Genomic DNA, 56,012 nt, shown 5'->3' with positions numbered 1-56,012 from the left:
GCAACGCCGCCACTTCGGCGCTGCGTTGACCGGGGTGTTCGCCCATGCGCCAGGTCCCCTGGCCGATGACAGGGACGGGAACGCCGGCCAGATCAATGGTGCGCATGACAACCTCCTGATGAATTCGCGAATTAACAGTGTGGCACCGACTGGACAAAAGGGTTCAATCGAAGGATGGTGGCCCTTTCCATCCCAGCCATAGAAAGGGCGCGCAATGCTGTTTGTGGTCATGCTTGGGGGCAAGCACCCCCGGGCGAAAATCGAAGTGCATGATGTGGTATTCGCCGTGGCCGACACCCTGGAAGCCGCCTACCCGCAACTGCGCGAGGGCTGGTTTGGCAGCCAGAAAGGTGTGCATATCGATTCCTGGATGACGGTGGACGGCGTCGACGGCTGGAAAGTCCACCTCAGCCACCTGGCACCTAACGCCGGTGCGCCGCGCCTGTACTTCATCAACCTGGGCGGTTATGAATCGAACATCTTTGGCGAAGCCCACCACTACCTGTTGGTGGTTGCGCGCACGGCCAGGGAAGCCGCGGCCCAAGGCAAACGGCAGATGCTCACCCACTGGACCCAACCCCATACCGACGGTGTGCTGGATATCGACGACTGCCTGCCCATCGACCTGGTAGACGGACGCTATATCCACCTGGAACAGGGCGTTCACCGCCCGGTCGTCACGCGAAACGACTACATCGTACTGCCCTGACCGCCTCCTACCCGAACGGGGTATGGCGCCCCACCCACCACCTGCCTGAAAGTGCAATCAGCCCCTCGGCCTGACAACAAGCACAATTTCAAGGTGGGTCCACCATGCATAAAGCCGTTATCGCCCTGTTCAGCGCTGTCTTGCTTGCATCCACGTCCCTCAGCCAGGCCGCTGACGACCCGGACAACACCTTGCGCATCTACAACTGGGCCGATTACATCGGGGAACACACCCTCACCGACTTCGAGAAAGCCAGCGGCATCAAGGTGATCTACGACACCTACGACTCCTACGAAACCGTGCAGGGCAAGCTGCTCTCCGGGCGCTCGGGTTATGACCTGGTGGTGCTCAACGCGTCCCTGGTGCCGCTGCTGATCAAGGCCAAGGCCTTCCAGCCCCTCAACAAAACGCTGTTGCCCGACTGGAACAACCTCGACCCTCAGGTGCTGAAAAGCCTGGAAACCCATGATCCGGGCGTGACCTATTCGGCGCCCTACACCTGGGGCAGCAACGGCGTGACCTACAACATCGACAAGATCAAGGAACGCATGCCGGATGCGCCTATCGGCTCCCTGGCGATGATCTTCGACCCCAAGATCGTTTCGCGCTTTGCCGACTGCGGCATCACCTTCATGGACTCCCCTACCGACATGATCCCGCTGGCCCTGACCTATCTCGGCCTGGACCCCAACAGTGTGGCGCCCAAAGACCTCAAGGCCGCCCAGGATGTACTGATGGCCGTACGCCCGTACATCCGCAAATTCGATTCCAGCGGCTTTATCAACGGCCTGGCCAACGGCGAGTTGTGCATGGCCACGACCTGGTCCGGCGACTACGCCACTTCACAGGCCCGGGCCGCGGAAGCCGGGGCCAAGGTCAACCTGGGTTACTTCATCCCCAAGGAAGGCTCGCTGATCTGGTTCGATAACTTCTACATCCCGACCGACGCGCCCCATGTGGCGAATGCCCACAAGTTCATCGAATTCCTCCTGCAACCGGAAGTCATCGCCGGCGTCAGCAACACCATTCACTACGCCAACAGCAACCTGGCGTCCAAGCCCTTTGTAAATGCGGACATACGCGACAACCCGGCCATCTACCCGGACGCGGCGACGATGCAGCGCTTGTTCACCCAGAAAAGCCAGTCCCAAGCCGCCGTGCGCCTGATCACCCGTACCTGGAACGCCGTGAAGACCGGCAAGTGAAACCCAGCCATTGAAGGTAAATGCCATGACCCTGCCAAATCCTGCTTTTTTCGCCCAGTTCGACCACGAGCAACTGGACGCCGCCGACAAGGCCCATTACATGCACGGCTTCCATATGTTCGATGAGCACCGTGAGCAAGGCTCGCTGAACATCGCGGCCGGTGACGGCGCCTACATCTACGACACCGCCGGCAACCGTTACCTGGATGCCGTCGGCGGCATGTGGTGCACGAATATCGGCCTGGGCCGCGAGGAAATGGCCGACGCCATCGCCAATCAGGTGCGCCAGTTGGCCTACTCCAACCCGTTCTGCGACATGGCCAACGTCACCGCCATCGAACTGTGCGCCAAGCTCGCCAGCCTGGCCCCCGGCGACCTCGACCATGTGTTCCTGACCACCGGCGGTTCCACGGCTGTCGATACCGCCTATCGTCTGGTGCAGTTCTATCAGAACAGCCGCGGCAAGCATGCGAAGAAACACATCATCTCGCGCTTCAGTGCGTACCACGGCTCGACATTCCTCACGATGTCCATCGGCAACAAGGCCGCCGACCGCGCGCCGGAATTCGACTTCATGAGCGACCTGTTCCACCACATCTCCTGCCCCAACTACTACCGGGCGCCGGAGGGCATGAGCGAAGCGCAGTTCCTCGACTTCCTGGTGGATGAGTTCGAAGACAAAATCCTGACTATCGGCGCCGACAAGGTGGCCGCGTTCTTTGCCGAACCGATCATGGGCTCGGGCGGCGTGATCATTCCGCCGAAGGGTTATCACCGGCGCATGTGGGAAATCTGCCAACGCTACGACCTGCTGTACGTGGCGGATGAAGTGGTGACGTCCTTCGGCCGGCTGGGAAAATTCTTCGCCTCCCAGGAGGTGTTCGACATGCAGCCGGACATCATCACCACCGCCAAGGGCCTGACTTCCGGCTACCTGCCGTTGGGCGCGTGTATTTTCTCGGACCGCATCTGGCAAGTGATCGGCGAGCCGGGCAAGGGCCGTTGCTTTACCCATGGCTTCACTTACAGCGGTCATCCGGTGAGTTGCGTGGCGGCACTGAAGAACATCGAGATCATCGAGCGGGAAAACCTGCTGGCTCATGTCGAGGATGTCGGCGTGTACCTCGAACAGCGCCTGCAAACCCTGGCCAGCCTGCCGTTGGTGGGCGACGTACGCTGCCAGCGCTTGATGGCCTGCATTGAGTTTGTCGCCGACAAACACACCAAGGCGCTGCTGCCGGACGCGGTGAACATCGGCGAGAAGATCCACCTGCGGGCCCAGGCCAGAGGCTTGCTGGTACGGCCCATCGGCCACCTGAATGTGATGTCGCCGCCGCTGATTATCACCCATGCACAAGTGGATGAAGTGGTGGAGATCCTGCGCCAGTGCATCCTCGACACCGCCGAAGAGCTGCGCCAAAGCGGCGAGTATCAAGGCCGATGAGCCTGGGCGCCCCGGTGCTTTTGCCGGGGCCCTGGCCGGCGGGTAGACTGGCCGGCATGAGCCAGAACGCCGATCACTGCCCTGCCCCGTCCTTCCAGGTGCTTGAAGCCTGGAACAGCGCGCTGGCCCACGCCTTCGCCAACGTCGACGAAGCGACCTTCCTTGAACACCTGGCCTGCGCCCTCAGTGCGCTGACCCCTATCGAATCGATGATGATCAGCCTGGAGCGCCAGGGCCAGGCGCCGCACTTGCTCTACCAGCAAGGCATCCCCCGGCCGCACTATGAAGAAATCATCAACCGCTACTTTTCCCGGGGCTACCTGCTGGACCCGTTCTGTCTCGCCGTAGACAAGGGCCTGGCCGAAGGTTTCTACCACCTGGCGCAAATCGCGCCGGACGATTTCTTCAACAGCGAGTACTACAAGACCTACTACCTGCGCAGCGGCGGCGCCCAGGAGAGCTACTACATCGTTGACCTGTGCCCCAACAGCAAGATTTCCCTGTGCATGTTCCAGGGGCTGAGTGCCGGCCAGTTCAGCGATGAACAACTGGCGCTGCAACGAACCGCCCACCCCATCGTGCGTGAACTGCTGCGGCGCTTCGGCACCACGGGCGGGCTGTGCAAGGTGATCAGCGACGAGGCTTTCACCCAGACCCAGGTGCATCAGCAGATTGAAGCGGCGTTCATGCATTTTGGCAGCGGCGTATTGACCGTGCGCGAACGGGAGATCGCCCACCTGATCCTGCGGGGGCACTCGGTGAAATCCACCGCGCAGGTGCTGGGCATTTCCCCGGAAACCGTGCGCATGCACCGCAAGCATTTGTATACCAAGCTTGAAATCAACTCCCAGGCGGAGCTGTTTGCGCTGTTTATCGATTGGCTGACCCACAGCGGCGTAATGGCCCGCCACACCTGACCCACCATCCCCCCGGGCGCGGCGCTCGTGAGGCTACGGTTCATTCTTGGGGAACTTTGCCAGGAAATAACCACCTGAATCCGGTACGCTCACCGTTTTTACCCAAGGAGTTATCCCTCATGGCCAAAGCCACCGCCCGTCACATCCTGGTTGCCACCGAAGACAAGTGCAACGAACTGAAAGCACAGATCGAAGGCGGCGCTGATTTCGCCGAAGTTGCCAAAGCCAACTCGTCCTGCCCGTCCAGCCGTCAAGGCGGCGACCTGGGCTCGTTCGGCCCGGGCCAAATGGTTAAAGAATTCGATACCGTCGTATTCAGCGCCCCGGTCAACACCGTGCAAGGCCCAGTGAAAACCCAGTTCGGTTATCACCTGCTGGAAGTGACCAGCCGTCAGGACTGATCCAGTCCGCACCTATGTTTAAAACAGCGGCCCGCCTTTTGGTGGGCCGTTGTGCATCTGTGACAGTGTGAAGACTGGCGAGGCGTACGCGCATAGCGTACAAATCCCCTTACCTCTTCACCCGGCGCCCAAGGCTGATAATGCGAGTCGCTTTTTCTACCCTGCTTTGCTCCACCCTGGCCCTATTGCTGGCCAGCACCGCCGTGATCGCTGCGCCGCAATCGGCACTGACCGTGTACGGCGAACCGGCCAAATACCAACCCGGGTTCACCCATTTCGACTACGCCAACCCCAATGCCCCCAAGGGCGGCAGCTTGCGGCGTTCAGCGATCGAAATCGGGCGCTACGACCATGTATTGCCCTATGGCGACAAAGGCATCGGCGTCAGCCAGGTCGACGGTTGGCTGTATTCGCCCCTGGCCCAGCGTTCCCTGGATGAGCCCTACACGGTCTACGGCCTGGTGGCGGAAAAGCTGGAGCGGTCAGACGATGGTCTGTCCCTGCGTTTTTACCTGAACCCCAAGGCCCGTTTCGCCGATGGCCAGCCGATCACCGCCGAAGACGTGCGCTACACCTTCGACCTGCTGATGACCCAGGGCAGCCTGCGCTACCGCACGCTGTTCGCCGACGTCAAACACGTCGAAGTCGAAGGCCCGCGCCAGGTGCGCTTCGACTTCTCCAGCAACGAAAACCGCACCCTGCCCCTGGATGTCGCCACCCTGCCGGTATTCCCCGAGCATTGGTGGAAGACCCGCAACTTTGCCGACGGCGGCGGCTACGAGATTCCCCTCGGCAGCGGCCCCTACACCATCAGCAAGGTGGATGCCGGCAACACCATCACCTTCAAGCGTGACCCGAACTGGTGGGGCAAGGACCTGCCCATCAGCCGTGGCTTGTACAACTTCGATCACTTGAGCCTGGAATACTTCGGCGACACCGAAGTGGCGCGCCAGGTCCTGCGGGGCGGAGCCTACGACTTCAACCGCGAATTCTCTGCCACCGGCTACTCCATCGGCTACAACGGCCCGGCCCTCGACGATGGTCGCCTGCAGCGCGCGCACCTGGCCAAGGAGGCGCCGCAACCTGCCCAGGGTTACGTGTTCAACGTGCAAAAGCCAATGTTCAAGGACCGCCGCGTGCGCCAGGCCCTGGCCATGCTGTGGGACTTCGAGTGGGCCAACCGGCAGATGATGCGCAACATGTACATCCGCCAGCAAAGCTTCTTCTCCAATAGCCCGCTGGCGGCGACTCAACTGCCGGATGCCCAGGAACTGGCGATTCTGGAACCTTTGCGCGGGCAGATTCCCGACGAAGTCTTCACCCAGGTGTTCAAGGCCCCCACCACTGACGGCACCGGGATGATCCGCGACAAGCAACTGCAAGCCCTGGCCCTGCTGGAACAGGCTGGCTGGAAACCCGACGGCGACAAACTGGTAAATGCCGAAGGAGAGCCGCTGGAGTTCACCTTCCTCAACGCCCAGAACGGCCTTGAGCGCCTGTTGTTGCCGTATAAACGCAACCTGGCGCAGATCGGCATCACCCTCAATATCCGCCGTATCGACTCCTCGCAATACGTCAACCGCCTGATGGCCCGGGATTACGACATGATCGTCACCGGTTTCCCGGTCACCACCTCGCCGGGGATGGAGTTGTACAACTACTTTGGCTCGGCCGCCGCGTTTGATACCGGCGCCAACAACTACATGGTCCTCAAGGACCCAGCCGTGGACAGCCTGATCAACGGCCTGGTCAAGGCCAACACCCAGTCGCAGATGCTCAGTTACGCCCACGCCCTGGACCGCGTGCTGCAATGGAATTACCTGTGGATTCCCAACTACTACCCGCCGGGCACCTCCGCCGCGTGGTGGAACCGCTTCGGCCGCCCAGCCGTGGAAGCCAAGACCGATGAGGCCCTGGAAACCTGGTGGGAAATCAGCCCCACGCCGCTGACCAATGAACAGATGAAAGCCGAACTGACCAAACGCCCGGGAGCCCACTGATGCTTGCCTATATCGTGCGGCGCTTGCTGCTGATCATTCCCACCCTGGTGATTATCCTGCTGGTGAACTTCGTTATCGTGCAGGCCGCGCCCGGCGGGCCGGTGGAACAGGCCATTGCCCACCTGCAAGGCATCGGTGGCGGTGGCGTCGGCGGCTCGTCTGCCGAAAGCCTCAGCAGCGGCTCACGGGCCAGCCGTGGCCTGGACCCGAAACTGATCAAGGACATCGAAAAACAATACGGCTTCGACAAGCCCGCGCCGGAACGCCTGTGGCTGATGCTCAAGAGCTACGCCCAACTGGATTTCGGCAACAGTTTCTTCCGCGGCAAAAGCGTGACCGACCTGATCCTGGAAAAGATGCCGGTGACCATTTCCCTCGGCCTGTGGGCCACCTTGATCACCTACCTGGTGTCGATCCCGCTGGGGATTCGCAAGGCGGTGCGCCATGGCAGCAGTTTCGATGTGTGGAGCAGCACCGCGATCGTGATTGGGTATGCGATGCCGGCGTTTCTGTTTGCGATGTTCCTGATCGTGGTCTTCGCCGGCGGCACTTCGCTGAACTGGTTCCCGGTGCGCGGACTGGTCTCGGAAAACTTCGACCAGTTGAGCACCGTCGGCAAGATCGCCGATTACTTCTGGCACCTGGTACTGCCGGTCAGCGCCCTGGTGATCGGCGGTTTCGCCACCTTGACCATCCTCACCAAAAACTCGTTCCTCAATGAAATCACCCGCCAGTACGTGGTCACCGCCCGAGCCAAAGGCTTGAGTGAACGCCGGGTGCTTTACGGGCATGTGTTCCGCAATGCCATGCTGTTGGTGATTTCGGGGATTCCCCAGGCGTTTATCGCGGTGTTCTTTGCCGGTTCGCTGCTGATCGAGGTGATTTTCTCCCTCGATGGCCTGGGCCGCATGAGCTACGAAGCGGCGGTTTCACGGGACTATCCGGTGGTGTTCGGCTCGTTGTTTATCTTCACGCTGTTTGGCCTTTTGATAAAACTCATCGGTGACCTTTGCTACACCCTGGTGGACCCGCGTATCGACTTCGCCGCGAGGAACGCCTGATGATCAAGCTCTCTCCCGTGGCCCGCCGGCGCTTTGAACGCTTCAAGAAAAACCGTCGCGGCTGGTGGTCGCTGTGGCTGTTTATCGGCCTGTTTATCCTGACCCTCGGCGGCGAGTTGATCGCCAATGACAAACCCTTGGTGCTCAGCTACCAGAACGAACTGTATTTCCCGGTATTCAAGCGCTACACCGAGCAGGAGTTCGGCGGGCAACTGCCGTTCCAGGCGGACTACCGCAGTGAATACGTGCAGAACCTGATCAAGAAGGACGGCGGCTGGATGCTGTTCCCGCCGATCCCGTTCAGCGACGACACCCCCAACTACGAACTGACCCGCCCTGCCCCCAGCCCGCCATCGAGCGTGAACTGGCTGGGCACCGACGACCAATCCCGCGACGTACTGGCGCGGGTGATCTTCGGTGCACGGGTATCGATCCTGTTTGCCCTGGCCCTCACCGCCATCAGCGCCGCCATCGGCATCGCCGCCGGGGCGTTGCAGGGTTACTACGGCGGCTGGGTCGACTTGCTCGGGCAACGAATATTGGAAGTGTGGTCCGGCCTGCCGGTGCTGTATTTGCTGATCATCCTGTCGGGGTTTGTCGAGCCGAATTTCTGGTGGTTGCTGGGGATCATGGCGCTGTTTTCGTGGCTGGCCCTGGTGGACGTGGTGCGCGCCGAGTTCCTGCGGGGGCGCAACCTGGAGTACGTCAAGGCTGCGCGGGCGCTGGGGCTGGGGGACGGCAAGATCATCCGCCGGCATATCCTGCCGAACGCAATGACCGCCACCCTCAGCTACTTGCCGTTCATTTTGACCGGGGCGATTTCTACCTTGAGCGCCCTGGATTTCCTCGGCTTCGGCATGCCCGCCGGCAGCGCGTCACTGGGCGAGCTGATCGCCCAGGGCAAGCAGAACCTGCAAGCGCCATGGCTGGGGCTGACTGCATTTTTCACCCTGGCGCTGATTCTGTCGTTGCTGGTGTTTATCGGCGAGGCGTTGCGTGACGCCTTCGACCCACGCTCATGAAGGGCCCTGAGATGACTGAAAACCTGATCGAGATTCGCGATCTGAGCGTCGCCTTCAACGGCCAGACCGTGGTGCGCAACCTGTGCCTGGACGTGCGCCCCGGCGAGTGCCTGGCGCTGGTGGGCGAGTCGGGGTCGGGCAAGTCGGTGACCGCCCACTCGATCCTGCAACTGCTGCCCGAGGCCGGCACCGAAACCACCGGCTCGGTGCGTTATCGCGGCCAGGAACTGCTCGGTGCTTCGCCCGCCACCCTGCAAAAACTGCGGGGCAACCGGATTGCGATGATCTTCCAGGAGCCGATGACTTCCCTGAATCCGCTGCACAGCATCGAGAAGCAAATCGGCGAAACCCTGCTGTTGCACAAGGGCCTGGGCGGCAAGCAAGCCCAGGCGCGGATCCTTGAGTTGCTGGAACTGGTGGGCATCCAGAAGCCCCAGGAACGCCTCAAGGCCTACCCCCATCAACTCTCCGGCGGCCAGCGCCAGCGGGTGATGATCGCCATGGCCCTGGCCTGCGAGCCGGAATTGTTGATCGCCGACGAACCGACCACCGCGCTGGATGTGACGGTGCAACGCAAGATCCTGCTGCTGCTCAAGTCCCTGCAACAACGCCTGGGCATGTCGTTGCTGCTGATCAGCCACGACCTCAACCTGGTGCGCAGCATTGCCCAGCGGGTGTGCGTGATGAAGGCCGGGGAGATTGTCGAGCAGGCAGATTGCGAAACCCTGTTCTGCGCCCCCAAACACCCTTACAGCCGCCTGCTGCTGGATGCTGAACCGGCAGGCATCGTCTTGAATCACGAGGCGCGGGAGACGGTGTTGCAGGTGGATGACCTGAGCGTGCAGTTCCCGCTGGGCGGCAGACTGTTCCGGCGCAAGCAGTACCTGCAAGCGGTGGACGGCATCAGCCTGACGGTGCAGCGCGGCAAGACCTTGGGGATTGTCGGCGAGTCCGGCTCGGGCAAATCCACACTGGGCCAAGCGATTCTGCGGCTGCTGGATTCCAGCGGCACGATTCGCTTCCAGGGCGAGGCTCTCGAAGGCCTGACGCAAAAGCAGATGCAGCCGTGGCGCAAGCAGATGCAGGTGGTGTTCCAGGACCCGTTCGGTAGCCTCAGCCCGCGGATGTCGGTGGCGCAGATCATCAGCGAAGGCCTCGAAGTGCATGCCCCGTGCAGCCTCAAGGACCGCGAAGCCCAAGTGATCCGCGTGCTGGAAGATGTCGGCCTGGACCCCGCCAGCCGCCATCGCTACCCCCACGAATTCTCCGGCGGCCAGCGCCAACGCATCGCCATCGCCCGGGCTTTGGTACTCAAACCGGCGTTGATTCTGCTGGACGAACCCACCTCGGCGCTGGACCGTACCGTGCAGAAACAAGTGGTCGCCCTGCTGCTTGAGCTGCAGGAAAAATACGGCCTGACTTACCTGTTTATCAGTCACGACCTGGCAGTGGTGCGGGCCCTGGCCCACGACATGATCGTGATCAAGGACGGCAAGGTGGTGGAGCGCGGGCCGAGCGACGAAGTGTTTGCCGCGCCTCAACACCCCTACACCCAGGAACTCCTCGCGGCGGCGCATCCATGAACACCAGCGGCAGCCTCAAGGATTACCAATACGTTCGTGGCCTGGCGATCCAGTCGTTGTTCGAGATCATCGAGCAGTCCAGCGAAGGCACGGTGATTGTCGACGGTGACGCCAACATCGTCTGGATGAACGAGCGTTACGCCAAGCGCTTCGGCCTGAAAAGCGCCGACGAGGCCATCGGCCAGCCGTGCGAGCAGGTGATTTCCAACAGCCTGCTGCGCCAGGTGGTACGTAACGACCAGCCGATATTGCTGGATATCCAGGACACGCCCAAAGGCCCGCTGGTGGTGATGCGCCTGCCGATCCATGACGACGCCGGCAAGGTGATCGGCGCCATCGGGTTTGCGTTGTTTGATGAGCTGCGCAACCTGTCGCCGCTGATCGAGCGCTACCTGAGCATGCAGCAGGAACTGGCGTCCACCCGGTCGTTGCTGAGGTCACGGCAAAGCAAGTACAACTTCGCGCACTTTATCGGCACCAGCGCGGCCAGCCTGGAAGTCAAACGCCGGGCGCGGCGCAGTGCCAGCGCGGACTCGCCGGTGTTGTTGCTGGGGGAAACCGGGACCGGCAAGGAGCTTCTGGCCCAGGCAATTCACGGTGCATCGCCTCGGGCGCACAAAGCCTTTGTGAGCATCAACAGCGCAGCGATTCCCCATGATTTGCTGGAAGCCGAATTCTTTGGCACGGCACCGGGCGCATTTACCGGCGCCGACCGCAAGGGCCGTCCCGGCAAATTGCAGATTGCCCAGGGCGGCACGCTGTTTCTCGATGAGATCGGCGACATGCCCCTGCCGCTGCAAAGCAAGCTACTGCGGGTGTTGCAGGAGAAAGAGTTCGAGCCCGTGGGCTCCAACGAGATGATCCACAGTGATGTGCGGGTGATTGCCGCCACGTCGATGGACCTGGAAGCGGCGATCAAGCGCGGGGAATTTCGGGCGGACCTGTATTACCGCCTGAATGTGCTGCCGATCCAGGTACCGCCGTTGCGCGCACGGCTGGATGATTTGCCGGCATTGAGTGAGGCGATCCTGGAGGAGTTGCGCAGCCAGCATGAACTGGACCGCGAGGCCTTGGCGTTGTTGGCGCAGCATGCGTGGCCGGGGAATATCCGCGAGCTGCGCAATGTGCTGGAGCGGGCGGCGTTGTTGAGTGATGACCTGGTGCTGGATGCCCGTGAAATCCGCGCGGCAATTGGTACGTTCAGTCCGGTGGAGCACAGTTCGGTAGAGACCGTTGAGGGCGAGAGTTTCAGTGCGGCCAGGGAACGGTTTGATCGGCAGGTGATTGGGGCGGCGTTGAAGGCGTGTGAAGGGAATGTGGTGGAGGCGGCGAAGCGGCTGGGGCTTGGCCGGTCGACCTTGTACAAGAAAATGGTCGCGCTGGGCATCGCCTAGTCTCAAAACAGAGACATAATTCCAAATACAGAGAAAATCCAATGTGGGAGCGGGCTTGCTCGCGAATGCGGTGTGTCAGTGCATGAATTACTGCCTGATATACCGCATTCGCGAGCAAGCCCGCTCCCACATTTGATCTCCAACAGTCTCAAATTCGGGACAAAACTTGAGAACACATTCACAGGTCAATAATTTCTCTATATATATCAACAATTTAACCACTTGGCACACATCTCGCTATAGCCCTTCCCCACCGCCTCACCCCACAAAAATAACAATCAGATGGAGACACACCATGAGTGTGATCATTGCCCTCGCAGCCCTGGCGCTGCTGATGCTGGCCGCCTACCGTGGCTACAGCGTCATCCTGTTTGCCCCCATCGCCGCCCTCGGCGCTGTGCTGCTCACCGACCCTTCCGCCGTCGCCCCCGCCTTCACCGGCGTGTTCATGGAGAAAATGGTCGGCTTCCTCAAGCTGTACTTCCCGGTGTTCCTGCTCGGCGCGGTGTTCGGCAAGCTGATTGAAATCTCCGGCTTCTCGCGCTCCATCGTCGCCGCCGCGATCCGCTTGCTCGGCACCCGCCAGGCGATGCTGGTGATCGTGCTGGTGTGCGCCCTGCTGACCTACGGCGGCGTGTCGCTGTTTGTGGTGGTGTTCGCGGTGTACCCGTTTGCCGCCGAGATGTTCCGCCAGAGCAATATCCCCAAGCGCCTGCTGCCGGCGACCATCGCCCTCGGTGCGTTCTCGTTCACCATGGACGCCCTGCCCGGCACGCCGCAGATCCAGAACATCATCCCCAGTACCTTCTTCAACACCACCGCCTGGGCTGCGCCGTGGCTGGGGCTGATCGGCACTATCTTCGTGTTCTGCGTCGGCATGCTGTACCTCGCCCGCCAGCGCAACAAGGCTCAGCGTGCCGGTGAAGGCTATGGCACCAACCTGCGCAACGAGCCGGAGACCGCCGAAGACATCAAGCTGCCCAACCCGTGGATCGCCCTGTCGCCGCTGCTGCTGGTGGGCATCATGAACCTGCTGTTCACCCACTGGATTCCGCTGTGGTACGGCAAGACCCACACCCTCAGCCTGCCGGGCATGAGCGTGCCGGTGCAGACCGAAGTCGCCAAGCTTACGGCGATCTGGGCAGTGCAGGCGGCGTTGCTGGTGGGGATTATCGTGGTGCTGGTATTCGGCTTCTCGGCGATTCGCAGCAAGCTCGCCGAGGGCAGCAAGAGCGCGGTCAGCGGTGCATTGCTGGCGGCGATGAACACCGCTTCGGAATACGGTTTTGGTGCGGTGATCGCCTCGCTGCCGGGCTTCCTGGTGCTGGCGGACTGGCTCAAGGGCATTCCCAACCCATTGGTCAACGAAGCGATTACCGTGACCCTGCTGGCCGGTATCACCGGTTCCGCCTCGGGCGGCATGAGCATTGCGCTGGCGGCCATGTCGGAGAGCTTTATTTCAGCAGCCCATGCGGCCAATATCCCTCTTGAAGTACTGCACCGGGTCGCGGCCATGGCCAGCGGCGGCATGGACACCCTGCCCCACAACGGCGCCGTGATCACGTTGCTGGCGGTCACCGGGCTGACCCACCGCGAAGCCTATAAAGATATTTTCGGCATCACGATCATCAAGACCCTCGCGGTGTTCGTGGTGATTGGTACTTTCTACGCCACCGGCATTGTGTGAGGTTGATATGACGACATTGAACGGCAAGACCGCCCTGGTCACCGGCTCCACCAGCGGCATCGGCCTGGGCATCGCCCTGAGCCTGGCCAAGGCCGGCGCCAACCTGATCCTCAACGGCTTCGGCGACGCCAGCGCGGTGATCGCCCAGGTGCAGGCCTTCGGTGGCAAGGTGGGGCATCACCCGGCCGACGTCAGCGACCCGGCGCAGATCGCCAAGATGATCGCCTACGCCGAGCGCGAGTTTGGCGGCATCGACATTCTGGTGAACAACGCCGGGATCCAGCATGTGGCGCCGGTGGACGAGTTCCCGGTGGAGCGCTGGGATTCGATCATTGCGATCAACCTGTCGTCGGTGTTCCACAGCACGCGGTTGAGCCTGCCGGGGATGAAGGCCAAGGGCTGGGGGCGGATCGTCAATATCGCCTCGGTGCATGGGCTGGTGGGTTCGGTGGGTAAGGCGGCTTACGTCGCTGCCAAGCACGGGGTGATCGGGTTGACCAAGGTGGTGGGCCTGGAAACCGCCCAGAGTAATGTCACTTGTAATGCCATCTGCCCGGGCTGGGTGTTGACGCCGCTGGTGCAGAAGCAGATTGATGATCGCATTGCCAGCGGGGTTGATCCGCAGCAGGCGCAGCAGGATTTGCTGGCGGAGAAGCAGCCGTCCCTGGAGTTCGTGACGCCGCCGCAATTGGGTGAGCTGGTGCTGTTCCTGTGCAGTGAAGCCGGCAGCCAGGTGCGGGGCGCGGCGTGGAATATCGACGGCGGCTGGCTGGCCCAGTAAACGACGATTCCCAAGACACCGCAGCTTGATCGTTCCCACGCTCCGCGTGGGAATGCAGCCCGGGACGCTCCGCGTCCCAAGAGCGGACGCAGAGCGTCCAATGAGGCATTCCCACGCGGAGCGTGGGAACGAGAGAGACTCACCTATGTCCGAAATACTCTGGCAACCCTCCCCCGAACGCATCCACAACACCCGGATGGACCAGTTCCGGCGCTTCATCAATGAACGCCATGCCTTGCAAATCAGCGACTACCCGGCCCTGCACCAATGGAGCATCGACCAGCGCCCGGACTTCTGGCAGTCCATTGTCGAGTTCTTCGAGGTGCAGTTCCGCACGCCACCCAACGCGGTACTGATCGAAGGCGCCGAGATGCCCAGCGCCCAGTGGTTTCCCGGCGCTACCCTGAACTTTGCCGAACACCTGCTGCGCCGCCGCGACGATCATCCTGCGGTGGTCGCCATCAGCGAAGACGGCCAGCGCGAACAACTGACCTATGCCGAACTGGCCCGCCACGTCGCTGGACTGCAACGTAGCCTGCGGGCGGCCGGTGTGGGCGTGGGGGACCGGGTCGCCGCGTGCATGCCCAATACCTGGCAAACCCTGGTGGGCATGCTCGCCACCACCAGCCTCGGCGCGATCTGGTCGTGCTCCTCGCCCGACTTCGGCACCCAAGGAGTGATCGACCGCTTCGGCCAGATCGAACCCAAGGTACTGATCACCTGCGCCGGTTACCGGTATGCCGGCAAGGTCATCGACCAAAGCAGCAAGCTCAATGAAATCCTCGAACGGCTGCCGTCCCTGCAACAGCTGATCATCGTGCCGTATGCCCGCCCGCAGGCGCGTCCCGAGGATTATCAGACTCGGGCCAACGTCGCGCTCTGGGACGACTTCTACAGCCCCGGCGGCGAACCCGATTTCGTCGCCGTGCCCTTCGATCATCCGCTGTACATCCTCTATTCCAGCGGCACCACCGGCGTGCCCAAGTGCATCATCCACGGCACGGGCGGCGTACTGCTCACGCACCTCAAGGAACACGGCCTGCACGCCGACCTGTCGCGGGATGACTGCCTGTTCTACTACACCACCTGCGGCTGGATGATGTGGAACTGGCTGGTGTCGGTGCTGGCCATCGGCGCCACGGCGGTGCTGTATGACGGCTCACCGTTTCACCCGGGGCCGGAACGCCTGATGGACCTGATCGACCAGGAAAAAATCAGCGTGTTCGGCACCAGCCCGAAGTTCCTCGCCACCCTGGAAAAGGCCGGGCTGCAACCGCGGCTGAGTCACGACCTGGGCAGTCTCAAGGGTTTGATCTCCACCGGCTCGCCGCTGTCGCCCCAGAGCTACGACTACGTGTACCGCGAGATCAAGCCGGAGCTGTGCCTGTCGTCGATGTCCGGCGGTACCGACATCGTCTCCTGCTTTGTGATCGGCAACCCGGTGCTGCCGGTGCGGCGTGGCGAGATGCAGTGCAAGAGCCTGGCAATGGCCATCGAAGTCTGGGACGACAAAGGTCGCCCGCTGATAGGCGAAAAAGGCGAACTGGTGTGCACCCGGCACTTCCCGGCGATGCCTATCGGCTTGTGGAATGACCCGCACCAGGAAAAACTGCGGGCCTCGTATTTCGGCCAGTTTCCCGGCGTGTGGGCCCAGGGCGACTACGCCGAACAACGGCCCAATGGCAGCCTGCTGATCCATGGCCGCTCGGACGCCGTACTCAACCCCGGCGGCGTACGCATCGGCACCGCAGAGATTTATCGCCAGGTGGAAAAAGTGCCGCAGGTCCTGGAAAGCCTGGCCATCGGCCAACGCTGGCAGGATGACGTACGGGTGGTGCTGTTTGTGCGGCTCAGCGACGGCGTGGAGCTGGATGACGCCTTGGAGCAGCAGATCCGCCAAGTGATCCGCGCCAACACCACGCCGCGCCACGTGCCGGCGAAGATCCTCGCGGTGACGGATATCCCGCGCACCATCAGCGGCAAGATCGTCGAACTGGCGGTGCGCAACGTGGTGCATGGCGAGGCGGTGAAGAACACCGACGCCCTGGCCAACCCCGAGGCACTGGAGCAATTTCGTGATCGCCCGGAGCTGGCAGAAAGATGAAACGTTTTAGCCCTTCAGCACTCATTTGAAGACAAAACCCTCAAGCATGCTATTTTTCGAGGGTGGAAAGCCGATCACTCCTCGCGGGATAATCGGCTTTTGTCATTATTCAAGCGTTACGCGCAGGGCATTTTCATGAACGTATCACCCACCGGCAGCGAGGCCGCAGCACTGATTGCGCGGCTGGACTGGGCACGAAGCCCCCTCGGTGACGCCATTGATTGGCCGCAAAGCCTCCGCACAGCCGTCGACATCGTGATCCATTCACCCATGCCGATGCTGTTGTTGTGGGGTGCCGAACTCACCCAGATTTACAATGACGGCTTCGCAATGCTGGCCGGCAACAAGCACCCTGGCGCCTTTGGCCAGCCTGCCGACCTGATCTGGCCGGAACTCAAGCCCTTCACCGACCCGATCTACAGCGCCGTCTTCGCGGGCCAGGTGCGCACGTTCACCGAGCAGCGTTTCGTGCTGCAACGCAATCACCGCGACACCGAGATCTGGCTCGACCTGACCTACAGCCCGATCCGCGACGAGCGTGGTGAGGTCGCCGGAATCCTGATCACCGCCATCGAAACCAACGAGCGCCGGCGCATCGCCCTGGAACTCCAGCAGCGCACCGAAAACAGCCTCAGGGCCCAGCGCGATACCGAACAGCGCCTGCAACTGGCCCTGGCCGCCACCGACGCCGTGGGCACCTGGGACTGGGACATTGGCGAAGACCGGTTTATCGCCGATGCACATTTCGCCCAACTGCATGGGGTTGACCCCTGCGATGCCGGCCTGCTGCCCATCAGCGACTACCTGCAAGGCGTGCACCCCGAAGACCGTGGCATGGTGGCCCGCAGCATCAAGCATTGCATCACCCACGGCACCGAATACGCCGAGGAATACCGCCTGCTGCAGGCCGACGGCAAAGTGCGCTGGGTGTTTGCCCGGGGCCGTTGCTACAAGGATCACCATGGCCGACCGGCACGCTTTCTCGGCGCCGCCCTCGACCTGACCGAACGCAAGCACACCGAACAGGCCCTGCGCCAAAGCCAGACCGAGCTGCAACTGATCATCAACGCCATGCCGGTGCTGATCGGCTATGTCGACCACGAGCAGCGTTTTCGCCTGAACAACAGCGCCTACCTGGACTGGTACGGCATGACCCCGCAGGAGCTGTACGGCAAGACCATCCGCGAAGTCGTGGGCGACGAGATCTATGCCGGGCGCGTCGACAAGATCGAGGCGGCGCTCAAGGGCAAGGCTTGCAGTTTTGTCACCGTCACGCCGCACCATGACGGCCGACCCCGCCACGCGCTGATGAAGTACCTGCCGCGTTTCAGCGCTGACGGTTCAGTCAACGGTTTCTACATTTTTGTGATCGACGAGACCGAGCGCAAACTGACCGAAGAAGCCCTGCGTCACCTCAACGAAAACCTCGAAGAGCGCGTCAACCAACGCACCCAGGCCCTGGCCGAAGCCAACCAGCGCCTGCAAAACGAGATGTTCGAGCGCGAGCGTGCCGAAGACGCCCTGCGCCATGCCCAGAAGATGGAAGCGGTCGGCCAGCTCACCGGCGGCATCGCCCATGACTTCAACAACATGCTCACCGGGATCATCGGCAGCCTGGACCTGATGCAACGCTACATCGCAGCCGGACGCAGCGACGAGATCGGCCGCTTCACCGACGCCGCGGTGTCCTCGGCTCATCGTGCCGCTGCGCTGACCCACCGCCTGCTGGCGTTCTCCCGCCGCCAATCCCTGGACCCCAAGCCGGTGGATCCGAATCAGTTGGTGGCGTCCCTGGAAGACCTGTTCCGCCGCACCAAGGGCGCGCACATCGAACTCAAGGTGCAACTGGGCACCGACGTGTGGCCGGTGAACACCGACGCCAGCCAGTTGGAAAACGCCCTGCTCAACCTGGTGATCAACGCCCGCGATGCGATGCCCGACGGCGGGCAATTGTGCATCGAGACCGCCAACAGCTACCTCGACGGCACCGACATCACCACCCTGGAGCCGGTCAAGGCCGGCGACTATGTGATGCTTGGCGTGAGCGACAACGGCGCCGGCATGACCGCGAAGATTCTCGCCAAGGCTTTCGACCCGTTCTTCACCACCAAGCCTATCGGCCAGGGCACCGGCCTCGGGTTGTCGATGATCTATGGGTTTGCCCAGCAATCCGGCGGGCACGTGACCATTGAAAGCCAGCCGGGCCAGGGCACTTGTGTGCGGTTGTACCTGCCGCGCCTGCATGGCACTGCACTGGAACGCACCGTGCCCGCCAGCCACGGTGAAGCCCCGGTGGCCCTGGCGGGTGAAGCGGTGGTGGTGGTCGAGGATGACGCGGCGGTACGGATGCTGGTGGTGAATGTGCTGGGTGAACTGGGCTATACCGCGCATCAGGCCGCCGATGCGCGGGCGGCATTGCCGTTGCTGGAGTCCGACCTGCGGGTGGATTTGCTGGTGACCGATGTGGGCTTGCCGGGAATGAATGGTCGGCAATTGGCCGAAATCGCCCGGCAACACCGGCCGGCACTCAAGGTGCTGTTCATGACCGGTTACGCCGAGAAAGCCGCCGAGCGCCAGGGGTTCCTGGAGGAAGGCATGGACATGGTGGCCAAGCCGTTTTCGATTGACCTGCTGGCTAACAAAATCCGCAGCATGATCAGCTCAGAGGCCTGACTTCAGGCATAATCGCGCGCCGTTTCACATCAGGACCGATCAATGAAAGCCCAAGCCCGTCACATTCTGGTGAAAACCAGTGAGGAAGCCGAACAGCTCAAGCAGCGTATTGCCAAGGGCGAAGCGTTTGACGTGTTGGCCAAGAAGTACTCCACCTGCCCTTCCGCCAAGCGCGGCGGTGATTTGGGTGAAGTGCGACCGGGGCAGATGGTGGGGGTGATTGATGCGGTGATCTTCAAGAAGCCGGTGAAGGTGGTTCATGGGCCGATCAAGAGCAAGTTTGGGTATCACTTGGTGCAGGTGTTTTACCGGGATTGAGCGGTGGGCTTTAGACCGCTATCGCAGGCAAGCCAGCTCCCACAGTTGACCGAGTTCTCTCTCAATAATGCGGTCAACTGTGGGAGCCGGGCTTGCCCGCGATCCGCCGCAGGCGGCCAGGCACCTCAATCTCGCGGAATCAAAGCACCCGGCACCTGAATCACCCGGCTCGCCAATCGATGCCCGGCCAGTGCTGCATCCTGCGGTGAACCTCCCTTGAGCCGACTGGCGAGATACGCCGCACTGAACGAATCCCCCGCCGCCGTGGTGTCGACCACCTTCTCCACCACCAACGCCGGCACCTCGAATCGATCACCTTCACAGCGAATCAAACACGCATCCGCCCCACGCTTCAGCACCACCTCAGCAATGTCCGGATACGCCGCAAACACCTGCTCGCTGTCCTCATAGCCAAACAATGCGCGCTCGTCATCTTCCGTCAGCAAGGCAATGTCCACTTCGGCCAATACCCGGTGATACGCCGCACGCGCCGCGTCCACACTGGCCCACAGGCGTGGCCGGTAGTTGTTGTCGAACACCACCTTGCCGCCGCGCTGGCGGGTTTCGATCAGGGTTTCCAGCAAACGCCCACGGCCCACTTCGCCCAGTACCGCCAGGGTGATGCCGCTGAAATACACCACGTCGTATGCCGCCAGAGCCGCCAGGATCGGCTCGGCCGCCGGCGTGGTGAAGCAGTCGCGCACGGCCGCTTCGTTGCGCCAGTAAAGGAATTTGCGCTCGCCGTTGGCATCGGTCTGGATGCAGTACAACCCCGGCAACCGCCCGGGCAGGCGCTGGACCATGCCCAGGCCCAGGCCTTCTTCGGCCCAGTGCTTGCACATGGCGTCGCTGAAACTGTCATCGCCCAGGGCGGTGACGTAGTCGACGGTGCTGGGTTCACCCAACTCGCGGCGCAGGTAGACGGCGGCGTTCAGGGTGTCGCCGCCGAAGCTTTGTTGCAGGCTGCCGTCGGCGCGGTGTTGCAGTTCGATCATGCATTCGCCGATGAGGGCGATGCGCGGTTGTGTGTTCATGTCTGGGGGCTCTCGATGTACTGGAGGGCCTCTTCGCGAGCAAGCCCGCTCCCACATTTGATCGCATTTCAACTGAAGGAACTCGGTCGAATGTGGGAGCGGGCTTGCTCGCGAAAGGCGCGACTCGGTCTAGAAGCAGGTATGCAGGCTTTCGATCACCTGCAACTGCTCATCCACCAAATTACCCACTTGCCACTTGTCGAAGGTCAGGCACGGGTGGGAAGTACCGAAGGAGATGATGTCGCCAATGCGCAACTCAACCCCCGGCGCAACCACCATGAACGCATGCTGGTCCATCACGGCGGTGACCTTGCACGCGGTCACGTCATCACCCTCGGCCGGCAGCACGCCCGCCTTGTAGCGCTTGAGCGGCACTGGCAGGCCGGCGTCGTAGGCGACGTCGCGCTTGCCCAGGGCGATCACCGCGAAGCCTGGCTCCGGCAGCGATTGCACGTGGGCCCAGACTTCCAGCGCCGGGCGCAGGCCTTCGTTGAGGTCGCTGCGGCGGTCGAGTACGCAGCACTGTGCTTCTTTGTAGATGCCATGGTCGTGCGCCACGTAGCTCCCCGGGCGCAATACGCTGAGGAAGCGGCCGGCGGCGTTCTGGGCTTCGAAGGATTCGGCGATCAGGTCGTACCAGGCCGAACCCGAGGCGGTGATGATGGGCTTGGCCAGGTCGAAGGCGCCGCTGTTTTGCAGGTCGACGGCGAGGCGCACCAGGGAGGCGGCGAATTCGCGGATGCCACTGATGGCGTGCTCGCCGTGGATCACCCCTTCGTAGCCTTCGATGCCGGTGAGGGCCAGCGCAGGCTGGGCCTTGATCGCCTTGGCCAGGTCGAGCACCTGTTGTTCAGTGCGGCAACCGCAACGGCCGCCGACCACGCCGTATTCGATCATCACGTTCAGGCGCAAGCCACGGGCGGCAAAGAACAAACCCAGGTCGGCCACGTTGTCCGGGTGGTCGACCATGCAGTGGAAGTCGAATTCGGGGTCGGCCAGTAGGTCGGCAATCAGCGCCATGTTCGGCGCGCCCACCAGTTGGTTGGCCATCAACACCCGGCGAACCCCACCGGCATACGCGGCGCGGGTCTGCACGGCGTTGGCCAGGGTGATGCCCCAGGCGCCCTGCTCGATCTGCCGCTGGAACAGCGCCGGCATCATGCTGGTCTTGCCGTGGGGCGCCAGCTGCGCGCCACTGTTGCTGACGAAATCCTGCATCCAGCGGATGTTATGTTCCAGGGCATCGCGGTGCAGCACCAGGGCCGGCAGGCTGACGTCACGCACCAGATGCGCACCGACCGGGGCGGCGCCTTTTTCAACGGCATTGAAGGCAGACATAAGTGTTTCCTATTCGTTGATGCGACGGGCCAGGTTGTTCGCGCTTTCGATCAGTACCCGGCGATAGTCGTTGTAGTTTTTGAGGGCATCGGCCCGTGGGGCGACGATGCACAGGGTCGCAATGCTGATGCCTTGAGCGTCCCGAACCGGGGCGGCAAAGCAATGGGTAAAGGTGTCGGCGACGCTGTCGAAGGAGAAGAATCCGTCGAGGGTGGCCTGGCGGATTTGCCCGAGGAAGGTTTCCAGAGGCAGGCGCTGACCGTCCGGGAGGATGAAGTCGTCATAGTCGATCAGGTCGATGATTTGCTGGTCGCTCAGGTGGCCCAACAGCAGGCGGCCGGAGGCGGTCCAGGGGATGGGCGCGTTCTCGCCGATGTCTGAGGAAATGCGGAAATGCCGCTCGCCTTCGCGCATCAGGGCCACGGTGTATTTGCGCCCATTGAGCAGGCACATCTGTGCCGTTTCGTGGGTCTGGCTGACGATTTCCTGCAGGGCGTGGTCGGCTTCACGGGTCAGGTCGAAATGGCGCAGATGGGCCTGGCCGAGGAAGTACAACTGACGGCCGAGGTAGACATGACCGTCCTTGCCGACGGTTTCGAGGATGCGCCGTTCCAGCAGCGAGGCCACCAGTTCGTAGACCGTGGATTTGGGGCTGCCAATGCCACTGGCGATATCATTCGGGCGCAGGGGCTGGCCGATCTCCTTGAGGAAATCGAGGATATCGAACGCCCGGTCGAGGCCTTTGGCGCGGCGTTTGATGGTGTCTTCGGTCATGGCAGTCGTCGGTCCCGTTTGAAGATATAGCTATCAACACAGATCCCCTGTGGGAGCGGGCTTGCTCGCGAAAGCGGTGTGTCAGTGAATACATCTACAACTGATCCACCGCATTCGCGAGCAAGCCCGCTCCCACATTGGGTCTCCTGTGGTCTCAAGAGACGGGCATTTAGCCTTTTTTCTTGTAGGCCACGCAATCAATCTCAACCTTGCAATCGACCATCATGTTCGCCTGCACACAGGCCCGCGCCGGGGCGTGTTCCGGGTTGAAGTATTCGCCGAACACTTTGTTGAAGCTCCAGAAGTCCCGTGGGTCTTCCAGCCACACACCGACGCGCACCACGTCTTCCAGGGCGTAGCCGGCTTCTTCGAGAATCGCCACCACGTTGCGCATGGTCTGGTGCGTCTGCTCGACGATGCCGCCGGTGATGATTTCACCGTCCACCGCCGGCACCTGGCCCGACACGTACAACCAGCCATCCGCTTCCACCGCGCGGGCGAAAGGACGAGGCTGGCCGCCGCCGGCCGTGGCGCCGGTGCCGTAACGAGTAATGCTCATAATGGATCTCCTGAAACGAGTGAATTAAAAACGAATGTTCTTGAGAAATTCCGCCAGTCGCGGCGATTGCGGGCGTTCGAAAATGTCTTTCGGCGGCCCCTGTTCTTCAATGCGGCCCTGGTTCATGAAGACGATCTTGTCCGAGACTTCATAGGCAAACCGCATTTCGTGGGTGACCAGCAACATGGTCATGCCCTCTTCCGCCAAACCCTTGATCACACTGAGCACTTCGCCCACCAGCTCCGGGTCCAGGGCCGAGGTGACTTCGTCGAACAGCATCAGGCTCGGGTTCATCGCAATCGCCCGGGCAATCGCCACGCGCTGTTGCTGGCCGCCCGACAGTTGGCCCGGGAAGTGATTGCGGCGTTCCAGCAGGCCGACACGGTCCAGCCATTTTTCCGCCAGTGCAACCGCCTCGTCCTTGCCCATCTTTTTGACCTTGAGCAGGCCCAGGGTGACGTTCTGCAAGGCGGTCAAGTGCGGGAACAAATTGAACTGCTGGAACGCCATGCCGGTCATCGCACGGTGTTGGGAGATCACCCGCTCCGGGTGACGCACGCGCTTGCCGCCGACGTCGCTGTAGCCGATGGATTCACCGTCGAGGGTGATCTGGCCGCCCTGGAATTCTTCCAGCAGGTTGACGCAGCGCAGGAGCGTGGTCTTGCCCGAACCGCTGGAGCCGATCAACGTCACGACGTTGCCGCGCTGCATGCTCAGGTCGACGCCCTTGAGCACTTCCACCGGGCCGTACTGTTTACGCAGGCCGCGAATGTTCAGCAGCGGCTGGCTTTCATTTGAGGATTGGTTCATGGCAACGCCACCCGCTTTTCAATGTAACGCCCCAGTAATTCGATGGCGTAGTTGATGACAAAAAACATAAAGCCTGCGAACAGGTAGAACTCCAGGGTCATGAACGTCCGGGCAATGACCTGTTGGGTGCTGAGGAGCAATTCGGCCACGCCGATCACCGACAGCAAGGTAGACGCCTTGACGATTTCCGTGGACGAGTTGACCCAGGTCGGCAGGATCTGCCGCAGGGCCTGAGGCAACAGCACGTAGCCCAGGGACTGGTAGAACGTCAGGCCGATGGCCTTGCCGGCTTCCAGTTGCCCCTTGGGAATGGCTTGCAACGCACCGCGCACGATTTCCGAAACGTGGGAGCCGCAGAACAGCGTCAAGCCCACGGCACCGGCCTGGAACGCGGTGATCTGCCAGCCGAGTGCCGGCAGCATGTAGAAGCATGCCAGCACCAGCACAAACACTGGCGTTCCGCGGATCAGGTCGACGTACAGGCGAAACGGTACGCGCATCCAGAATTTGCCGTAGGTCAGGATCAATCCGGCAACGATGCCGATCAGGGTGCCGAAGATGATGGCCAGGGCCGAGCAGTAAACGCTGGTCTGGAACCCCGCCCAGAGGGTTTCCCGGGCGATCCACAACTCATGCAGCCAGCTGGGGGATTCGTACATGGGGGCTCCTTAGCGGCGAATCGCCAAACGCTGTTCCAGGTAACGGAGCAGCATGGCAATGAGGTAACAGGCAGCCACGTAGAGCGCGGTCGTGACTATCCAGGTTTCAATCACCCGGTAGCTTTCGACGTTGATCTTGCGGGCGTAATAGGTCAGCTCCGGCACCGCGATGGCGGCCGCGAGGGAGGTGTCCTTGAACAGCGAGATAAAGTTGTTCGACAGCGCCGGCAACACGTTGCGCAGCATCACCGGCACGGTGATGTACGCGCGGATGCGCCATTCGCCCAGGCCGATGGCCAGGCCCGCTTCACGCAACCCCTTGGGAATGTTCAAGAGGCCTGCGCGGAATACTTCGGTGAGGTAGGCACCGGCGTACAGCGACAGGGTGATGATGAACGAGGGGATCTTGTCCAGCCGGATCCCGAGGCTGGGCAAGGCGAAGTAGATCAACAGGATCAGCACCAGGATCGGGGTGTTGCGGATCACCGTCACATACACCGAGGCCACGATGCGCAGCGCGCGGTGTCTGGACAGCATGGCAAACGCCATCAACAGGCCGATCACGCAACCGATGGCGATGGACAGCAGTGCCAGTTCAAGGCCGAGGCCGAGCCCCGCCAGCAAGCTGGGGAAGTCGCGCCACACAGCGGCAAAGTTCAACTGATAGTTCATGGTCAGCAGTACCTGATTGGGGCGCCGTCAGCGACGCCCCCAGTGTTTACGAATTACTTGAACTCAACCGGGAAACCGATCGCAGGCTCTGGCAGATCCACACCGAACCATTGCTTGAACGAGGCCTTGTACATCGGGAACTCCACGCCGGTCATGGCTTCGTGCAGCGCGGTGTTGACGAAGTTCAGCCAGTCCTGGTCGCCACGCTTGACGGCGCACGCGTAGGTCTGGGGGCTCCAGGCGTAGGCCGGGCTGCGGTAGCGGCCCGGGTTTTGCACCATCAGGTACTTGACCGAGGACTGGTCCGTGGCGGCGGTGTCGGCACGGCCGGAGTTCACGGCCTGGTACATCAGGTCGACGCTGTCGTACTGGTCGACCTTGGCTTTAGGCAAGGCCTGGTGCACCAGTTCTTCGGCGTAGACGTTTTGCAGCACGGCCACGGTGACGCTGTCGCCGGCCGCCTGCAGGTCTTCGATTTCCTTGTACTTGCTGTTGGCCGGCAGCAGCAGCCCCACGCCTTCGCGGTAGTACGGCAGGGTGAAGGCCACTTGCTGCGCACGGCTGGCGGTGACGGTGATGAACTGGCAGCTCATGTCGACCTTGTCGGTCAACAGGTTGGGAATCCGGGCGTCGGAGGACTGCACCACGTATTCGACTTTGCTCGGGTCGTTGAACAACCCCTTGGCCACGATGTGGCCGATGTCGATATCAAAACCTTGCAACTTGCCATCCGCTCCCTGGAAGTGCCACGGCGCATTGGTACTGCCTGTACCCACGATCAGATGCCCACGCTTGAGCACTGTATCGAGCTTGCTGTCCGCCGCCTGCACTACGCTGGCGAGGGAAGCCGATGCGGCGAAGAGAAAAACACACGCTTTGAACACGGAAGGTCGGTGATGCATGACAAGCACTCCAGGGGTTGTGTATTCCGCTATACCGGAACTTAGTATGTAACAACGGAATAGACAGCAGAAAGTGTGCCACACGCAGTAACAGAAAAATATTGCGGGATTAATTTCTTTTTAAATCAACGGGATAAATTTGTATCGGCAACAAGGCACTGGGCCAGCAGCTGAAATCGGATTGCTACCGTTGGCTACACACCGGGGTGACAGGCCACATTTGGGTGCGGGTGCGGGTCGTTACCGTGCACACAGCGGTGCGGCGGCCGTGAATGGAAGAATCCCGTGGCTGGGCTAGGCTTGGCAGATGATCGAGCCCCCAAGGAACGCGTTCAGATGAAGATCAGTCTTGTCCTTATGTTGTTGTCGCTGGCGTTTGCTACCCAGGTGTTCGCCAAGGATGACCGGCGCGAATGCAAGGCCGAGCTGGTCAAGCTGAAGGCGGCGTTCAGTACGAACTACACCACGCAGAATCATCATGGGTATCGTCGGGCGAAGGATGCCAAGGATCAGGGCGACTATAAGCAGTGCGTGGGGTTGGCGAAGAAGGCTCGGGAGCGGGCGGAGCGCTGAATCCTTCGGGGCTGCTGCGCAGCCCAGCGGGAGCAAGCTCCCTCGCCACAATGGACCAGTTGGAGGTGGGTACCTGTCAGTTTTGACAGTAGACGGTTTTGATCGCCGGGATTAGCGTGGGCCAGGCCTTTCGCTCAAGGAGATCATCATGGGAATTGCAACGGCGGTGATTGCCGATGCCAAGGCGTATCAGCAGGTGCTCAAGGCACACAAAACAGTGTTCATGCTGTTTGTTTCGCAGCATTGCCCGGCCTGCGGGGAAGCCGGGCCACTGTTTGAACGGATTGCCGGGAAATACGCCAGCTCCGTGAAAAGCCTGGTGCTCGACACTGCCCAAACCCCGAGGCACCCAGAGGTAACCGGCACTCCCACACTGCTGGTTTTCCAGAACGGCGAGATGGTCGAGAAGCTGAAGGGGTTCGACGAGAAGACCCTGAGCGAGACGTTCGCCAAGACCAGAATCAGTCCTCCAACATCAACCGCGCCGTCCCCGACACCCGAATCGAGGCACCCTTCTCATCAGTGATCTGCGCCTGCAAACGCGAACGGCTGCCCATGTCCTCGCCTTGAATGATGTTGATGCACCCGCTATGCGGCCAGCCCAGGTCCCGCAGATAGCCGGCAAAGGCGGCGGTCGCGGCGCCAGTGGCGGGGTCTTCGTACACACCACCCACCGCAAACGGGTTGCGGGTGTGGAACAGTGTCGGGCTTTCTGCAAACACCAGCACCACGGTGCCCAAACCGGCGTCGGTCATGTAGCGGCGACCGGCTTCCAGTTCATAGTGCATCTGGCTGAGCTTGGCGCGGCTGTCGAGCGCCAGCACCAGGTGGGAAATGCCAGCATGGATGATCGCCGGCGGAATGCTCGGGTCCAGGTCATTGCGGGTATAACCGAACAAGGTCAGGCCCGCGTCCACCAGCGCATCGTTGGCCGGTGCGCTGCGGGTTGGCGGGGATTGCAGGGCCGCTTCGATCAGGTCGCCTTCGCTGCGACCGCTGACGGAAATATCGCCGTTGTTCAAGGTCAGGTGGAATTCACCGTCGCCCAGCGCCAGGCTCAAGGCCGCGCCGAGGGCGATGGTGGCGTGCCCGCAAAACGCGACTTCGGACTCCGGCGCGAAGTACCGCACACGCCAGCCGTCATCCTGCGGGCAGGCGAATACCGTTTCCGAAAACCCGACTTCGTGGGCGATACGCTGCATTTCTGCGGCTTCCGGCAGGTTGTCACCGATCCATACGCCTGCCGGGTTACCGCCCTGGTTACCGTCACAAAATGCAGAAATCTTAAGCACGTCCAAAGTCATTCGGGTAACCCTTCCTTAACGGTTCAATGAGCGCCGATGCTATCCAAAGGCCAGCGCAGCGTCGAATGAAATTCACCCGTTAGAGAGGAGCCAGCAACACCTGAGTAACTCGCCGCTCCTCCACCGCTGCCACGGTCAGGCGCCACCCTTCATGTTCCAGGCTATCGCCGACGGCGGGGAGGCGATCCAGCAGGCTCATCACCAGCCCGGCCAGGGTCTGGTAATCCTCCGTCGCCACCGCCTTGAAGCCGGTGCGCTGGCGAATCAGGTTAAGGTTCAAGGCACCATTAACCCGAAAGCCACCCTCTTCCTCAACGATGTCTGGCCCTTCGACTTCACTCGCATCCGGCAACTCACCGGCGATGGACTCGAGGATGTCGGTCATGCTCAACACCCCGATAAAGTCACCAAATTCGTTGATCACGAACGCAATGTGAGTAGATTCCTGACGCATCTGCTCCAGGGCATTGAGAATCGAAAAACTCTCCAGCAGGTTGACCGCTCGGCGCGCCAAGTGCTCCAGGTTCGGCTCGTTACCGGCCAGGTATTCCTTGAGCAACTCCTTCTTGTGCACAAAGCCCAATGGCTCGTCGACATTACCGTTGCGGATCAAGGGCAGACGCGAGTAAGACGAATGCATCAGTTTCAGGCGGATAGTGTCGGGATCGTCCGACAGATCTATAGAGTCCACCTTCGCCCGAGGCGTCATCAGGGTACGGATCGGGCGTTCAGCCAGTTGCAGCACGCCACTGATCATCACCCGCTCACGCCGATCGAACAGCGGCCCGCCGTTGGCATCGGGGTTATCCAGCAGGTCGGCCACCTCTTCACCCACCTCCTCCACTGCCAGATTACGCCCGCCGAGCAAACGCATCACCGCATGGGCCGTGCGCTCACGCCTCGGCAGCGTGCCTTGAGCCGACTTCTTGCGGCGCGACCGAGCGATCTGGTTGAACACCTCGATCAGGATCGAGAAACCGATGGCCGCGTACAGATAGCCTTTAGGAATGTGGAAGCCCAGGCCCTCTGCGGTCAGGGCAAAACCGATCATCATCAGGAAGCCCAGGCACAGCATGATCACCGTCGGGTGGGCGTTGACGAAACGGGTCAGCGGCTTGCTGGCAACGATCATCAGGCCGATGGAAATGATCACCGCGATCATCATCACCGCCAGCTCATCCACCATGCCCACGGCAGTAATCACCGCATCGAGGGAGAACACCGCATCCAGCACCACAATCTGCGCAACGATCGGCCAGAACATCGCATAAGCCACGTTGCCAGTGCGCTGAGCCACATGCCCCTCAAGCCGCTCATGCAATTCCATGGTGGCCTTGAACAACAGGAACACCCCACCAAACAGCATGATCAAGTCACGGCCCGAGAAACTCTTGTCGAACACCTCGAACAGCGGCTGGGTCAGAGTCACCAACCACGAAATACTTGCCAGCAAGCCCAGACGCATCAGCAATGCCAGGGACAAACCGATCAGACGCGCACGGTCACGCTGCTCCGGCGGCAACTTGTCCGCCAGGATCGCGATAAACACCAGGTTGTCGATGCCCAGCACCAGCTCCAGCACAATCAAAGTCAACAGGCCGAGCCAGGCCGTTGGATCCGCTAACCATTCCATTTTTCAGTATCTCTTCAAGTTTTTCAGAATGCCGGGCACGGCAACGCACGGTCGAGGGACCGGGTAAGGGTAGGCAATCGGAAGACGGGATGCTTGGCCCGGAGGCAGGCGATCAGCGGGAACGGCGACAGTGCATGTCTTGGGGAAAGACGACTGGGAGGCTCCGAGAGGGTGTTCATGTAGGTCCTGTTGTGGAAAAAGGACTTGAATCGTACAGGCGAAACAGGAATTTCCTACAATGCAAAACTATTACAAGATCTGTAATGAATTGCGTGAAAGTCCCCTGAATAAAAAACATACCCTGCTTCAGTAGGAGCAAGCTTGCTCGCGATGGACGTGAACGATGACCCGGGAAGCCTGACACCCCACAGTGCTCTCCGGTTTTTCGCGAGCAAGCTCGCTCCTACAGAAAGCGGCCTGTTCAGAACGGTGCTTTCGTCATCACCCGCTCATCAATGAAGCGACGCAACATCGCAATCCGCTGCGTATAGGCTTTGCTCAGGCAACTGACTTGGGCGCCGCACGTATGCCGTTGCTTGAGCCACACAGCCTGATCATCCATCAACGAACCGCGCCCGCCCATGGCCATGAAGTGCCGGTTGAGGTCATAAAGCAGCGCCATGGTCACGTCCTGATCATTGAGGGAGCGCGTGGCACAGATGGTTTTCTCGTCAGGCGCCTTCGCCCGGTCACAGTCAAAACTGGCCGCCAGGCTTGCAGGGCTGAGCCACAACACGGAAAACCCGGCGAGCACTGCAAATACCGCCGGTTTAATCAAACGAACTACCATGGAAATGCCTCCTTTAGGAGCAAGCAGTAAGCGGCGCCATCAGTGAGTTGAGGTTTTAAACTTTGCAAACGCATCCAGATAAGCTGCCTTCAACCCCACACTGACGGCATCGAGGGTAGCTGAATTGAAAGCCACTTTATCCCGCTGAATAAGCGTCTGGCCTGCGCCTTTTATCTTGATTCGTGAATGCCCGGCATATTTGACACCGCCGATATAGACCGAAAGCTCTACATCAGTTGCATAGTATTCGGGATCACTCCAGGTTTTTACGAAAACCCGATCAATCTCGACCCGGGTTTTAATGGACGATGTCGAATCAGACCCTATAGCCCGCTTGGTAAAGCCAACCCAATCATCAACAGGAACATTGGCCATCCCCTCGTAGAGGCTGACGATTTCGTGATTCGCGGCATGCCATACAATCTTGCTTCGCTCAGTACAGGGCCCACAACGCTCGTAGCCTGAAACCCCGACAATATCCGACTGAACAGCACTGTTCTTAATGCTGGCCAACTCCGCGTCAGAGGTATAAGAAGCGAAGTGCAACTGATTGGTGACGCAACCACCCAGCATCAATAAAACAGCGATCAGCAACCCTGCTTTCATACTAAATCCCTAGAAAAAACCACTGCATTAAGAATGTCGCGCCTACAGATTGCCGCGAGCCACACCCTGCCCAAACCGATAAATCGCCAGGCAATACCCAATCAACGCCACTGCCGCCAGCAACCCGCCGGCCGCGCCGATCCAGGCGAAACCAAAGTGGCTGCCCACCCAACTGCCCATCAACGCCCCGCCGCCAATGCCGATGTTGTAGATCCCGGAAAACATCGCCATCGCCACATCCGTGGCATCCGGCGCCAGCACCAGCACCTTCGATTGCAGCGCCAGGCCAAAGCCCATGATGGCCATGCCCCAGAACACACTCAGGGTCACCAGGTACGACACCTCGCCACTCAACGGCAACAACAACGCCAGGCACAGCGCCAGGATGGTCACCGCGCTGATCAGGAAACGATGGGGATTAAAGCGATGCACCAGGCTGAACAACAACGAACCAATGATCCCCGCACCGCCGAACACCAGCAGGATCAGGGTCACGGTATTGCCACTCATACCGGCAACACCTTCAACAAACGGCTCAACATAGCTGTAGGCCGTGAACTGCGCCGTCACCACCATCGCCGTCAGCACGTACAGCGCCACCAGTGCCGGGCGCTTGAACAGCAGCGGCAGGCTGCGCAACGAGCCGGAGTTCTGGCTCGGCAGCAGCGGCAAGGTGCGCGCCAGCCAGAACACCAGCCCGGCGGCAAACGCGCCGATCACCAGAAAGGTGGTGCGCCAGCCCATGGCTTCGCCCAGCAGGCGGCCGAGCGGGATGCCCAACACCATGGCCAGGGAGGTGCCGGTAGCGAGCAAGCCGAGGGCCTGCACCTGCTTGCCCTCCGGTGCCAGGCGCACCGCGAGGGAGGCGGTAATCGACCAGAACAACGCATGGGACAGGGCAATGCCGACCCGGCTGAGCATCAGGATGCCAAAGCTGGTGGCCACGCTGGACAGGATATGGCTGGCGATAAACATGCCGAACAGCACGATCAGTAGCTTGCGCCGCTCGACGTTGCGGGTCAGCAGCATCACCGGCAGCGAGGTCAGGGACACGATCCAGGCATAGATAGTCAGCATCAGGCCGACGCTGGCAATGGGCATGTCGAAGCTCGCCCCGATGGCACTCAGCAGGCCGACCGGCACAAATTCGGTGGTATTGAAAACGAAAGCGGCCAACGCGAGAGCGAAGACCGGTTGCCAGTTGGCTTGAGGTGTTGCGGCGGAAATGCTCATTGACAGGTCGTCGTACTCGTTTGCGCGCAGATCAAGCCGGCCCGATGCCGGGCCTTGAGCCGCGCGCAAAAAATAGTAACACGACGATTCAGGGATCGACTTGCCCCATCAGCTCGGGAATCGATTCCGGACGCTTGGCATACCGCTGGGCCAGCGCCGCACAGACCATCAACTGGATCTGGTGAAACAGCATCAGCGGCAAAATCAACACGCCCATACTCGCCCCGGCGAACAACACCTGGGCCATCGGCACACCCGTGGCCAGGCTTTTCTTCGAGCCGCAGAACAGGATGGTGATCCGGTCTTCCTGGCTGAAACCGAACGCCTTGCCCAGCACCGTCGACGCCACCAGCACCAGCCCCAGCAACACACAGCACGCCACCACCAGGCCGCCCAGCTCCCACAACGGAATCTGGTGCCAGATGCCTTCGTTGACTGCTTCACTGAACGCGCCGTAGACCACAAGCAGGATCGAACCCTGGTCGACGAACTTCAGCCAGGACTTGTTACGCCCCACCCACTCGCCGATCCAGCGACGGGCGATTTGCCCGGCGATGAACGGTAGCAGCAGTTGCACACTGATTTTCAGGATCGCATCGACGGTGGAACCGCCATCGCCATGCACGTTGAGCAGCAAGGTCACCAGCAACGGCGTCAGGAAGATCCCGAACAGGCTCGACGCTGCCGCGCTGCAAATCGCCGCCGGGATATTGCCTCGGGCCAGCGACGTAAAGGCAATCGCCGACTGCACGGTGGCGGGCAACGCACACAAATAGAGCATGCCCATGTACAGGTCTTTGCCGATCAGCGGCGACAACACCGGCTTGAGCGCCAGGCCCAGCAGCGGAAACAGCACGAAGGTCAGGCTGAACACCAGCAGGTGCAGGCGCCAATGCCCGGCACCGGCGACGATGGCCTGACGCGACAGCTTGGCGCCATGCAGAAAAAACAGCAGCGCGATGGCCAGGTTGGTCACCCAGCCAAAGGCCACGGCGGTCTGGCCGCTGGCGGGCAACAGGGACGCGAGGATCACCGTGGCCACCAGGGTCAGGGTGAAGTTGTCAGGTAAAAAGCGTGGGCGGGTCATAGGCCAATCTTCCAGAGGTTGCCAAGAGCATCGTCGCGACTCTAACGTAACGGCTTGTTACCGACTAACGCCAATGAGCCAGTAAATGCCGCCTAAAGGACATGACAAAACCGTGCGCCGCAGCGTGCCCGGGCTTTCCAGCCTGCCGAGGCCGGTGTATGGCCGCACCGAATCCCTGCCCAACCGCGCACTGACCCGCCGCCACAGTCACCCGTGGGTGCAGTTGTCCTACGCGATATCCGGGGTGCTGGAGATCCAGACCAGTGTCGGGCGCTTCGTCGCACCGCCCCAGCGGGCCGTGTGGATCCCGGCCGGCATGCCACACCGGGTATTCAGTTCGCCCCATACCGAGATGCGCAGCTTGTACCTGGATTGCAGCGTCACCGGCTGGGCGGCCGACCGCTGCCAGGTGCTGGCGGTGAGCAGCCTGTTGCGGGAGTTGATTCGCAGCTTCAGTGAATTGCCGGTGGAATATGCCGAGGACGGCCCGGATGGGCGATTGGCCCAGGTAGTACTGGACCAGTTGGCCGCTGCACCTCAGGTCGACCTGATGTTGCCGCTGCCCGCCGACAGCCGCTTGCGCCAGATTTACCGCAGCCTGAACCTGCACCCCGAGCAGCAAACCACCCTGGGGCAATGGAGCCAGAAACTGGCGGTCAGCGAGAAAACCCTCAGCCGGCTGTTCCTGAGCGACACCGGCCTGACCTTCCGCGCGTGGCGCCAGCGCTTGCGATTGTTAAGCGCCCTGCCCGCCCTGGAACAGGGTGAACGGGTGACCGATGTGGCATTGGCCTGTGGTTACGAGTCCACCTCAGCGTTTATCAACGCCTTCCGCCAGCAGTTCGACGCCACACCGGGCGAGTTCTTCCGCTGATCATCAGACAAAGAAGCTCCGGAGCGAAAACTGGATTTCCTGTGGGAACTGGTTCCCCTGTGGGAACTCGCCCCCCTGTGGAAACTCGGTCCCCTGTGGGAGCTGTCGAGCCTTAGCGAGGCTGCGATGGCGGCCTGACTGTCGACATCTCTATTGCCTGACAGGGCCTCATCGCAGCCTCGCTAAAGCTCGACAGCTCCCACAGGGAATCCAGTTAAACAGTTAAACAGTTAAACAGTTAAACCTCGCTCACGCCTGCGCCTTGGCCAACACCGCCTGCAACAACACATCCGCCCCCGCCGTCGACCACTGCGGATAAATCTCCTCCGCCTCGTTATGGCTCAGCCCATCCACACACGGCACAAAAATCATCGCCGTCGGCGCCACCCGGTTCAGGTAGCAGGCATCATGCCCGGCCCCGGAAATCATGTCGCGATGGCTATATCCCAACGCTTGCGCCGAAGCCCGCACCACCTCCACACACTCACTGTCGAAGGCAATCGGCGCGTACTGGAAGATCTGCTTCACGCTGTGCTGCAAACCAATCCCCTCGGCAATTCGCGCCACGGCCGCCTGCAGTTGCTGATCCTGATACCCCAGCACTGCCTCATCCGGGTGCCGAAACTCGACACTGAAAAACACCCGCCCCGGCACCACGTTGCGTGAGTTGGGGAAGATGTTCGCCATGCCCACCGTCGCCCGCCCTTCGGCACCCTGCTCCAGGCCGATCTGGTTCACCGCCTCCACCACCCGCGCAAACCCGAGCAACGCATCCAGGCGATGATCCATCGGCGTCGTCCCGGCATGGGCACTGCGCCCGCTCAGTTCCACTTCATACCAGCGCTGGCCCTGGGCACCGGTGACCACACCAATGGTGAGGTCCTGGGCTTCAAGAATCGGCCCCTGCTCAATATGCAGCTCAAACGCCGCATGCACCGCCTGGCCACCCACTTGATGCGAACCGGCATAACCAATCTGCTGCAACGCCTGGCCGATGGTGATGCCAGCCTTGTCTTCCCGGGACAGGCCGTACTCCACGTCAAACACCCCGGCATACACCCCCGAGGAAATCATCGCCGGGGCAAACCGCGAGCCTTCTTCGTTGGTCCAGTTGACCACTTCGATAGGCCGCTCGGTCTCGATCCCCAGGTCATTCAAAGTGCGCAGCACTTCCAGCCCGGCCAGCACGCCGTAGATACCGTCGTACTTGCCACCCGCCGGCTGGGAATCGCCGTGGGAGCCGGTCAGCACCGGGGCCAGGTGATCCTGCCGCCCGGCGCGTCGGGCAAAGATATTACCCATGGCATCCACCCGGATACTGCAACCCGCCGCCTCGCACCACTGCACAAACAGGTCACGACCCCGACGATCCTCATCGGTGAGGGCCAGGCGCGAGACCCCGCCCTTTTCGGTGCCGCCGATCTGCGCCATTTCCATCAGCGAGTCCCACAGGCGCTCGCCATTGACCCGTGCCAAGTCGCTCATGAACGCGGCTCCTGGGGTTTGGCCCGGTAGCGGAAGTCACAGTGATGGGCGCCGCCCATGATGGTCTGGGTTCGGGTCAGCTTGATGTCCGGGTTGTAGCCGACGATAAACAACTCATCGCGGTTGCACGACAGCAAGTGCCCGATCTCCCCCAGGCCCATCTCGTGGTACATCTCGGCGTAGCGGCAGCGCTTCACGTCGTAGTCGTAGTGCTCGGCGTCGCTGGCGATGATCTCGACCTTGAGCGCATCGTCTTTTTCCCAGAGCACCTGCAGCTCGACGAAGCTCTTGAGGTCGGCGCCCTGCTCTTCCAGCTCGGCAAAGTGCTTGCCGGCCTGGATCGCCGCATTGCCCACCGCCTCGCCGATCACCGCCGCCGCAAAGTCCTTGCCCTGCTCGCGTACCAGGATCTCGTAGATCGGCTTGATGATTTCAGCTTCGATCCGCCGCCGGGCCAGGATGCCCAGTTCACCTTCCAGCTTGCTCATTGTGTGCCTCCTACAGGGGTGGGTTGTTACTTGCCGCCCGCCACACTGACTGGCTGCCACTGATTACTTTTGACCTGATACACGGTGAACGACGGCTTCTTCAGATTGCCCTCGGCATCAAACGCAATGGTCCCGGTCACGCCCTGATAGCTGATGGCGCGCAACACCGGCAGGTACTTTTGCGGGTCGACCGAATCGGCCTTCTCAATTGCCGCCACCAATACCCCGACGCCGTCATAGGCAAACGGCGCATGCAGTTCGATCGGCGCCTTGTAGCGATCCTTGTAAGCCTGTTCAAACGCATTGCCACCGGGCATCTGCGACACCGCCAGACCCGGCTCCAGGGCAATCACGCCCTCGCCTTCGTTCTGCGCCAGTTGCAGGAAGGTCTGGCTGACAAACCCACCGGCGCCCATCAACGGTGCCTTGATGCCCAGTTGCTTGATACGCCTGGCCAAAGGCGCGGCCTGGGAATCGACGCCACCAAAGAAAATCAGGTCCGGGTTCTGGCTGCGGATGTTGGTCAGCACCGCGCTGAAGTCGATGGTCTTGTCGTCCACGTATTCACGGGAGACGACCTTGGCGCCACCGGCCTCAATGGATTTGACGAACTGGTCCGCCAGGCCCTGGCCGAACGCGGTACGGTCGTCGATCACCGCAATGCGCCGGGCCTTGAGGGTGTTCAAAGCATAGTCGCCGGCCACCTGGCCGCCATCGTCGTCATGGCCCATGATCCGGAAGCTGGTGTCGAAGCCCTGCTGGGTATACGCGTGCCCGGTAGCAACCGGGGCGACTTGCGCGATACCTGCATCGTGATAAACCCGCGCCGCCGGGATGCTGGTGCCGGTATTCCAGTGGCCGACCACGCCCACCACGCCTTCGTCCACCAGGCGCTGGGCCACGGTGACGGCAGTGCGCGGGTCGGATTGATCGTCTTCGGACAGCAGCTTGAAGGTCACCGCCTCACCGTTGATTTTCGGGTGCTTGGCGTTGGCCGCGTCGATGGCCAGTTGCGCGCCGTTTTCCAGGTCCTTACCGATCCGCGCCGACGGACCGGTCAACGGTCCGGCCAGGCCGATCAATACGGTCTGGTCGGCCTGGGCCATGGCACTCGCCAGGCTGCTCAGGGCCAGGCCGATCACTAGGGTGTGCTTGAAAGTCTTCATAAGGGGTTCCTGTTTCTTTACGGGCTGGTCGGAACACGCCGGGCGTCCGGTAGCGTCAGGGTTGATTCATTCACCGAGGTAGGCACTGCGCACCTCGGGGTGGTCGAGCAATTCATGGGACGGGCCAGTGAGGCTGATGCGCCCGGTGTCCATCACATAGGCGCGGTCGGTGACCTGCAGCGCGAGCCGGGCGTTCTGCTCCACCAGCAGCAGGGTCATGCCCTGGCGGCACACGTCGTCGATCACCTGGAAGATCTTCTCCACCATGATCGGCGCCAGGCCCATGGACGGCTCATCCAGCACCAGCAAGCGCGGCTTGGAGAGCAGTGCCCGAGCCAGGGCGAGCATTTGCTGCTCGCCACCGGAGAGCAGGCCGGCGGACTGTTGCAGGCGCTCTTCCAAACGCGGGAAGTGCTCGAACAGCTGGCGGATCTCGCGGTTGACCTGCTCGGTGTCACGACGCAGGAAGGCTCCGGCCTGGAGGTTTTCCAGCACGCTCATGCGCGCAAAAATGCCGCGCCCTTCCGGCACCATGGCAATGCCCTGGCGCAGCAGTTGGTCCGGTGCCTGGCCAAGGATCGAACGCCCGGCAAAATGGATCTGCCCCGCCGCTGCCGGCAGCAGTCCGGTGAGGGCCTTGAGGCTGGATGTCTTGCCGGCCCCGTTGGCACCAATCAAGGTCACTCGCTCGCCTTCGTCGATGTGCAAATCCAGGGACTTGACTGCTTCGATGGCGCCGTAACGCACCTGCAAGCCGACAACGTTCAAGAGTGCTTCAGACATGGGCACTGGCTCCCAGATAAGCCTGGATCACCGCCGGATCGCGGCGCACCTCGGCAGGCGCGCCCACGGCAATCACTTGCCCGTAATCCAGCACGCTGATGCGGTCGCAAACTCCCATCACCAGCTTTACGTCGTGCTCGATCAGCAGCAGGGTGTGGCCGTCGTCGCGGATCTTTTCCAGCAGACCGCGCAGTTGCACTTTCTCGGCAGCGTTCATACCGGCGGCGGGTTCGTCGAGGGCGAGCAGGCGCGGTTCGGTGGCCAAGGCACGGGCGATTTCCAGGCGGCGTTGATGGCCGTAGGACAAACTGTCGGCGCGGTAATTGGCGAACCCCGCCAGCCCGACATACGCCAACAGGCGATGGGCATGGGCGCGGGTTTGCGCCTCCTCTTCCCGTGCCCGGCGATGCCGACTCAAGGCGGCCCACAAGCCGTTACGGGTGCGCACATGGCGGCCGACCATGACGTTTTCCAACGCGCTCATGGCGTTGAACAGGCGGATATTCTGGAAAGTCCGGGCAATGCCAGCCTGGGCAACCTGGTGCACGCTGGCTGGTTTGTAGTCCTGGCCGTCCAGCTGAAAGCGGCCGGAATCCGGGGTATAGAGGCCGGTCATCACGTTGAAGAAGGTGGTTTTACCGGCGCCATTCGGCCCGATCAAGCCATAGATTTCGCCAGGCTGGATACTCAGGCTTACGTTCGTCAGCGCCGCCACGCCGCCGAAGTGTTTGTTCACCTGGTCGATCTGCAACAACGGCTGATTCATCGCGCAACTCCTTTCGGCCACAGGCCTGCCGGGCGATAGAGCATCGCCAGGATCAAGGCCAGCCCGTAGAACAACTGGCGGATGATCTCCGGGTCCACCAGCACCTGGCCGAACAGCGCCTGCTGCAACGGTCCCATGCTGGCGCGCAACGCTTCAGGCAACGCCGCCAGCAGTACACAGCCAAGAATCACCCCGGGGATGTGGCCCATGCCGCCGAGCACCACCATCGCCAGCACCGCGATCGACTCGTTGAGGGTGAAGGATTCCGGCGAGACAAAACCCTGGAACGCGGCAAACAGCGCCCCGCTCACACCACCAAACCCGGCGCCGATGGCGAACGCCAACAGCTTCAAGCGCAGGGTGTTGACGCCCATGGCCTGGGCCGCCTCTTCGTCTTCGCGAATCGCCACCCAGGCCCGCCCGATGCGCGAGCGCTCCAGACGGATGCAGGCAAACAGGATCAGCACCACCAGCGCGGCGAACAGGTAGTAATACAGATAGACCGAAGGCAGGCGCAGGCCGAACAGCTCCTGGGTGCGCCCGAGGTTGATCCCCAGCAGGTTGATCGGATCGACCTGGGAAATACCTTTGGGCCCGTTGGTGATGTTCACCGGACGGTCGAGGTTGCGCAGCAGGATGCGGATGATTTCACCAAAGCCCAGGGTCACGATGGCCAGGTAATCGCCGCGCAGGCGCAGGGTCGGCGCGCCCAGCAATACGCCAAAACCCGCCGCCAGCAACGCGGCCAAGGGCAGGATCAGCCAGATCGAGGTGTGCATGCCCGCCGGCAACAACGCCAGCAGTGCCGGGAATTGCTGCATCAGGTGCGGTGAGGACAGCAAGGCCGCGAGGTAGGCGCCCACCGCGTAGAACGCGATAAAGCCCATATCCAGCAGCCCGGCGTAGCCCACGACGATGTTCAGGCCCAGGGCCAACATGATGTACAGCAACGCGAAATCGAGCGTGCGCACCCAGGTATTGCCGCCGGCATGCCCGACAATCCACGGCGCCAGCACCAGCGCCACGGCGAACAATACAAGGCCAAAGCTGGCGCGCTGTCGGGAGGTATTCAGGAAACTCATGCGCGGGTCGCCAGTCGTTCACCCAACAGCCCCGAAGGACGAAATACCAGCACCGCGATCAACACGATAAAGGCAAACACATCCTGGTAATTGCTGCCGAACACACCATGGGTGGCGGCGCCCAGGTAGCCGGTGCCCAGCGCCTCGATCAACCCCAGCAGCAGGCCTCCAAGCATCGCGCCCTTGAGGTTGCCGATACCGCCCAATACTGCCGCGGTGAACGCCTTGATGCCCGGCAGGAAACCCATGTAGAAATGCGCGCTGCCGTAGTTGCTCGCCATCATGATCCCGGCCAATGCCGCCAGGGCGCCGCCAATGGCAAAGGTCAGCACGATGATGCGGTTCGGGTTGATGCCCATCAGGCTTGCCACCTGCGGGTTCTCGGCCACGGCGCGCATGGCCCGGCCAAAGCGTGTGCGCTCCACCAGCACCAGCAGCGCGACCATCACCGACAGCGCCACGGCGATGGTGGTCAGGGCAGTGGCGTTGGTGATCGCCGGATGCACCGAAGCTCCGGCGAGGACTTCAATCGGTTCCAGCGGCAGCAGTTGCGGGAACATCTGCGGGTTGCGCGTCCACACCAGCATCGCGATGGTTTGCAGCAACAACGAGACACCGATGCCGCTGATCAACGGCGCCAGGCGCGGCGCATTACGCAGGCGCCGATACGCGACCCGCTCAATCAGCACCGCAAGGACCGCGCAGAACGCCATGGCAATCACGGTGGCCACCAGCAGCACCAGCACCGGCGGCATCGCCGGCCATGTCACCTGCAGCAGGCGAATCACCGAGAGGCCCACCAAAGCGCCAATCATCAACACATCGCCGTGGGCAAAGTTGATGATCCGCAAAATGCCGTAGACCATGGTGTAACCCAAGGCCACTAGCGCATAGAGACTGCCCGTCATCAAGCCATTGAGCAGTTGCTGGATAAACGCATCCATGAAAACCATCGACCTCATTTCTTACGAGGGCGGCACACTAAGCATCTATTCTATTTTTATCAAATATCAGAAATTCATATGGTTATGCCAAATGCATTAAGCGCTATAACCGCCATAAATACGGCATTTATGGCTCTTTATTTGCCACATCACTTAGTATTTAATTCAACACATGAATAATTTAGAACAGTTAGCTAATGACCCGCCACTGCGTGCCGTGCGCACCTTCGAAGCGTTCGCCCGCCACGGCGGAGTGAATTCCGCCGCCCGCGAGCTGGACGTGTCGCCCTCCGCCGTCAGCCATCAACTGCACCTGCTGGAAAGCTTTCTGCAGCAACCGCTGACCTTGCGTCAGGGCCGCAACCTGGTGCTCACCGAAGAAGGCCGCGAGTACTACCGGGCAATCCGCTCGGCCTTCGCCGTGCTGCGCAGCGCCACCGAACACGTGCGGGAAAAAAGCGCCACGCGCCAGGTCACCATCAGCCTGATCCCGCTGTTCGGCATCAACCTGTTCATCCCGCGCCTGGCACAGTTCCTCAAGGACCACCCGGCGCTGGACATCAACGTCACCTACGCCAACCACCGCAGCTACCCCAGCGACGCCGCCGACCTGTCGATCCGCTTCGGCACCGGGCACTGGCCGGGGTACCACAGCGAACCGTTGATCTCGGGCGCCGTCACGCCGTATTGCAGCCGCGCATTCCTGGAGCAACACGGCCCGATCGACACACCTGAGGCGTTGAGTGAATTGCCGTTGCTGCACGACGAAGAGCGCGGCACCTGGAGCCAATGGTTCCAGGCCGCCGACGTGCATCACGGGACCGCGCTGAATGGTTTGCTGCTGGAGGATGGTCAGTTGGCGCTGACGGCCACGCTGACCGGGTTGGGCTGCGCACTGCTGCGCGAGCCGCTGGTGGCGCCGCATGTGGCAAATGGGGAGTTGGTGAAGCTGTTTGATCTACAGGTCGATGATGGCCGCCAGTACTACCTGTGCCGCCGGGCCAGCAGCGAGTTGTCGAGTGAGGGGAATCACTTGTATGACTGGATCAAGAGCAACCTGGCGGGGAATTGAAAACACTGCAGATCCAATGTGGGAGCTGGCTTGCCTGCTCCCACATTTTGTACTCATTTCAATTCGAGACAGAGTCAGCTGCCGTTCCCGCCATGCGCCTCTTCAAAGAAGTAATCCTTCCAGCTCCCCGCCTTGTTCTTCAACACCCCCAACGCCTGCAATTTCTCGGCATAGATATAGGTACGCTGCGGCACGATGGTGAAGTCGATTTCCGGGTCCTGCACAATCTTCTCCACCAGTGCCAGCGGTAGCTTCGACTGCTCTACACGAATGTAAGCCTGGGCCGCTGCCGGTTTGTCAGCCTTGATAATCTTCTCCGCCTCGGCCAACGCGTCATAGAACGCCTTGTAGGTCTTGGGGTTTTCGTCGTGGAATTTCTCGGTGGTGTACAGCACGTTGAACGTGGCCGGGCCGCCGAGGATGTCGTAGGAACTCAGCACCTTGTGCACCTTGGGATTCAACAGTTCCTGGTACTGGAACGGCGGGCTGGAAAAGTGCGCGTTGATCTCCGAGCCGCCGGCAATCAACGCCGCGGTGGCATCCGGATGCGCCAGGCTGATGGAGATGTCATCGAACTTCTTGTAGTTGGCATCACCGAACTGCTTGGCCGTTTCAATCTGCAAGGTGCGCGACTGGAAACCCACGCCCGCCGCCGGCACGGCGATGCGGTCTTTTTCGCTGAAGTCCTTGAGGGTCTTCACGTCCGGGTTATTGGTCAGCAGGTAGTTGGGCATCGACCCCAGCGAGGCGATGGCCTTGACGTTCTGCTTGCCCTTGGTGCGGTCCCACAGCGTCAGCATCGGCGGTACACCCGCCGAGACCACGTCCAGCGCGCCGGCCAGCAGCGACTCGTTCATCGCCGTGGCGCCGGAGATGCTGTTCCACTCCACCTTGATGTCCAGGCCCTGCTCCTTGCCGTGCTTCTCGATCAGGTTCTGGTCGCGCACCACATCGAGGATCAAGTAGCCAATGCCGAATTGCTGGGCGATGCTGATTTTGCCTTCGGCGTGTGCACCAAGGCTGAGGAGCACGCTGGCTGCTGCCAGGAGCGTCAGGGTGGGTCGTTTTATTATCATGAGAACGCTGCCGCGATGTTGAGAAGGGATGCGAGCGTAGCGACCTACGTACGGTGCGAAAAAGAATATCGGGATCTATGGATATACGAAAAACACTGCCCGCCGGCACTGCTATATTGCGCGCCTGTTCCTGATGATGTGCCTCGGAGCCAACTGAATGCTGCGCACCAACCTCAACGAGATGCTGATCTTCATGGCGGTGGTCGATGGCGCCAGTTTCGTCGCCGGTGGCCAGGCCATGGGGCTGACCCGTTCGGCCGCCGGCAAGGCCGTGGCGCGCCTGGAAGACAGCCTTGGCGTGCGCCTGCTGAACCGCACCACCCGCACCTTGAGCCTCACCGACGAAGGCCGCGCGCTGTATGACCAGGGGCTGGAGATCCTCGCCGCGGTGGACAACGCCCAAAGCAGCATCGGCCAGCCCACCGGCGTACCGCGTGGGCTGCTGAGGCTTACGGTGCCGGACGCCTTCGGGCGCAAGGTGCTTCTACCGTTGTTGAAAAAATACCTGCAAGCCTGGCCCGAGGTGCAGGTGGAGGTCAGCTTCACCGACCGCATGGCCGATATTGTCGAAGACGGCTTCGACCTGGCGATCCGCATCGGCGGCGCCAACACTGACCGCCAGTTGGTGTCCCGGGTGGTTGCCCGCTACCAGGCGCTGCTGTGCGCCTCACCCGAGTATCTCGCGGAGCACAGCGCCCCCCGGGACATGGACGCCCTCGCCCACCACGACTGCCTGTATTTCAGCAGCCGCACGCGCAAGCAAAGCTGGCGTTTTCGTGAGGCGGACGGCACCTGGGCCAAGGCTTATGGGCGCAGCCGCCTGCGCCTGGACAGCGGCGAAGCACTGCGCGACGCCGCCGTGTCCGGGCTGGGCATCGCCTTGCTGCCGGATTTCGTGGTGGCCGAAGACCTGGCTGCCGGGCGCCTCGTGCAGGTGCTGCCCGGCCTGGACGCGGGCGATGTGGAGATTCTGGCGATGTACCCGAGCAAACGCTTTCTGGAGCCACGGGTACGGCGCTTTATCGACCTGATGGTGGATGAACTGGCGGGCTGATCAAGCCGCGTGGGCAATCACCTTGATCTCGACGATCTGCGCATCTGACGCCAGGTAATTCACACCGACCAGGGTCGCCGCCGGGCGATGCTCGCCGATATACGCCTTCCACACATTGACCACCGCTTCAAAATCGCGCTTGGCGTGCACCAGAAAGAAATCCACCGCAGCTATGTTCGAACGACCGACGCCAAAGCCGGCCAGCACATGGTCCAGGTTCTCCAGGGTTTGACGCGTCTGGACGGCGGCATCACCGTCAACGAACTCACCTTCCAGGGTGTGAGAAAACTGCCCGGCAATGTAAATCGTACCGTTCACGCGGTAGCCCTGGCTGACGCTGTTACCCTCTTCCCATGAAGCGCCGTGGTTGTAGACCGTGGGTGCGCTGCTCATGTCGGTTTCCTCTGGAGTAATGATTGGGGAAACTGTAACAAGGGCATTGGCGAATGGACGTCCCCACTGAAGCGACCAAAAATTACCCGCCCACGGCCTTCGGCTGGTATCGTGCCGCCCTTGAAAAAACCGCTGCGAGGAAATCGACCTTGAACACTGACGAAAAAATGACCGGGGACCTGTTCGAGGTGGACAAGCGCCTGTCACTCAAGCCCGTGGTGGACTTCAACAACTACTTGCGCAGCGCCTTCGGCGATGGCCCCTGCACTTGCATCCGCTGCGTCGCCAGCGAAGGCAGCGAGGCCGGTTACGAGTTCCAGCACACCTTCGACTTCGACGGTAAAAAGACCCACCGCCGCTTTGCCTCCACCGCCGGCAGCGACGTGCTGCTGATGCTGAAAAAGGCCTGGCTGTCCTACACCAAGGCCGAGCTGCCGCTGAGTGGCGCGCTGGCCCTGGACACGGTGAAAGAATTTGTCGAGCCACAGCTGCACAAGCGCGTGGCACCGCTGTTCCTGGCCAGTGGGTTGGTCAAGGATGTGGAAGGTGAGTGGCGGATGCAGCCGCAGGCAGCGGGCTGATCGTCACCCTTTCCGGTGGCTATCGCTGGGCGTGCTGCCAGTTCTTGTAGACAAATTCCAGGCTGTAGCCGTCGGGGTCCAGGACGTTGGCGGCGTAGTAGTTCGGGTCATAGTGCAAACGTGCACCCGGTGCGCCGTTGTCAATAGCGCCGGCATTGATTGCCGCCAGGTAAGCCCCATCGACCTCTGCCCTGCTGCTGGCGACAAACCCCACATGCACCGCCCTGCCCTCAACCACGCCCTCGCGCAGCCAGAAGAAGATCCGCCCATTGGCGCCGAAACCCTTGAGGTCCGGATGGCCCGGCGGGCCGTCCTTGCCGTCGTAGTCGTGGCGCGTGGTGATGCCCAGCGTTGTCAGTGCCGCCTGGTAGAAATCGATAGAGCGTTGAATGTCGCTGACCGACAAAAAGATATGATCCAGCATGCTGTCGCCTCGCTCTTCAGATGATGTAGCCACCCGCGACCTCGATCGTCTGGGCATTGACCCAACGGCCTTCCTCCGACAGCAACATGGCGATCACGCGCGCCACATCCTCGGGTTCGCCCACTCGGCCGAGGGCCGTTTGGGAAGCCAGCAGCGCCTCGAATTCATCATTGAGCCCGCCGCCCAGTTCGGTGCGGATGGCTCCCGGGGAGACGGCATTCGCACGGATCTGCCGCTCGCCAAACTCCTTGGCCATGTAACGGGTCAGTACATCCAGCGCGCCCTTGAAGGCTGCATAAGGTGCAACTCCGGCGGTGGCCACGCGAGTCGTGGCACTGGTGAGGTTGACGATGCAGGCCTGTGCTTGCAGCAACGGCAATAACGTTTGAGTCAGGAAAAAAGGGCCTTTGAGGTGCACATTCAGCAGGCCGTCGAACTGGGCCTCGGTGACCGATTCCAGGGGATTGAACAGGCCATAGCCGGCGTTATTCACCAGCCCACTCAAGCCACTTACGCCCCAGGTCGCCGACAACGCCCGTTTTACCGCCTCGCCAAAACCGTCAAAGGAACTCACGTCAGCCACGTCCAATGGCAGCGCGACCGCCTTGCCGCCTGCAACCTCAATCTTCTGCACTACGGCGTGTGCGGCCTCTGGATGGCTGTTGTAGGTCAGGATCACGCCCATGCCTTGCCGGGCACACAACTCTGCAGTGCTGGCACCAATGCCACGGCTGCCGCCGGTGATAAGGATAACGCCCATGTGTGGCTCCACTGCTTGCTCAAATGAGTCACCACAGTAGGCCTGCGCGCCTGCGTCGGCGCAGCGGTTCCTGCTCGAAACCTGCCTGTTTCTGCTTTTTGCTTGCACAGGGCACACCCGGGCGCTCAGCATGCCCGGCATGAACACACAACTGATCGAACTGCGTGCCTTGGCCGCCAAGGCCGAAAACCGCCGCACTGAAACGGGTATACCGCGGGTGGCCATGGTCCAGGGCGCGATTCCCGAGCATATGCTGGCCGCCGTGTATGACCCGATGATCAACCTGATCCTGCAGGGCAGCAAATCCATGACCGTGGGCGACCGCACCCTGCGGTACGACCCGGCGACGTATTTCGTGATGTCCATCGAGCTGCCCGCGGTGGGCACTGTGCACCCGGCGGCGACCGGTGAACCCTACCTCGCGGTCAGCCTGACACTGGACCCGACGGTGCTCGCGACGCTGCTGAGCGACTTGCCCGAACCTGCCGGGCGCTACGACCACAATGCCGGATTTTCCGTGGCCGCCGTCACTCCGGAGTTGATGGACGCCTGGCTGCGCATGCTGCGGCTGATGGGCAACCCCGAGGCGATCGCCGCCCTCGCGCCGGTTTACGAGCGCGAGATTCTCTACCGTGTACTGCAAGGCCCCCACGGCTGGATGCTGCGTGAAATCGCCGCGCCGGACACCGCCATGGCCCGGGTGAGCCAAGCCATCCAGTGGATTCGCCGGGACTTCGCCGAACCGATCCGGGTAGAAGCCCTGGCGCAGAAAGCCGCGATGAGCGTGTCCGCCTTCCACCGCCACTTCAAGGCCGTCACCAACCTGAGCCCGTTGCAGTACCAAAAACGCGTGCGCTTGCTGCAGGCCCGCACGTTGATGGTGGCCAGCGCCAAAAACGTCACCAGTGCCGCCTTCGAAGTCGGCTATGAGAGCGCCACCCAGTTCAGCCGCGATTACGCCCGGGTGTTCGGCCTGCCACCGGCACGGGATGCGGCACGAATCCTGGGGAAAAACCGGGGCTCGAAGGCGCAGTGACCACAACGTGCTAGCCTGCCTTCGCACGCCCCACGACAAGGAGTTGCCGATGGCCGAGCCAAGCAAAAAGATGAGCCTGATGGGCCTGACCACCCTGGTGGCGATCAACATGATGGGCTCGGGCATCATCATGCTGCCCGCCAGCATGGCGCAGTTGGGCGCGATCTCGCTGCTGTCGTGGCTGATCACCGCCGTGGGCTCGATGGCCATTGCGTACTGCTTTGCCCAGTGCGGCCTGTTCTGTACCCGCACGGGCGGCATGTCGGCCTACACCGAAGAGGCCCACGGCAAGTCCGGGTTCTTCCTCTGTTCGTTCCTGTATTTCCTGTCGCTGATCATCGCCAATGTGGCGATAGCGATTTCGGCGGTGGGCTATCTGTCGTCCTTCATCCCGTGGCTGGGCAGCGGGCCGATCCCGTTGTTTATCGGCACCCTCGGGCTGATCTGGCTGACCACCATTGCCAACTTCGGCGGCCCGCGCCTGACTGGCCGGATCGGCGTGGTCACCGTGTGGGGCGTAATCATCCCCGTGGCGGGACTGAGTGTGATCGGCTGGTTCTATTTCAAGACCGAGGTGTTCAGCGACGCCTGGAACCCCAACCAACTTCAACTGTGGGATGCGATTGGCGCGAGTATTCCGCTGACCCTCTGGGCGTTCCTCGGCATGGAATCTGCCGCCCAGGGCTATGACGCCGTGGAAGATCCCAAGCGCACCGTGCCGCTGGCCTGCCTGTTGGGCACCCTCGGCGCGGCGCTGGTGTATGTGCTGTCGACCACAGTGATTCAGGGCATCGTGCCCAATGCTGAACTCGCCGAGTCTTCTGCGCCGTTTGCCTTGGTGTATGCGCAGATTTTCACGCCGCTGGTGGGCGACATCATCATGGCGCTGGCGGTGGTGGCGTGTATTGGTTCGCTGTTGGGATGGCAATTCACCTTGGCGCAAACGGCCAAGATGTCGGCGGACCAGCGTCTGTTTCCGCGGTTCTTCAGCCGGGTGAGCCGTGCCCAGGCACCCGTGTGGGGGCTGATTGCCTGTGCGGCGTTGCAGAGCTTGATTGCCTTGTCGACCATCTCGCCCACGGCCAGTGCGCAGTTTGGCAAGTTGGTGAATCTGGCGGTGGTGACTAATTTGATTCCTTACGTCACTGCGCTGACTGGGCTGCTGGTGATGATGCACAAAGCGCGGGTGGCGGCCTCGATTTATGCACGCAATACCACGGTGTTGCTGATTGCCGTGGGGTATTCGCTGTATGCGATTTATGCGTGTGGTGAGGAGGCGGTGTTTGGTGCGACGTTGGTGTTGGCGTTTGGGTATCTGTTGTATGGGTTTTTGGCGCGGCGGTTTGTTACGGCCGGTGGGGGGTGAATATCCGTTATTTAGGTAACGGCCGCTTATGGTTCCGCTCTTACAGCGGCTCACTTTTGAACAGCGCAAAAGTAAGCAAAACGCTCTTGCCCCACCACTCGGCACCTCGCTTAGGCTCGGTGTGCCCTCACTCCGGCTTTGGACCGTGGGCCGCCGCGATGGGCCATCCTTGGCCCAGCGCGGCTAACCTGGCGTCCTGCCAGGTTACCCACGCTCCAAAGCCTGCGTTCGGCCAGCGTGGTTTAACGGGGCGCCTAAGATCAAAAGCAAAAGCACAGCGGCCTCCCGGCCGGCTTGAGTGTTGAAGAGCAAAAGCCAAATCAAAATCTAAAGCAGGCACGGTCCAAAAAATGTGGGAGCGGGCTTGCTCGCGAAGGTCGTTAACGATGACGCGGGCATCCTGATTCAACGCGGCGCTCTCAGGTTTTTCGCGAGCAAGCCCGCTCCCACATAAAAGCAGCTTTGCTTTCGCTCTGGCTTTTGATCTGGCTTTTAACACTCAAGCCGGCCGGGAGGCCGCTGTGCTCTGCTTTTGATCTGCTTTTGATTTTGATCTGACTGCCCCAATAAGCCCGAGGCCGAACGCAGGTATTGCGGAGCGGGTAAACCGGCAGGACGCCGGTTTAGCCGCGCCGGGCCATGGATGGCCCGTCGCGGCGGCCCGCGGAGCAATGCCGGAGTGAGGGAACGCCGAGCCCCAGCGAGGCGCCGACAGGCGGGGCAGAGCCCTTTGCTTACTTTGGGGCTTTTCCAAAGTGAGTCGCTGTAAGAGCCATCCCTTTCAAGGTCTTGGTTTAAAATCCCCTAACCAATCCAGTCAGGACGACGAAACTATGTGGGAAAAGGTTTTAGAACGGTTTGAAAAACAGGCTCCGGCCAGCGTCATGACCAAGTTGATATTAGAGCAGGCAGTAGATGCCGCTTGGGTTGACAAGGTGTTCGATGATCACCGCCAACGGCAGTACTCACGTGAGCTTTTGTTTTCAACCGTTGTTGAGCTGATGTCCCTTGTTTCATTGGGCTTGAGGCCGTCGTTGCACGCGGCGGCGCGCAAGATGGAGGGCCTTTCGGTCAGTGTTTCGGCACTCTATGACAAGATCAAGCGAACCGAACCCGAGCTGCTTCGCGCCCTCATTTCGGGCAGTGCCGAGCGTTTGATACCAACCGTCGAAACGCTCGGCCATTCATCGATCCTGCCCGGCTGGCAGTTGCGTATTGTGGATGGCAACCACTTGCCGGCCACTGAAAAACGTCTAGGCGCTCTGCGCAATGAGCGCGGCGCAGCGCGCCCAGGATTTTCAGTAGTTGCCTACGATCCGGATCTGGATTTAGTCGTTGATCTTCAGCCGTGGGAAGATGCCTACGCCAGTGAGCGAGTCAGTGTTTTACCGCTGCTGGCCCGCGCATGCGCGGGCCAGTTGTGGATGGCTGACCGGCTCTATTGCACGCTGCCCATCCTGCAAGCCTGCGAGGACACGGGGGCTTCGTTCATCGTTCGCCAACCCAGTAAGCATCCACGCCTGGTCCAGGAAAGTGAGTGGCAAGACTCAGGGACGGTCGATAGCGGAACCGTTCGCGAACAAATCATCGAAGTGAAGGGTGGCCGCCGCTGGCGACGTGTTGAGTTGAGCCTGCAAACGGCGAATGACTCAGGTGATTTGGTGATGTGGTTCTGGAGCAATTTGCCCGACACCATCGGTGCCCGGCAGATAGCCGATTTATACCGTCATCGCTGGAGTATCGAGGGAATGTTTCAGCGCCTTGAGTCGGTACTGGACAGTGAAATTACAGGCCTTGGCAGCCCGAAAGCCGCGCTATTGGGCTTTGCCTCGGCGGTCCTGGCTTACAACGTTTTGTCGGTTCTCAAGCGTAGCGTTGAGCAGGCGCACCGCGAAACGCAGCCAGAGGGTTGGCAGGTTTCGATTTTCCATTTGGCGGTGCATGTTCGCAGTGATTATCAAGGCTTGCAGATCGCATTGCCTGCGGAAAATTTCCCTCTTGAAAAGACTCCGCAAGGGCTGGCAGAGCGATTGCTGGCCCTGGCAAGGATGATCAAACCTAAGTCCGTAGCAAAAAGCCCTCGTGGCCCCAAAGTAGCCAAGCCCAAGGAGTGGCTGGAAGGTAAGGCAGCACGGGCGCATGTCTCAACAGCTAGGGTGCTTAAGGCGGCCAAGTCGGATAAACGTACTTAAACATGGCCTTAAACGGACTTTTAAACGCAGACCTTGAAAGGGATGGCTGTAAGAGCGAAACCATAAGCAGCCGTTACCGAAGAAACGGATATGTACTCAATCAATCAAACCACTCCCCCCGCTCAAGAAACGTATTCCGAATCATCTCCACCACCCACCCCACCTCCTGCGGATGCCGCACCTGAGCACTCACCCCCATCCAAACCTGCCGCTGCATCCCCTCCAGAAACACCCCATCCAACGCCGTCAACCCACGATCAAAACAACTCATATACCGCGGCAACAACCCAATACACGCACTGCACCGAATCATCTCCAGCATCAACGGATACGCCTGCACCTGCACCACCCCCGCCAACCGCTGCTCCACCAGACTGTTCCAGGGCCGCAACGCTTCCACCTGCCGGTCCGGCTGCCACTGCACCAGCATGTAATCCGCGAGATCTTCAATGCTGTCGGGCCGCACCGCCAACCGCGAATACCGCTTGGCAATATGCGGCGAATAATCCAGCCGCGCCAACACCTCAGGCGCATCAATGGCAAAGCTCGGCCCGGCCCCCGGCGAATCCATCCCCGACAACCACACCACCACATCCGCATCCAACGCCTGCAACCCCAACTCGCTGTCGATGGAAATAATCTCCAACCGCACACTCGCATTGCGCCGCAGCAGCGCAATCAGGTCGCGCCCCAGAATGTCATGCAGGATCGACTCGGCAACCGCCAGGCGAATCAACGGTTGCTCCAGTACCGGCAAGCGTCGCTCATGGGACAGGGCAATCAGTTGCGCCTGCAGCTGCTGCCCTTCACGACTCAGGGTCAGGACATTGCCCTGATAGCTGAACAGCGAACGCCGCAGCTGCTCTTCCAGTTGCGCCAGGCGCTTGCGCAATTGCGTGGCCTTGATATTGAGGCTGCGAGCCGCCTGCATGAAACACCCACAGCGCGCGCTGATCAGGAAATATTGCGCCACCTCGGGTTCGATGGTGGCCGCCACGGCCAGCCAGGCCTCGCGGGACTCTGTCAGCCCGCGATAGGGCGTGGTGCCGTGGGGTACAGCCGGGTCAAGAAATACCATGGGAGACTCCCTGTCTTGTGGGTACTGTGCATCCAATGCAGTGAGACGTTTTTTACTCGAGCACCTTGTTCAGCTCGGCACCGTCGATGCTCAAGGTGGCGGTATTCAGCATGCCTTCCAGGTAGGCCTTGGCGATTTGCTCCTGGCGTTGCGTACGCAGGGCCTCCGTCAGGCGGCCCCGCAGTTCATCCAGCGTGGCGGTGCGCGCCGGTTGTTGCCCGGTGAGCTTGAGCACGTGAAAACCCGCAGCACTTTGTACCGGCTCGGACACCGCGCCCGTCTTGAGCCGCGCCACCACACTGCGCATTTCGGGCACCAGTTGCTGCAATGGCTGCATCCCGGAATCGCCGCCGCGTCGGGCGCTGTCGGGGTCTTGGGAGTATTGGCTGGCCAGGGCGGCAAACTCGCCTGGCGAGGCTTGCGCCTTGCGGCTTAATTCCTGCGCTTGACGGCGTACGGTGTCGACGGCTTGGGGGTCGGTCACGGCCAGGAAAATCTGGCTGACCTGGTACAACGGCGGTGTCACCCATTGCGCCTTGCCGCTGTCATAGGCTTGCTGCAATTCGGCGGCGCTGGGGTAATCCGCCGGCACCTGGCTGACCGACAGCATGTAGTCGCGAAACACGATCTGTTCGGCGGCGGCGCGGGTTTGCTGCTCCACTTCCGGGCGCTGGCGCCAGCCCTGGGCATCGGCCTGTTCAAGCACGGCCTTTTGCGCCAGACGTGAACGCAGCCAGGTTTCCAGGGCGCCACGGTTGCCACGCAGTTGCTCGCGGGTTTCAACCGGCAAGGCAGCCAGCACCGACTTGAGCTCGGTGAGGTCGATCTGTTGGTTGCCCAGGCGCGCCACCGCCGGCCCGTCCTTCACGGCCACCGGCGCCGGCTGCTGGGCTGCAACCGGGTCACTGCCCGGTCGCAGGCTCAACCCCACCGCGACCGCCAGCACCACCAGGGCGCCGGCGCCGACCACCAGGGTTGGTTTCTTCACAGGGCAGGCGCCTCTTCACGGGCATCGACGGCAGGCGTGGGGGCGGCCTGGGCCTGGGCCTGAAGCTGTGCGGCTTGCTGGCTGTATTCACGCAGGTAGACGATGAATTCCTGCAGCAGCCGGTCCCACAGTTCCAGCTGGTTGCGCAGGTACGGGGCGCCCACGCCGGCGGCCACCACGTCCATCTCCATCAGCAGGAACTCACCCTGCAACGACAAGCGGGCAAAACGCCGGGAAGCGTTCCAGACCTGGGCCAAACCCTCGGGCAACTCGCCCTGCACCCGCAGCGCGCAGCTGTAGGTGAAGTCCACGTAGCTGCCCTGCTCTACCGCCGGGTTGCCGAAACGCACGGCAAAGCCAATGCCCTGGCTGGCGCTGAGCAATTGCACGATACCGTTCTGCTCGGTGTGGTTGACCCGGTAGCCGGCCTCCTGCAGCAGCTCGGTCAAGGCATGCGGGGTCACGCTGGTGATCAGTTGTACGTCGCTCATAGTGGTCTCTTCCTTGTTGATCAATGATTAGTGACGGTCTGTGGAGCATCGAACCGATTAAGGTATAGACCATCACCAAAACCCTGGGCGAGTTCCTCGAACTTGACCCGGGTGCTGCTGGCGAACGGTTGGCGGATGCTCATCACGTCGGCCACGTCGATTTTTTCGTAGGCGCTCAGCAATTGCTGGGCCACGCCGTACATCTGTTGATTCTTGGCTGAACATTGCTGCACTTGTGTGTCACGTTCCGTAAGTTGCGCCTGCAAGCGCGCCCGCTCGGTTTCTTTGCCCCGGGCGATCACCAGCAAATCTTCATAGGCTTTCTTGAACTTGCCCACCTGTTCATTGCTGGCGGCCACCTGAGCCTGGGCCTGGCTGTGCAGGTTCTGTTGCTGGCCGACCAGTTGCTCAGCCACGCCCCGGGACTTTTCCAGCTCGGCGGTCAGTTGCTTGATCTGCGCCTGAGCCTGCTTGGCCTGGGTTTCGGCGGCGATACGCGCGGCACTGGCCTGGGCCTGCTCGCTTTGCAGCGCCTGCAACTGCTGGGTGGTGCTGCGCAGTTGGGTGCGCAGGCGCTCCTCCATGCCTTCAGCCGAAGCGCCGGTGGTGACGAGCAGCAAAAGCAGGCCGCAAATTCGCGTGTTCATGAGCTTTCTCCGGCGCATCAGAAGCGCGTGTTGAGTTCCAGTTGCATGACATCCACTTCAAACGGCGCGCCATAGACTTCGGAGGCGCTGAGCCAACGGGCGCTGGCGTAGATGTTCTTGTCGAGGCCGTAGTTGGCACCGATGAAATAGCCCTTGGCGTTGGTGCCGCCGAGGTGGAAGGAGGAGTCGTTGAAGCCGTCCGGCAAGGCATCCGGCTGGATGTATTTGTAGCCGGCCAGCACGTTCCAGTCGCCCTTCCTGCGCATCTCCAGCGCACTGCCGAGGGTGAACTGCACCAGCAATGCGTTGCCGCCGCTTTCAAACTGGCCGTCGCTGTTGAGGTTGTTGACGATCTGGCCTTCGCTGCGCTTGAGCATCTCGCCCTTGTCGTAGGCCAGGTTGTGAATGAAGTTGGTCTGGCTGCGCAGCTTGAGGTCTTCCGGCAGCTCGCTGTCCCACGCCAGGTTCAGGTCCAGCACATTGAACTTGGACGCCAGGCCGACGAATTGCGGTTGCGGGGTCAGGCCCGGTGTCGCCGGGTTGGGGGCGATGTCCCGCAGCAGGAATACGCTGTTGCCCTTCTGCATGAAAGCCAGGCGCGTGCCGTCGGTGTCGCACGCCGGCTGGCCGGCCCACGGCGAGCAAGGGCTGGAGCGTTCGCCCTGGATGTCACCGAAGTGGTAGTAGGCCATCGAGCCTTTCAGGCTGTTGCTGCGGTTGATCTTCCAGTCGGCGCCGATCTGCCCGCCGAACATCCATTTGTTTTCACTCTCGTCCTTGTCGAAACCGTTGGTGGTGGCCGTGTCGGGGCTGTACTCCACCGGGAATGCGCCGAGGGTGCCGAACAGGCCCCAGTCGCTGTTGAGCTTGTGGTTGAAGATCGCCGCCACACCGTCGAAGTTGAGGTCGCCGGAATACATCATGTCGGTGGAATAAAACGGGTTGGCGAAGCGCCCGGCGGTCAGGGTCATGTAGTCGGTGGTTTTCCAGGTGAGGTAACCCTGGTCGAGCCAGATGTCTTTCTTGCCAAAGCCGCCGCCCAACGTTTGGGTGGTGGACACCGGGTTGTTGTCGTTGCCGGTGCCAAGGCGAATCCCGGCGGTCCATTCGGGCGAGATCACGGCCTTCATGCCCAGGCGGGCGCGCAGGCGGAACAGGTTTTCGCGGTCTTCGCGGGTGTTGAGCAACGGCGGCAGTTGGGTGTTGGTGTTCTTGTTGACGTCGTAGGGCCCGTTTTGATTGAGCTTGGCGTAATCGACGATTTCGTTGCTGTTGTTGCCCGAGAAATAGCGCGACTCATCCCGCAGGCGAATGTCGCCGTCGAAGCTGATGCGCGAGACCCAGTCCGGAAAGGTGTTGGGCTGGGCCCAGTTTTCCTGCTTGGCGGTGGCCATGACCTCGGCCTTGACCTGGTCGCGAATCTGGTCGCGCACCGCTGCCGGCACGTACTGCACCCGCACATCGCCGGGGGCCGCAGTTGGACCTGCCGCTACTGCTGTGGAGGTGCTGGCCTGGCGTGCCTGCTGGGCTTCTTTTTCAGCCTGGGCGATCAGCCCGTCGGCCTGTTCCTGCTTGAGCACACCTTGCTGCACCAGCAGGCGGATCAGGTTGATCGTGGCGTTTTCCGAAGGCGCGGCCGTGGCTGCCGTCGCCTGGCCGACCAGGGTCGCGATGACCATGCCGACCGCCAGGGTCAATCGATTCACGTGGGAAATCATCTGCACACAACTCCTGTAGAAAACTGCAAAAAAGGGTTCGATCAATCCGGGCGCCGGCCCTTGAGGGACAGGCGTACCGGCAGGGTCAATGACGCGGGTGCGCGTTCCTTCAGGCGCGGTGTGGCGCGCAATGCGGCCAACACCTGAGCGTCGGTCTCGGTGTCGCCGCTGGACTTGGCCAGCTCCACGCGGGTCACCTCGCCGTCTGCGCTCAGCCACAGGTCGGCCTGCACCGTGTAGGCCTTCTTGCGCAACTCCGGGTCTTCCCGCAGCAG

Annotated in this window: 55 protein-coding genes and 1 pseudogene (2 of these 56 running past the window's edge); 24 read left to right on the top strand and 32 right to left on the bottom strand. The window is 61.5% G+C overall.

What is annotated here, in order from left to right:
• A protein-coding gene (locus tag BLU46_RS29450; RefSeq protein ID WP_063029243.1) for an aldo/keto reductase crosses the window boundary here: on the bottom strand, positions 1 to 106 show its 5' portion. The gene continues 716 nt to the left of window position 1, outside the view; only the first 106 of its 822 coding nucleotides appear in the window; its start codon is at positions 104 to 106; the stop codon falls past the left edge of the window.
• A 108-nt stretch (positions 107 to 214) separates the two neighbouring features.
• On the opposite strand from BLU46_RS29450, the gene BLU46_RS29445 reads away from it, so the two are divergent.
• The 15 genes and pseudogenes from BLU46_RS29445 to BLU46_RS29375 form a co-directional block, all read left to right on the top strand.
• The gene (locus tag BLU46_RS29445) at positions 215 to 709 is read left to right on the top strand and encodes a DUF1543 domain-containing protein (protein ID WP_093208880.1); all 495 of its coding nucleotides are present in this window, start codon (positions 215 to 217) and stop codon (positions 707 to 709) included.
• 104 nt (positions 710 to 813) lie between these two features.
• Complete coding sequence (locus BLU46_RS29440; RefSeq protein WP_093208875.1) at positions 814 to 1,914, top strand: polyamine ABC transporter substrate-binding protein; 1,101 nt, start codon at positions 814 to 816, stop codon at positions 1,912 to 1,914.
• 25 nt (positions 1,915 to 1,939) lie between these two features.
• Positions 1,940 to 3,358, top strand: a complete 1,419-nt coding sequence (locus BLU46_RS29435; protein ID WP_093208871.1) for an aminotransferase — start codon at positions 1,940 to 1,942, stop codon at positions 3,356 to 3,358.
• A gap of 56 nt (positions 3,359 to 3,414) precedes the next feature.
• Complete coding sequence (locus BLU46_RS29430; protein ID WP_093210213.1) at positions 3,415 to 4,275, top strand: response regulator transcription factor; 861 nt, start codon at positions 3,415 to 3,417, stop codon at positions 4,273 to 4,275.
• Positions 4,276 to 4,394: 119 nt separating this feature from the next.
• Positions 4,395 to 4,676 carry a peptidylprolyl isomerase gene (locus BLU46_RS29425; protein ID WP_003208024.1) on the top strand — a complete coding sequence of 94 codons (282 nt, stop codon included), beginning with the start codon at positions 4,395 to 4,397 and terminating at the stop codon, positions 4,674 to 4,676.
• Positions 4,677 to 4,816: 140 nt separating this feature from the next.
• The gene (locus BLU46_RS29420) at positions 4,817 to 6,676 is read left to right on the top strand and encodes an extracellular solute-binding protein (RefSeq protein ID WP_093208868.1); all 1,860 of its coding nucleotides are present in this window, start codon (positions 4,817 to 4,819) and stop codon (positions 6,674 to 6,676) included.
• Positions 6,676 to 7,737, top strand: coding sequence for a microcin C ABC transporter permease YejB (locus BLU46_RS29415; protein WP_093208863.1), 1,062 nt, complete (start codon positions 6,676 to 6,678; stop codon positions 7,735 to 7,737). The genes BLU46_RS29420 and BLU46_RS29415 overlap by 1 nt, the downstream gene beginning before the upstream one ends.
• On the top strand, positions 7,737 to 8,759 hold the full coding sequence (locus BLU46_RS29410) for an ABC transporter permease (protein WP_172834559.1): 1,023 nt from the start codon (positions 7,737 to 7,739) through the stop codon (positions 8,757 to 8,759). Before BLU46_RS29415 ends, BLU46_RS29410 begins: the two co-directional genes overlap by 1 nt.
• An 11-nt stretch (positions 8,760 to 8,770) precedes the next feature.
• The gene (locus BLU46_RS29405; protein WP_093208858.1) at positions 8,771 to 10,342 is read left to right on the top strand and encodes an ABC transporter ATP-binding protein; all 1,572 of its coding nucleotides are present in this window, start codon (positions 8,771 to 8,773) and stop codon (positions 10,340 to 10,342) included.
• Positions 10,339 to 11,736 carry a sigma-54 interaction domain-containing protein gene (locus BLU46_RS29400; protein ID WP_093208853.1) on the top strand — a complete coding sequence of 466 codons (1,398 nt, stop codon included), beginning with the start codon at positions 10,339 to 10,341 and terminating at the stop codon, positions 11,734 to 11,736. The genes BLU46_RS29405 and BLU46_RS29400 overlap by 4 nt, the downstream gene beginning before the upstream one ends.
• A gap of 295 nt (positions 11,737 to 12,031) precedes the next feature.
• Positions 12,032 to 13,423: a GntP family permease gene (locus tag BLU46_RS29395; RefSeq protein ID WP_093208848.1), complete on the top strand. Its 1,392-nt coding sequence runs from the start codon at positions 12,032 to 12,034 to the stop codon at positions 13,421 to 13,423.
• A 7-nt stretch (positions 13,424 to 13,430) separates the two neighbouring features.
• Positions 13,431 to 14,204 carry a 3-hydroxybutyrate dehydrogenase gene (locus BLU46_RS29390; RefSeq protein WP_093208843.1) on the top strand — a complete coding sequence of 258 codons (774 nt, stop codon included), beginning with the start codon at positions 13,431 to 13,433 and terminating at the stop codon, positions 14,202 to 14,204.
• Positions 14,205 to 14,349: 145 nt separating this feature from the next.
• On the top strand, positions 14,350 to 16,308 hold the full coding sequence (locus BLU46_RS29385; RefSeq protein WP_093208839.1) for an acetoacetate--CoA ligase: 1,959 nt from the start codon (positions 14,350 to 14,352) through the stop codon (positions 16,306 to 16,308).
• Positions 16,309 to 16,443: 135 nt separating this feature from the next.
• Positions 16,444 to 18,981, top strand: a complete 2,538-nt coding sequence (locus tag BLU46_RS29380) for a PAS domain-containing hybrid sensor histidine kinase/response regulator (protein WP_093210211.1) — start codon at positions 16,444 to 16,446, stop codon at positions 18,979 to 18,981.
• 27 nt (positions 18,982 to 19,008) lie between these two features.
• Positions 19,009 to 19,299, top strand: a pseudogene (locus BLU46_RS29375) (peptidylprolyl isomerase); the annotation flags it as partial.
• Between the two features lie 125 nt (positions 19,300 to 19,424).
• Here the strand turns inward: BLU46_RS29375 and BLU46_RS29370 are convergent.
• The 8 genes from BLU46_RS29370 to BLU46_RS29335 form a co-directional block, all read right to left on the bottom strand.
• Positions 19,425 to 20,333 carry a sugar kinase gene (locus BLU46_RS29370; protein ID WP_063029221.1) on the bottom strand — a complete coding sequence of 303 codons (909 nt, stop codon included), beginning with the start codon at positions 20,331 to 20,333 and terminating at the stop codon, positions 19,425 to 19,427.
• 129 nt (positions 20,334 to 20,462) lie between these two features.
• On the bottom strand, positions 20,463 to 21,671 hold the full coding sequence (locus tag BLU46_RS29365) for an amino acid deaminase (protein WP_093208834.1): 1,209 nt from the start codon (positions 21,669 to 21,671) through the stop codon (positions 20,463 to 20,465).
• A gap of 9 nt (positions 21,672 to 21,680) precedes the next feature.
• Positions 21,681 to 22,445 (bottom strand): IclR family transcriptional regulator, encoded by a 765-nt coding sequence (locus BLU46_RS29360; protein ID WP_017479820.1) that lies wholly within the window; start codon positions 22,443 to 22,445, stop codon positions 21,681 to 21,683.
• Positions 22,446 to 22,614: 169 nt separating this feature from the next.
• The gene (locus BLU46_RS29355; RefSeq protein ID WP_003208000.1) at positions 22,615 to 23,004 is read right to left on the bottom strand and encodes a RidA family protein; all 390 of its coding nucleotides are present in this window, start codon (positions 23,002 to 23,004) and stop codon (positions 22,615 to 22,617) included.
• Positions 23,005 to 23,028: 24 nt separating this feature from the next.
• Entirely contained in the window at positions 23,029 to 23,814 is a 786-nt protein-coding gene (locus BLU46_RS29350; protein WP_063029216.1) for an amino acid ABC transporter ATP-binding protein, read from the bottom strand.
• Entirely contained in the window at positions 23,811 to 24,473 is a 663-nt protein-coding gene (locus BLU46_RS29345; RefSeq protein ID WP_017479818.1) for an amino acid ABC transporter permease, read from the bottom strand. The genes BLU46_RS29350 and BLU46_RS29345 overlap by 4 nt, the downstream gene beginning before the upstream one ends.
• 9 nt (positions 24,474 to 24,482) lie before the next feature.
• Complete coding sequence (locus tag BLU46_RS29340; RefSeq protein WP_093208829.1) at positions 24,483 to 25,145, bottom strand: amino acid ABC transporter permease; 663 nt, start codon at positions 25,143 to 25,145, stop codon at positions 24,483 to 24,485.
• 53 nt (positions 25,146 to 25,198) lie between these two features.
• Positions 25,199 to 26,047 carry a transporter substrate-binding domain-containing protein gene (locus BLU46_RS29335; protein WP_017479817.1) on the bottom strand — a complete coding sequence of 283 codons (849 nt, stop codon included), beginning with the start codon at positions 26,045 to 26,047 and terminating at the stop codon, positions 25,199 to 25,201.
• 336 nt (positions 26,048 to 26,383) lie between these two features.
• Between BLU46_RS29335 and BLU46_RS29330 the strand changes: the two genes are divergently transcribed.
• Both BLU46_RS29330 and BLU46_RS29325 read left to right on the top strand, forming a co-directional pair.
• Positions 26,384 to 26,620: a hypothetical protein gene (locus BLU46_RS29330; protein ID WP_093208824.1), complete on the top strand. Its 237-nt coding sequence runs from the start codon at positions 26,384 to 26,386 to the stop codon at positions 26,618 to 26,620.
• A 148-nt stretch (positions 26,621 to 26,768) separates the two neighbouring features.
• Positions 26,769 to 27,146, top strand: coding sequence for a thioredoxin family protein (locus BLU46_RS29325; RefSeq protein WP_093208818.1), 378 nt, complete (start codon positions 26,769 to 26,771; stop codon positions 27,144 to 27,146).
• Here BLU46_RS29325 and BLU46_RS29320 read toward each other — a convergent pair.
• The 6 genes from BLU46_RS29320 to BLU46_RS29295 all read right to left on the bottom strand — a co-directional run bounded on the left by BLU46_RS29320 (position 27,082) and on the right by BLU46_RS29295 (position 33,273).
• A complete protein-coding gene (locus tag BLU46_RS29320; protein WP_093208814.1) occupies positions 27,082 to 27,924 on the bottom strand; it encodes a PhzF family phenazine biosynthesis protein in 843 nt (280 codons plus the stop codon). The genes BLU46_RS29325 and BLU46_RS29320 overlap by 65 nt on opposite strands.
• Positions 27,925 to 28,003: 79 nt before the next feature.
• Positions 28,004 to 29,557, bottom strand: coding sequence for a TerC family protein (locus tag BLU46_RS29315; RefSeq protein WP_063029207.1), 1,554 nt, complete (start codon positions 29,555 to 29,557; stop codon positions 28,004 to 28,006).
• A gap of 421 nt (positions 29,558 to 29,978) precedes the next feature.
• Positions 29,979 to 30,347, bottom strand: a complete 369-nt coding sequence (locus BLU46_RS29310) for a lysozyme inhibitor LprI family protein (protein ID WP_093208810.1) — start codon at positions 30,345 to 30,347, stop codon at positions 29,979 to 29,981.
• 39 nt (positions 30,348 to 30,386) lie between these two features.
• Positions 30,387 to 30,953 carry a hypothetical protein gene (locus tag BLU46_RS29305; protein WP_063029201.1) on the bottom strand — a complete coding sequence of 189 codons (567 nt, stop codon included), beginning with the start codon at positions 30,951 to 30,953 and terminating at the stop codon, positions 30,387 to 30,389.
• 42 nt (positions 30,954 to 30,995) lie between these two features.
• Positions 30,996 to 32,186 carry a sugar transporter gene (locus tag BLU46_RS29300; RefSeq protein WP_093208805.1) on the bottom strand — a complete coding sequence of 397 codons (1,191 nt, stop codon included), beginning with the start codon at positions 32,184 to 32,186 and terminating at the stop codon, positions 30,996 to 30,998.
• A gap of 88 nt (positions 32,187 to 32,274) precedes the next feature.
• Positions 32,275 to 33,273 carry a bile acid:sodium symporter family protein gene (locus BLU46_RS29295; protein WP_063029197.1) on the bottom strand — a complete coding sequence of 333 codons (999 nt, stop codon included), beginning with the start codon at positions 33,271 to 33,273 and terminating at the stop codon, positions 32,275 to 32,277.
• Positions 33,274 to 33,358: 85 nt separating this feature from the next.
• Between BLU46_RS29295 and BLU46_RS29290 the strand changes: the two genes are divergently transcribed.
• A complete protein-coding gene (locus BLU46_RS29290; protein ID WP_093208800.1) occupies positions 33,359 to 34,147 on the top strand; it encodes an AraC family transcriptional regulator in 789 nt (262 codons plus the stop codon).
• A 249-nt stretch (positions 34,148 to 34,396) separates the two neighbouring features.
• Here BLU46_RS29290 and BLU46_RS29285 read toward each other — a convergent pair whose 3' ends face one another.
• The 7 genes from BLU46_RS29285 to BLU46_RS29255 all read right to left on the bottom strand — a co-directional run bounded on the left by BLU46_RS29285 (position 34,397) and on the right by BLU46_RS29255 (position 40,861).
• Positions 34,397 to 35,632, bottom strand: coding sequence for a Zn-dependent hydrolase (locus BLU46_RS29285; RefSeq protein ID WP_093208795.1), 1,236 nt, complete (start codon positions 35,630 to 35,632; stop codon positions 34,397 to 34,399).
• Entirely contained in the window at positions 35,629 to 36,120 is a 492-nt protein-coding gene (locus BLU46_RS29280) for an L-2-amino-thiazoline-4-carboxylic acid hydrolase (RefSeq protein WP_010173377.1), read from the bottom strand. The genes BLU46_RS29285 and BLU46_RS29280 overlap by 4 nt, the downstream gene beginning before the upstream one ends.
• Positions 36,121 to 36,146: 26 nt before the next feature.
• Complete coding sequence (locus BLU46_RS29275; RefSeq protein WP_093208791.1) at positions 36,147 to 37,286, bottom strand: branched-chain amino acid ABC transporter substrate-binding protein; 1,140 nt, start codon at positions 37,284 to 37,286, stop codon at positions 36,147 to 36,149.
• A 66-nt stretch (positions 37,287 to 37,352) separates the two neighbouring features.
• A complete protein-coding gene (locus BLU46_RS29270; RefSeq protein ID WP_093208787.1) occupies positions 37,353 to 38,069 on the bottom strand; it encodes an ABC transporter ATP-binding protein in 717 nt (238 codons plus the stop codon).
• Positions 38,062 to 38,835, bottom strand: coding sequence for an ABC transporter ATP-binding protein (locus BLU46_RS29265; RefSeq protein WP_093208784.1), 774 nt, complete (start codon positions 38,833 to 38,835; stop codon positions 38,062 to 38,064). Before BLU46_RS29265 ends, BLU46_RS29270 begins: the two co-directional genes overlap by 8 nt.
• Complete coding sequence (locus BLU46_RS29260) at positions 38,832 to 39,917, bottom strand: ABC transporter permease subunit (protein ID WP_093208779.1); 1,086 nt, start codon at positions 39,915 to 39,917, stop codon at positions 38,832 to 38,834. Before BLU46_RS29260 ends, BLU46_RS29265 begins: the two co-directional genes overlap by 4 nt.
• Positions 39,914 to 40,861 (bottom strand): branched-chain amino acid ABC transporter permease, encoded by a 948-nt coding sequence (locus BLU46_RS29255; protein WP_093208774.1) that lies wholly within the window; start codon positions 40,859 to 40,861, stop codon positions 39,914 to 39,916. The genes BLU46_RS29260 and BLU46_RS29255 overlap by 4 nt, the downstream gene beginning before the upstream one ends.
• Before the next feature lie 172 nt (positions 40,862 to 41,033).
• On the opposite strand from BLU46_RS29255, the gene BLU46_RS29250 reads away from it, so the two are divergent.
• Positions 41,034 to 41,933 (top strand): LysR substrate-binding domain-containing protein, encoded by a 900-nt coding sequence (locus BLU46_RS29250; RefSeq protein WP_093208768.1) that lies wholly within the window; start codon positions 41,034 to 41,036, stop codon positions 41,931 to 41,933.
• 74 nt (positions 41,934 to 42,007) lie between these two features.
• On the opposite strand, the gene BLU46_RS29245 is transcribed toward BLU46_RS29250, so the two are convergent.
• Entirely contained in the window at positions 42,008 to 43,009 is a 1,002-nt protein-coding gene (locus BLU46_RS29245; RefSeq protein ID WP_093208764.1) for an ABC transporter substrate-binding protein, read from the bottom strand.
• Positions 43,010 to 43,166: 157 nt separating this feature from the next.
• Here BLU46_RS29245 and BLU46_RS29240 point away from each other — a divergent pair, with 157 nt between their 5' ends.
• Positions 43,167 to 44,063, top strand: coding sequence for a LysR family transcriptional regulator (locus tag BLU46_RS29240; protein WP_093208761.1), 897 nt, complete (start codon positions 43,167 to 43,169; stop codon positions 44,061 to 44,063).
• Here the strand turns inward: BLU46_RS29240 and BLU46_RS29235 are convergent, their stop codons facing one another.
• On the bottom strand, positions 44,064 to 44,456 hold the full coding sequence (locus BLU46_RS29235) for a RidA family protein (RefSeq protein ID WP_093208757.1): 393 nt from the start codon (positions 44,454 to 44,456) through the stop codon (positions 44,064 to 44,066).
• A gap of 149 nt (positions 44,457 to 44,605) precedes the next feature.
• On the opposite strand from BLU46_RS29235, the gene BLU46_RS29230 reads away from it, so the two are divergent.
• Complete coding sequence (locus tag BLU46_RS29230; protein ID WP_093210210.1) at positions 44,606 to 45,037, top strand: hypothetical protein; 432 nt, start codon at positions 44,606 to 44,608, stop codon at positions 45,035 to 45,037.
• Positions 45,038 to 45,056: 19 nt separating this feature from the next.
• On the opposite strand, the gene BLU46_RS29225 is transcribed toward BLU46_RS29230, so the two are convergent.
• Together BLU46_RS29225 and BLU46_RS29220 are read right to left on the bottom strand one after the other, a co-directional pair.
• Positions 45,057 to 45,461, bottom strand: coding sequence for a VOC family protein (locus tag BLU46_RS29225; RefSeq protein ID WP_093208752.1), 405 nt, complete (start codon positions 45,459 to 45,461; stop codon positions 45,057 to 45,059).
• 16 nt (positions 45,462 to 45,477) lie between these two features.
• Positions 45,478 to 46,221 (bottom strand): SDR family NAD(P)-dependent oxidoreductase, encoded by a 744-nt coding sequence (locus BLU46_RS29220; protein ID WP_093208747.1) that lies wholly within the window; start codon positions 46,219 to 46,221, stop codon positions 45,478 to 45,480.
• A gap of 139 nt (positions 46,222 to 46,360) precedes the next feature.
• Here BLU46_RS29220 and BLU46_RS29215 point away from each other — a divergent pair, with 139 nt between their 5' ends.
• The 3 genes from BLU46_RS29215 to BLU46_RS29200 all read left to right on the top strand — a co-directional run bounded on the left by BLU46_RS29215 (position 46,361) and on the right by BLU46_RS29200 (position 50,815).
• Entirely contained in the window at positions 46,361 to 47,257 is an 897-nt protein-coding gene (locus BLU46_RS29215) for an AraC family transcriptional regulator (RefSeq protein WP_172834558.1), read from the top strand.
• 49 nt (positions 47,258 to 47,306) lie between these two features.
• Entirely contained in the window at positions 47,307 to 48,623 is a 1,317-nt protein-coding gene (gene potE, locus BLU46_RS29210; protein ID WP_093208743.1) for a putrescine-ornithine antiporter, read from the top strand.
• An 884-nt stretch (positions 48,624 to 49,507) separates the two neighbouring features.
• Positions 49,508 to 50,815, top strand: coding sequence for an IS4 family transposase (locus tag BLU46_RS29200; protein ID WP_081253266.1), 1,308 nt, complete (start codon positions 49,508 to 49,510; stop codon positions 50,813 to 50,815).
• A gap of 100 nt (positions 50,816 to 50,915) precedes the next feature.
• On the opposite strand, the gene BLU46_RS29195 is transcribed toward BLU46_RS29200, so the two are convergent.
• The 6 genes in view from BLU46_RS29195 to BLU46_RS29170 are tightly spaced (at most 52 nt apart) and all read right to left on the bottom strand, a layout consistent with a single transcriptional unit that may run on beyond the window.
• Entirely contained in the window at positions 50,916 to 51,893 is a 978-nt protein-coding gene (locus BLU46_RS29195) for a LysR family transcriptional regulator (protein ID WP_093208739.1), read from the bottom strand.
• A 52-nt stretch (positions 51,894 to 51,945) separates the two neighbouring features.
• Positions 51,946 to 52,881 (bottom strand): peptidylprolyl isomerase, encoded by a 936-nt coding sequence (locus tag BLU46_RS29190; protein ID WP_063029177.1) that lies wholly within the window; start codon positions 52,879 to 52,881, stop codon positions 51,946 to 51,948.
• Positions 52,878 to 53,372, bottom strand: coding sequence for a YbjN domain-containing protein (locus BLU46_RS29185; RefSeq protein ID WP_093208734.1), 495 nt, complete (start codon positions 53,370 to 53,372; stop codon positions 52,878 to 52,880). Before BLU46_RS29185 ends, BLU46_RS29190 begins: the two co-directional genes overlap by 4 nt.
• Positions 53,373 to 53,392: 20 nt before the next feature.
• Positions 53,393 to 54,019, bottom strand: coding sequence for a coiled-coil domain-containing 22 family protein (locus BLU46_RS29180; RefSeq protein WP_063029173.1), 627 nt, complete (start codon positions 54,017 to 54,019; stop codon positions 53,393 to 53,395).
• 17 nt (positions 54,020 to 54,036) lie between these two features.
• Entirely contained in the window at positions 54,037 to 55,737 is a 1,701-nt protein-coding gene (locus BLU46_RS29175) for a putative porin (RefSeq protein WP_063029171.1), read from the bottom strand.
• A gap of 41 nt (positions 55,738 to 55,778) precedes the next feature.
• Positions 55,779 to 56,012 carry the end of an energy transducer TonB family protein gene (locus BLU46_RS29170; RefSeq protein WP_063029169.1) on the bottom strand. It continues 474 nt past the right edge of the window, so only the last 234 of its 708 coding nucleotides appear in the window; the start codon falls outside the window, past its right edge; the stop codon is at positions 55,779 to 55,781.

Source organism: Pseudomonas yamanorum (genome assembly GCF_900105735.1).
In the GTDB taxonomy this organism is placed as follows: Bacteria; Pseudomonadota; Gammaproteobacteria; order Pseudomonadales; family Pseudomonadaceae; genus Aquipseudomonas; species Aquipseudomonas yamanorum.
This window is presented reverse-complemented; position numbering and strand designations above follow the sequence as displayed.

Excerpts from the sequence above, each read along its gene's own strand:
- BLU46_RS29285 (WP_093208795.1), bottom strand. The coding sequence starts at position 35,632 with ATGAGCGACTTGGCACGGGTCAATGGCGAGCGCCTGTGGGACTCGCTG.
- BLU46_RS29195 (WP_093208739.1), bottom strand. The coding sequence starts at position 51,893 with ATGGTATTTCTTGACCCGGCTGTACCCCACGGCACCACGCCCTATCGC.
- BLU46_RS29400 (WP_093208853.1), top strand. The coding sequence starts at position 10,339 with ATGAACACCAGCGGCAGCCTCAAGGATTACCAATACGTTCGTGGCCTG.
- BLU46_RS29265 (WP_093208784.1), bottom strand. The coding sequence starts at position 38,835 with ATGAATCAGCCGTTGTTGCAGATCGACCAGGTGAACAAACACTTCGGC.
- BLU46_RS29340 (WP_093208829.1), bottom strand. The coding sequence starts at position 25,145 with ATGAACTATCAGTTGAACTTTGCCGCTGTGTGGCGCGACTTCCCCAGC.
- BLU46_RS29355 (WP_003208000.1), bottom strand. The coding sequence starts at position 23,004 with ATGAGCATTACTCGTTACGGCACCGGCGCCACGGCCGGCGGCGGCCAG.
- BLU46_RS29240 (WP_093208761.1), top strand. The coding sequence starts at position 43,167 with ATGCTGCGCACCAACCTCAACGAGATGCTGATCTTCATGGCGGTGGTC.
- BLU46_RS29445 (WP_093208880.1), top strand. The coding sequence starts at position 215 with ATGCTGTTTGTGGTCATGCTTGGGGGCAAGCACCCCCGGGCGAAAATC.
- BLU46_RS29430 (WP_093210213.1), top strand. The coding sequence starts at position 3,415 with ATGAGCCAGAACGCCGATCACTGCCCTGCCCCGTCCTTCCAGGTGCTT.
- BLU46_RS29415 (WP_093208863.1), top strand. The coding sequence starts at position 6,676 with ATGCTTGCCTATATCGTGCGGCGCTTGCTGCTGATCATTCCCACCCTG.
- BLU46_RS29320 (WP_093208814.1), bottom strand. The coding sequence starts at position 27,924 with ATGACTTTGGACGTGCTTAAGATTTCTGCATTTTGTGACGGTAACCAG.
- BLU46_RS29310 (WP_093208810.1), bottom strand. The coding sequence starts at position 30,347 with ATGGTAGTTCGTTTGATTAAACCGGCGGTATTTGCAGTGCTCGCCGGG.
- BLU46_RS29350 (WP_063029216.1), bottom strand. The coding sequence starts at position 23,814 with ATGAACCAATCCTCAAATGAAAGCCAGCCGCTGCTGAACATTCGCGGC.
- BLU46_RS29175 (WP_063029171.1), bottom strand. The coding sequence starts at position 55,737 with ATGATTTCCCACGTGAATCGATTGACCCTGGCGGTCGGCATGGTCATC.
- BLU46_RS29275 (WP_093208791.1), bottom strand. The coding sequence starts at position 37,286 with ATGAAGACTTTCAAGCACACCCTAGTGATCGGCCTGGCCCTGAGCAGC.
- BLU46_RS29250 (WP_093208768.1), top strand. The coding sequence starts at position 41,034 with ATGAATAATTTAGAACAGTTAGCTAATGACCCGCCACTGCGTGCCGTG.
- BLU46_RS29405 (WP_093208858.1), top strand. The coding sequence starts at position 8,771 with ATGACTGAAAACCTGATCGAGATTCGCGATCTGAGCGTCGCCTTCAAC.
- BLU46_RS29345 (WP_017479818.1), bottom strand. The coding sequence starts at position 24,473 with ATGTACGAATCCCCCAGCTGGCTGCATGAGTTGTGGATCGCCCGGGAA.
- BLU46_RS29255 (WP_093208774.1), bottom strand. The coding sequence starts at position 40,861 with ATGGATGCGTTTATCCAGCAACTGCTCAATGGCTTGATGACGGGCAGT.
- BLU46_RS29365 (WP_093208834.1), bottom strand. The coding sequence starts at position 21,671 with ATGTCTGCCTTCAATGCCGTTGAAAAAGGCGCCGCCCCGGTCGGTGCG.
- BLU46_RS29395 (WP_093208848.1), top strand. The coding sequence starts at position 12,032 with ATGAGTGTGATCATTGCCCTCGCAGCCCTGGCGCTGCTGATGCTGGCC.
- BLU46_RS29390 (WP_093208843.1), top strand. The coding sequence starts at position 13,431 with ATGACGACATTGAACGGCAAGACCGCCCTGGTCACCGGCTCCACCAGC.
- BLU46_RS29440 (WP_093208875.1), top strand. The coding sequence starts at position 814 with ATGCATAAAGCCGTTATCGCCCTGTTCAGCGCTGTCTTGCTTGCATCC.
- BLU46_RS29215 (WP_172834558.1), top strand. The coding sequence starts at position 46,361 with ATGAACACACAACTGATCGAACTGCGTGCCTTGGCCGCCAAGGCCGAA.
- BLU46_RS29370 (WP_063029221.1), bottom strand. The coding sequence starts at position 20,333 with ATGAACACACAACCGCGCATCGCCCTCATCGGCGAATGCATGATCGAA.
- potE (WP_093208743.1), top strand. The coding sequence starts at position 47,307 with ATGGCCGAGCCAAGCAAAAAGATGAGCCTGATGGGCCTGACCACCCTG.
- BLU46_RS29290 (WP_093208800.1), top strand. The coding sequence starts at position 33,359 with ATGCCGCCTAAAGGACATGACAAAACCGTGCGCCGCAGCGTGCCCGGG.
- BLU46_RS29380 (WP_093210211.1), top strand. The coding sequence starts at position 16,444 with ATGAACGTATCACCCACCGGCAGCGAGGCCGCAGCACTGATTGCGCGG.
- BLU46_RS29330 (WP_093208824.1), top strand. The coding sequence starts at position 26,384 with ATGAAGATCAGTCTTGTCCTTATGTTGTTGTCGCTGGCGTTTGCTACC.
- BLU46_RS29260 (WP_093208779.1), bottom strand. The coding sequence starts at position 39,917 with ATGAGTTTCCTGAATACCTCCCGACAGCGCGCCAGCTTTGGCCTTGTA.
- BLU46_RS29300 (WP_093208805.1), bottom strand. The coding sequence starts at position 32,186 with ATGAGCATTTCCGCCGCAACACCTCAAGCCAACTGGCAACCGGTCTTC.
- BLU46_RS29270 (WP_093208787.1), bottom strand. The coding sequence starts at position 38,069 with ATGTCTGAAGCACTCTTGAACGTTGTCGGCTTGCAGGTGCGTTACGGC.
- BLU46_RS29315 (WP_063029207.1), bottom strand. The coding sequence starts at position 29,557 with ATGGAATGGTTAGCGGATCCAACGGCCTGGCTCGGCCTGTTGACTTTG.
- BLU46_RS29360 (WP_017479820.1), bottom strand. The coding sequence starts at position 22,445 with ATGACCGAAGACACCATCAAACGCCGCGCCAAAGGCCTCGACCGGGCG.
- BLU46_RS29180 (WP_063029173.1), bottom strand. The coding sequence starts at position 54,019 with ATGAACACGCGAATTTGCGGCCTGCTTTTGCTGCTCGTCACCACCGGC.
- BLU46_RS29435 (WP_093208871.1), top strand. The coding sequence starts at position 1,940 with ATGACCCTGCCAAATCCTGCTTTTTTCGCCCAGTTCGACCACGAGCAA.
- BLU46_RS29305 (WP_063029201.1), bottom strand. The coding sequence starts at position 30,953 with ATGAAAGCAGGGTTGCTGATCGCTGTTTTATTGATGCTGGGTGGTTGC.
- BLU46_RS29220 (WP_093208747.1), bottom strand. The coding sequence starts at position 46,221 with ATGGGCGTTATCCTTATCACCGGCGGCAGCCGTGGCATTGGTGCCAGC.
- BLU46_RS29245 (WP_093208764.1), bottom strand. The coding sequence starts at position 43,009 with ATGATAATAAAACGACCCACCCTGACGCTCCTGGCAGCAGCCAGCGTG.
- BLU46_RS29295 (WP_063029197.1), bottom strand. The coding sequence starts at position 33,273 with ATGACCCGCCCACGCTTTTTACCTGACAACTTCACCCTGACCCTGGTG.
- BLU46_RS29225 (WP_093208752.1), bottom strand. The coding sequence starts at position 45,461 with ATGCTGGATCATATCTTTTTGTCGGTCAGCGACATTCAACGCTCTATC.
- BLU46_RS29325 (WP_093208818.1), top strand. The coding sequence starts at position 26,769 with ATGGGAATTGCAACGGCGGTGATTGCCGATGCCAAGGCGTATCAGCAG.
- BLU46_RS29425 (WP_003208024.1), top strand. The coding sequence starts at position 4,395 with ATGGCCAAAGCCACCGCCCGTCACATCCTGGTTGCCACCGAAGACAAG.
- BLU46_RS29235 (WP_093208757.1), bottom strand. The coding sequence starts at position 44,456 with ATGAGCAGCGCACCCACGGTCTACAACCACGGCGCTTCATGGGAAGAG.
- BLU46_RS29420 (WP_093208868.1), top strand. The coding sequence starts at position 4,817 with ATGCGAGTCGCTTTTTCTACCCTGCTTTGCTCCACCCTGGCCCTATTG.
- BLU46_RS29185 (WP_093208734.1), bottom strand. The coding sequence starts at position 53,372 with ATGAGCGACGTACAACTGATCACCAGCGTGACCCCGCATGCCTTGACC.
- BLU46_RS29200 (WP_081253266.1), top strand. The coding sequence starts at position 49,508 with ATGACCAAGTTGATATTAGAGCAGGCAGTAGATGCCGCTTGGGTTGAC.
- BLU46_RS29385 (WP_093208839.1), top strand. The coding sequence starts at position 14,350 with ATGTCCGAAATACTCTGGCAACCCTCCCCCGAACGCATCCACAACACC.
- BLU46_RS29280 (WP_010173377.1), bottom strand. The coding sequence starts at position 36,120 with ATGAGCAAGCTGGAAGGTGAACTGGGCATCCTGGCCCGGCGGCGGATC.
- BLU46_RS29410 (WP_172834559.1), top strand. The coding sequence starts at position 7,737 with ATGATCAAGCTCTCTCCCGTGGCCCGCCGGCGCTTTGAACGCTTCAAG.
- BLU46_RS29335 (WP_017479817.1), bottom strand. The coding sequence starts at position 26,047 with ATGCATCACCGACCTTCCGTGTTCAAAGCGTGTGTTTTTCTCTTCGCC.